This is a genomic window from Streptomyces sp. Ag109_G2-15 (assembly GCF_900215565.1).
Taxonomy (GTDB): Bacteria; Actinomycetota; Actinomycetes; order Streptomycetales; family Streptomycetaceae; genus Streptomyces; species Streptomyces diastatochromogenes.
On sequence record NZ_OCNI01000002.1, the window covers coordinates 165254 to 222924 of the forward strand.

Sequence of the window (57671 nt, forward strand, 5' to 3'; positions counted from 1 at the left end):
CCATGAGAATCATCCTCCGGAGCACGGCATGTCCACACCCGAGCAGAACAAAGAACTCGTTCTGACCGCCTTCGACACACTCTTCGGCAAGCGCGACTACGAGGCCGCGCAGGAGTTCTGGTCCGAGGACTACCTTCAGCACAGTCGGCACATCCCGCCGGGACGGGAGGGTCTTTTCAACCTGATCCGCGCCCTGCCGGCCGCCCTGCGCTACGACAACCAACTGGCCATCGCCGAGGGCGACTACGTGATGCTCTACGGCCGGTACTCCGGCACCGGCGCGACCGCCTCCGTCGTGGCCGACGTCGTACGCGTCGAGAACGGCAGACTGACCGAACACTGGGACGTCTGGGAGGACGAGGCGACCCGCGACGAGTCCGCAAGCGGTCTGCCGATGTTCGGCAACCACTTCCCGCCCGACCCGGCGAGGTGAGCCGAGATGACGGGACACGTCACTCCGGTGGAGGTCGGAGCGGTCATCTGGGCGATCACGGTCGGACAGGTCGGTACGGCGTCCTGCCCCTGGTGTTCGTGCTGCTCCAGCGGGGGCTGACGGTACGGCGGGCCACATAGACACACCCGAACGGGGGGCGCGGTCCGGATCTCCGGGCCGCGCCCCCCGTTCGTCACCCGAGTGCCCGGGCCACCGACCACAGCAGGCGCACGTTCTCCGGGGCCGCGCCGCCCGGGAAGGCGTACCGGCGGCGGGTGTAGGCGTAGGAGTAGCCCTGCCGGGGGTCGGCGAGGGCGAGGGAGCCCGCGGCGCCGCTGTGACCGAAGGCGCCGGCGCCTATGGAGCGGAAGTGGGGGCCGTAGGTGTGGAAGCCCAGGCCGAACGCCTGCGGCTGGCCGCTCACCAGGTCCTTCCCCTCGGAGTGGATCCGGGCGAACTCGGCGGCCGTGTCCGGCTTCAGGAGCGGACTCCGGCCGTCCAGGCCGAACGCGGCCGCCGCGTACATGCCGGCCAGGCCGCGCGCGGAGCCGATGCCACCCGCCGACGCCTGGCCGCCGGCGCGCACGGCGCGGGAGTTCGGGAAGTCGTACAGCTCGCCGTTGTCCGGCGCATGCGCATTGAAGGCGATGCCACCCAGGCTGTACGGGCTGGCCGCGGCGGCCTCGATCTCGGCCGCCTGCTCCGGCGTCGGCAGCATCGGCAGGGTGGTGAGGAAGCGCGGCTCCTCGGACTCCGGGAGACCCAGCCACAGGTCGAGGCCGTAGGGGGCGCGGATCCGCTCCTCGTACCACTCCTGCAGGGTGCGCCCGGTGGCCCGGAACACCACCTCGCCGACCAGCGCGCCGATCACGAACGCGTGGTAGCCGAAGAATCGCCCCGGCTGCCAGAACGGGCGCTGCCCGGACAGGCGGGCCGCGATCGCCCGGTCGTCGGCCACCTCCTCCGGGGGGAAGCCGGCGTCCAGGCCGATCACCCCGGCCCGGTGCGCGAGCAGCTCGCGCAGGGTGATCCCGCCCTTGCCCTCGGCGGCGAAGTCCGGCCAGTACGAGGCCACGGTGCGGTCCAAGTCCAGTACGCCGTCCTGGACCAGAAGCGCGGTCACCAGGTACGCCGCGCCCTTGGTGGACGAGAAGACACCGAGCAGCGACTCCCCGGTCACCCCGTCCGACCACAGGTCCACCACCCGCTCGCCGCCCTGGTGCACCACCAGCTGCGCGCCCGGTGCGTGCTCCTCGCCCGCGAGGAAGGCGGCGAACTCCTCCCGTACTCCCTCGAAACCGGCGGCCACCGTGCCGTGGACTGCCATGAACCCTCCCGAACTCCCGTACCGATCTTGTGCTTCCGGCAACCCGTCAGCCCGGGCCGACCATTCCCCGGCAACCCTTCTGCGGGCGGCGACGACAAGGAGGCGACCCCCCAAGGAGAACCCCCCTCAGAGGGCTTCTAGGGCGCGTATCGGGTCGTGATCAATGAGCATCGCAGCCTCCGGGGCGGGTGCCCCGTCCGGGGTGCGGGGCCCGGCGATCTGCGGCTGCGCCGTGTGGACGCGAGTGACCGGAAGCGTTGCCGCAGGCAGGCAGCGGCGGGGCCCGAGGGCCCCGGCTGCGTGCCCGCCGGGACGGTGTGTCAGACCATGGCGAGCCGGTCCACCAGCAGCTCCACCCTCGGCTCGGCGTCCTCGGGCAGCAGGCGGCCCGCGCGGGTCAGGGTCGCAAGGCCGTGCAGGGCCGCCCAGAACACCTCGGTGAACAGCCCCGGGTGGACGCCGTCGCCGGCGACCTCGCCGAGAGTCTCCAGCAGGGCGGCGAAGGCGTCCTTCAGAGGCTCGGGGGTGTCCTCCTGCGCGTACGCCAGGCCGCCGTCGAGCTGGAACAAGGCGTCGTAGACCGCCGGGTTGCGTGCGGCGAAGTCGAGGTAGGCGCGGGCCAGGGCCGCGACCCGGGCGCGCGGGCCGTCCGCGGCGGAGGTCGCGGCCCGCACCGCCGTGGCCAGTTCGGCGGCCCCCTGAAGGGCGACGGCGCCGATGATCTCGCGCTTGCCGCGGAAGTGGCTGTAGAGGACGGGCTGACTGTATTCGATGTGCTCGGCGAGCCGGCGGGTGGTGACTGCGTCCCAGCCCTGCTGCTCGGCGAGTTCGCGGGCTGTCGCCACGATGAGGCGCTCGCGCTCCGCCCGTTCGCGCTGCTTGCGTTCCTGTACCGACATGAATCGATCCTAGCATCGCTAGACAATCGAGCGGCAGCAGTACTAGCGTTGCCTCATCGGCTAGCAACGCTAGTTCACGGAGGGATCGTCATGCTCAACGCACTTGAGGTCGTCACCACCGTCGTCGTGGGGCTGATGGTGGGGGTGGAGTTCTCCGTCGCCTTCATCATGAACCGGATCCTGGACGCGCTTCCCGAGGACAGCGGCCAGCTCGGCCACGCCCACGGCGGCCGGATGCTCGGCGCCCTGATGCCGTTCTGGTACATAGGCTCGCTCGTCCTCAGCGCGATCTGGGCCATCGCCGGATGGCACCACCACGGCGCCGGACTCGTCGTCACCGCCGTCGGCCTGCTGATCGTCAGCGTGGTCATGTCGATGCTGCTGCTCGTCCCGATCAACAACCGAAACAAGACCTGGACCCCCGACAGCCGGCCCGCCGACTGGAAGCAGCAGCTGCACCGCTGGGACCGCTACCACTACGTCCGCGTCGCCGTCATCATCGCCGCCTTCACCCTGCTGGTCGCCGCCCTCACCTGATACCACCGCTGCCCCGACATGCACTGGTTCGCCCCTGTATATCGAAGGCTTTCGCCCCGTCGGGGTGAGCCCGACAGGGCTTCGGATTCCTGACCCCGCGGGCCGACGCCGCGCCGGTGGCGCACAATCCCCACTCCTCGGGGGGCGGCTGACCACCGAAATCCCGACATTCGGGAACGCAGCTGCCGCTCAAATCCCACCACTGCGATCCCGGCAGGCTGCGCCCCTCGATCAGCCGCGTCCACGCGACTGATCGGGCCCCACACGACTCACCGGGCTCCACGAAGCTCACCAAGCTGACGAAGACTCGCAAGGAGAAGAACAATGTCGCTGAAGAAGATCAACACCGTCCTGGCCGCCGCCTTCATCCTCTTCATCCTCTGGTTCGGGACGGAATTCATCCTGAGCCCGGAGACGACGGCGCCGGGCTTCGGCCTGCCGAGCTGGCCGTCCGGCGACGGCGGCGGCTTCCTGATCATCAAGGGAATCCGCGACGTCGTCTTGGCCCTGGTCCTGGGCATCCTGCTGGTGACAGGCCACCGCCGGGCGCTGGGCTGGGTGCTGCTGGTGGAGGCCCTCGCCGCATACGGCGACATGGCCACCGTGCTGGCCCACCACGGCTCCGTGGCCACCGCGCTCGGTGTCCACTGCCTGACCGCGACACTGATGGTGGTCAACGGCCTGCTGATAATGCGCGAGACCCGCAAGGTCGCGGCCGCTCCGGCAACACCCGCCCCGCAGCCCGCCTAGGCCGCGGATCGGGTCGTCATCAATCCGCGGGTCTCGCCCCGTTCCAGGCCCTGGCCCGGTAGACCGTCGTGCGTGACGCGCGCGCAACTGACGGACGAAGAGTGGGAGTTCATCGAGCCGCACCTGCCGATCGGCGAGTACGGCCCGTACTCCAAGACCCTGCGGCAGCAGTTCGAGGGCGTGATCTGGCGGGCCCGGACCGGCGAGTAGCGGCGGGAGATGCCGAGCGAGTTCGGTGCCTGGTCAACCGTCTCCAACCGCTTCCGCCAGTGGCGTGACGCCGGCGTGTTCGATGCCCTGCTGGAGGACCTGATCGCGGAGGCGGCGAAGCGGGGCGAGGTGGACCTGTCCCTGGTCAGCATCGACTCCACCACCGCACGCGCCCACCACGACGCCGCCGGGACGCACCTGGGCCAGGAGGTCCTCACCGCCCTGGAGAAGGCCGCCGCCGAAGAGAAGAAGGCCCGGTCAAAGGGGGCACCCCCGAAGAACAAAGCGGACGCGACGCCGAAGCGGCCCCCGAGCGGGAGGAACGACGACGGGTTCGCCGCCGGCGAAAGCTCCGCCTGAAGACCGCCGTCTTTGGGACGCTCGCGGGGCGGGCAGACCAGCACGGTCTACCTCGCCGCCGACCGCAAGTGCCGCCCGCTGGCGTTCGTGCTGACCGCCGGACAGGCGGCCGACAGCCCGCAGTTCATCCCCGTCCTGCGGAAGATCCGGGTCCGCGGGCCCGTCGGCCGCCCCCGCACCCGGCCGGACGCCGTCGCCGTCGCCGTCGCCGGGGACAAGACCTACTCCTCCAGCGGCAATCGCTCCCACCCGCGCAAACGCCACATCAAGGCGGTCATCCCGGAGAAGGCCGAGCAGGCCGCCAACCGGAAGAGGGTTCCGGGGGTGGCCGGCCCGTCGGCCACGACGCCGGCCTCTACAAGGAGAGGAACACCGTCGAACGGCTGATCAACAAGCTCAAGGCATGGCGGGGCGTCGCCACTCGGTACGACAAGACCCCGGACAGCTACCTCGCCGGTCTCACCTGCGCGCCTCGATGATCTGGATCAAAGACCTCGCCAGAGCGACTCATTGATCACGACCCGATACTGCAGCGGATCGTGCGACGGGGCAGCACCAGCACGGTGCGCTTCCGCAGGGCGATGATGCTGCTGGCCTCGACGGGCGGGAACACCGTGCCGGTGATCGCGCGGCTGGCATCGGCCCGACCTGGGCCGCGCTCAAGAGCATCCGTGCGGCCCGCCCGGACGGCGCCCCGGTCTATGTGATCCTGGACAATCTCTCCGCCCACAAGAACGGGCGTATGCGCCGCTGGGCGACGAGGAACAAGGTCGAGCTGTGCTACACCCCGACGAACGCGCCCTGGGCCAACCCGATCGGGGCCCACTTCGGGCCGCTGCGGCAGTTCACTCTCGCCAACTCCCACCACCCCAACCGCACCGTCCAGACCCCCTCGCCGCCCCCCTTGACCAAGTGAGGGATCCCGCCCTGCCCAGATGTGGAGATCAGACAGCGGCCAGCCTCTTCGCCATGACCCGCTCCCTGCCAACGCCATCTGCCAGAAGATCGCCGGGCTCACCCGTGTCCGTGAAACCGTGCCGCTCATAGAGCGCGGTCGCCTTGCGGTTGTCAGGCATGACGGACAACCGCAGCGTCGTGGCACCGCGCACCGCCGCCCACCGCTCGACCGCCTGGATCAGGTAGTCACCCACACCCTTGCCCCGAGCCGTGGGGTTGACCCACATCGAGATCAACTCCACGCTCTCTGCTCCCTCGCCCGGCACTCCGCTGGCCATGCCCACCGGAAGACCGTCGAGGAGCGCGACGAGATCGTGCGCGCCAGGAATCGACAGACGGGCACGCCAGCGTTCCTCTCGGTCGCCGGAGCCCTGCCACTGGGCCAGCGTCGATCCGAACGCGTAGGGCGCCTCAGCAAGCGCGGCCAGTCGCAACTCCCGCCAAAGGGGCCAGTCGTCTGATTCCAGAGTGCGTAGTTCAAGCATGATCCAGACCCTGCCCGCCCGCCGGGGTCGGCAGCAAGTTGATTACAACCATGCAAACGAGGTCGTTCAGCCCTGCGACCAGCCGAAGCCAGGGAGCATCGGTGACTCACGCACCCGCAGACCACGAGACCTCGGTGAACCTGTCCGGTCACGGCACTAGCGGGTGACTCGCTTGCCGGGTCGGCGACTGCGGTACCTGCACAGCGACCAGGAGCCTTGAGCGTGGATGGCTGCGGCCGCAAGGTCACCAAGGTAGTCAAACAGGGCGTGCAGAAGCAGCGTCACGATCGGCTCCCCTCGATCGCAGCCTGCCCGGTCTACTGCGCACAACGTCGCCGATCCTGTTCGGCCAGTTGGCGCCGGACCCTGCGGCGAACGCGTTCGCCGACGGCGGCTGGGGCAGCCGTGCCCGCACTCAGCGCGGCATCGGCCCATGTGCTCACGCCGGGGTCGGTCCAGGCGAGCACGACGGCACGCTCGGTGGGGCGCAGGGACCGCAGGGTCCGTATCTCCGCGCGCAGGGCTGCGAGGTGCGAGGGCTACGTCAGGCCAGGAGAAACCCGCCTTCCGCCTGGCATCGCGTGAACCAGTCTCCTTCCACGGCGGTGTGAGCTGCTTCTTGCCGGCGCGCCCTGATCGGCAGGACCAGGTCACGGGTGAGGAACTGGTCGTCGATACACGGCTGTCGGCCGGCATCATCGTTCTCCAGCCGCTCCCGCTCACCAGCCGACAGGCTCGGGCGCGGCACCACTTGCCGCGCCTCCCGGAGAGGTGGGGATCGCCGTCCGTGTCACCGAACTGCGGTGTGGCGGCCCAGGTGCTCCGGCCGCCGAACACGGACCCAACGGTGGTCGACACAGTTCAAGGTGACGGACGTGAAGGCCGAGCGCGGTGGCCTGTGCGCCGTAAGGCTGACCGAACTGGAAGAACGGACCCTCGTGTCCTGAACGGACGCCGGCCCGACATGTGTGGCGCTGTAGCTGAAGCCGGCGACGGCGCCACACCCAGAACTCCGCCGTCCGGCCCATCAAGACCACCGATCATGACGCCGAAAGAGATCGAGCGGAGTCGTCCTTCCGGGCGTTCCGGCATGACTCTGCGCTCACGCAGCCCCGATGCCTGCGGTGCCGTCACTCGGCGGCCGAGGCCCAGAGGAGACCCTGCATGCCCGTACGCCTGCCCATCACCACCACCGCTGCCGCTGCCGCCGCGCTCCTGCTCACCGCGGTCACCGGCGCGACTCCTGCCGCGGCCGACCACGCTCGCGGCGGTGGACCGCTGGACAGGGTGACCTTCGGTGACCCGTACGCCAACTGCACCATCGGCGCGAGGTCCGCCGACAGCGTCGTCTACCCCGGCACCGAGGTCGAGCCGTACCTCTCCGTCGATCCGCGTCATCCGAAGCGCGTGGTCACCGTGTTCCAGCAGGACCGCTGGTCCGACGGCGCCGCGCGCGGACTGGCGGCCGGCTGGACCGAGGACGGCCGCACCTTCCACGAGAGCACGCTGCCCTTCAGCGCGTGCGCCCCGGGCGGCGCGGACTACGAGCGGGCCTCCGACCCCTGGGCAAGCACCGGGCCGGACGGCACCGTCTATGCCAGCGGGGAGGGCGTCGACTTCACGAAGAGCACGCGCAGCGCCCTCCTCACCGTCACGTCCCATAACGGCGGCCGCACCTGGGAGAACCTCACCACCACGCACGTCGACGAGGAGCCGTTCTTCAACGACAAGCCCTCGATCACCGCCGACCCGATCCGCAGGGGCACGGCCTACCAGGTCTGGGACCGCCTCGACAACGACCCTCCGGGCCCGAGCTCGATCGACGGTCCGGGCTACATCTCTCTCACCCGGGACGGGGGCCGTACCTGGAGCGAGGCACGCCGGTTCGTCGACACCAGCACCGTGCCCAACTCGCAGACGATCGGGCATGTGATCGTCGTCGACCCGCGCACCGGCACCCTGTACGACTTCTTCGACTGGATCACCTCCTCCGACGACCTGAGCACCGTCACCGAGGCCCACTACGCCGTGGTGACCTCGACCGACGCCGGCGAGACCTGGAGCGCTCCAACCACCGTGGCCCGGGACACCTCTGTGCCGGAGGTCGATCCGAACGACCCCGCCAAGACGCTGCGCGCGGCGGCCACCCTGCCCAGCCCAGCCATCGACCCGAGGACCGGCGAGCTGTACATGGCGTACGAGGGCTCGGACTTCTCCGGCGGCGCGTACAATTCCGTCCAACTGGTGCGCTCCACCGACGGCGGGCGCACCTGGAGCCGGACTCCGGCGCTCATCAGTCCCAAGGGTGTGCCGGCCTTCTCACCGTCGATCGCCGTCGACAAGCGGGGCACGGTAGCGCTCACCTACTACGACCTGCGCTTCCTCAAGCCCGGCAACACAACCACATTGCCCACCGCCTACCAGCTGGCCACTCTTCCGCACGGTGACCCGCGCTTCCGCTCCGAGCGACGCATCTCCCGGATCTTCGACTGGTTGCAGGCGCCCAACGCCGGGGGCTATTTCCTCGGCGACTACCAGGGCCTGGCCGCCGCCGGCGACGGGGTACGGGCAGTGCTGACGGAGACCAACTCCGGGGCTCCGCAGAACCGCACGGACGTGTACAGCGGTAGCCTGCGTACGCGCTGAAGGTGCTGGAGCCGGTGAAGCGGGCGTGGAGCCGGTGTCATCCGGGGCATCGCGCAGATCGCGCAGCCGGATCCGGCCGGCTCCACGGTGACACCGGCCCCGGAGCCGGGCGGCGATCCTGCCGTATCACCTGCGTGATCGGACGTTCAGAAGATGGTCGCCACCGTCGAGAGAAACCATCTACGCTGACCGTCGCCGTGCCGATGGCAACAGCCCTGCCGCCCGCCCTCGCTGCTCGGAGGATGCGGCAGGACGTTGCCTCAGACCTGGCCGCCCAATGCTGGCGGCATGACGGTCCGAGGTTGGCAGTCGGTCCGGGCTGGAGCTGAACTTCGATGACCGTATCCCGTGACGAGTGGTCAGGGGCCTGACGTGCCGTACGACTTCCAAGCCGCCCCTGCCACCTCGACCGTGTTCTCCCGCCCCATTGTGTTGCGCCTTGTGCCCCTCTACTGTTCGACTTTGCCGGAGTCTGTTTGATGCTGATTGCTCAGACGGTATGGAGGCCGCAGTGCGGGGTAATCGGATCGGTTCAGAGGTTGCGAGACCCGGTCGCCGTCGGTGGTGGAGGGCGGTCCTCGTGACGGCCGCGACCATCGCGCTGGCCGCGGGCATGACCGGGCCCGCCGCGGCGCGGGACGTCGGCGGGCAGATACCCGCCGCCGCGCCTGCCGCCAGTCGGCAGGCGCACACCGTGAGTCTCGACGGCTACTCGTTCCTCGTCGACGGCAAGCGCACCTACCTGTGGTCCGGCGAGTTCCACTACTTCCGGCTCCCGAGTCCGGACCTGTGGCGCGACATCTTCCAGAAGATGAAGGCCGCCGGGTTCAACTCCACGTCGCTGTACTTCGACTGGGGATACCACTCGCCGAAGCCGGGTGTGTACGACTTCAGTGGGGTGCGGGACGTCGACAAGCTGCTCGACATGGCCCAGGAGGCCGGGCTCTACGTCATCGCGCGCCCGGCGCCGTACATCAACGCGGAGGTCGACAGCGGTGGCCTGCCCGGCTGGATGACCACCAAGGCCGGGCACAACCGCAGTGACGACCCGCAGTTCCTGAAGTACGCGGACGAGTGGCTGACGCAGATCGACCGGATCATCGCCCGCCACCAGCTGACCAACGGCACCGGGTCGGTCATCGCCTACCAGGTCGAGAACGAGTACTACAACGGCTCGGCCGCCGGCCGCTCCTACATGCAACACCTGGAGGACAAGGCCCGCGCCGACGGCATCACGGTACCGCTGACCGGCAACAACAACGGCACCTTCAACTCCGGTACCGGCGCCCTGGACGTCGACGGCCCGGACTCCTACCCGCAGGGCTTCAACTGCTCGAACCCCTCGAAGTGGAACGGCGTCCCCGACATCAGCTACGACCACCCGGCCGGCAAGCCGCTGTACTCGCCGGAGTTCCAGGGCGGCGCCTTCGACCCCTGGGGCGGGCCGGGCTACGACAAGTGCGCCCAGTTGATCAACGACCAGTTCGCCAACGTGTTCTACAAGCAGAACATAGCCGTCGGCGCCACCGCGCAGAGCTTCTACATGACCTACGGCGGCACCAACTGGGGCTGGCTGGGCATGCCGGAGAACTACACGTCCTACGACTACGGGGCCGCGATCCGCGAGAACCGCCAGCTCGATCCGAAGTACTACGAGGACAAGCTGATCGGGTACTTCACGCAGTCGGTCGACCCGCTGACCAAGACCGAGGCGATCAGGGCCACGCCACCGGACGACTCCGCGGTCGTCGACACCGCCCGGATGAACCCCGACACCAAAACGCAGTTCCACGTCCTGCGGCACGGGAACTCCACGTCCACGGCGGTCGACAAGACCCACATCTCGTTGGACTTCAACGCCCAGCCGTCCGCGGACACCACCTACACCTGGGACGACCCCGACTCCGCGCTGCAGTACACCGGTTCGTGGTCGCACGTGGCCAACACGAGCTACACCGGCGGCGACTACAAGCACACCGAGTCGTTCTCCAACAAGGCCGGTGACTCGGTCACCGTCCCCTTCGACGGCACCGCGATCCGCTGGATCGGCTCGAAGACCAACAACCACGGCTACGCCGACGTCTACCTCGACGGCACCAAGGTGGCGACGGTCGACGACTCCGGAGGCGAGAACCAGGCGGTGATCTTCCAGAAGACCGGCCTGACGCCCGGACAGCACACCCTGAAGATCGTCGTCGACGGGAACCACAGCTCGGGGTCCACGGACAACTACGTGGCCATCGACGCCATCGACGTGCCGACGGCCGCCGCCTCGGAGCCGACCTACCCGGTCGTGCCGCAGCAGCCGGGCACCGCGATCACGCTCGACGGACGCGACTCGCACGTGATCGTGGTGAACTACCGGCTCGGGGACGCGCAGTTGCAGTACTCGACCTCGGAGATCATGACCAGCGCGGCAATCGGGAACCGGGATGTCGCCGTGCTCTACGGCGACCCGGGCAGCGACGGCGAAACCGTCCTTCGCTACTCCTCCAAGCCCACCGTGGTCACCAGCGACGGCACAGCCACGACCACCTGGGACGCGGACACCGGTGACCTGCGGCTGAACTACACGCACAAGGGCCTGGTCCGCATCAGCATCAGCGGCGGCGGAAAGCGCCCGCTGCTGCTGCTCGTCGGCGACAAGGCCACGGCGGAGACCTTCTGGCGCCAGGACACGGCGACCGGCCCGGTGCTCGTGCGCGGCACCCACCTGCTGCGCACGGCGTCCAGCCTGGACGGCGGCCACACCTTGGCGCTCACCGGTGACAACGCCGACGACAAGAACATCGAGGTGTTCACCTCCGCCGACCACCTCACCTGGAACGGCAGGGCATTGACCACCCAGGCCACCGACACGGGAAGCCTCACCGGGAAGATCGCGGTGGCCGCCCCGATACACCTGCCGACACTGACCAACTGGAAGCATGCCGAGGAGTCCCCCGAAGCGGCCCTCGACTTCGACGACTCCAGCTGGCAGGTGGCCGACAGGACAACCACCAACAGCGTCTCCGGCATCAACGCGCTGCCGGTCCTCTACGCGGACGACTACGGTTTCCACACCGGCAACACGTGGTACCGCGGCCGCTTCCGCGCCACCGGCAAGGAGACCGGCGTCCACCTGGTCTCGGACTCCGGCGGAGATGCCCAGGCGTTCTCCGCCTGGCTCAACGGCACCTTCCTGGGCAGCTCCACCACCGGCAGCGCCGACTTCACCTTCCCGGCCGGTGCGGTGAAGTCCAAGGGCGACAACGTCATCTCCGTGCTCACCGTGAACATGGGGCACGAGGAGGACTACAACTCGACCAACGGCAACAAGACCGCGCGCGGCCTGACCAGCGCCTCCCTCGTCGGGGCGCCGCTGACCTCCGTCACCTGGCGGCTGCAGGGCGTACGAGGCGGCGAGGACCTGCAGGACACAGTGCGCGGCCCGCTCTCGACGGGCGGCCTGTACGGCGAGCGGGCCGGCTGGTCCCTGCCGGGCTACCCGGACGGCAAGTGGAACCGGGTGTCCCTGCCGACGACCGACACCCGCCCGGGGGTCTCCTGGTACCGCACCGACGTCAACCTGGACCTGCCGCACGGCCAGGACACCTCGCTCGGGCTGACGTTCACCGACGACCCGGCACGCAAGTACCGTGCCACGGTCTTCGTGAACGGCTGGCAGGTCGGCAACTACGTCAACTACCTCGGCCCGCAGCACACCTTCCCGGTCCCCAACGGAATCCTCGATCCGAACGGCCACAACAGCATCGCCATCGCCGTGTGGAACCTGGACGGCAGCACCGGCGGGCTCGGCAAGGTCTCACTCACCGACTACGGCAGCTATGCCTCGTCCCTGCGCGTCACGCAGAACGACAGCCCCCGCTACGACCCCCGGACGTACGCGATGCCGAGGCGTCCGGGAGCGGACGTCACCCTGGACGTGCCGGACACCGCTCAGTCAGCACAGGCCTTCACGGCCGAGACGACGGTGCGGTTGGCGAAGGACGGACCGTCCGCCTCCCGGCTGACGGCCTCGCTCTCCGCACCCGATGGCTGGAGCGTGAGTGCCACGAGCCCCATGTCGGTCAAGCGCCTGCCACCCGGCGGATCGGCCACCTTCACCTGGAAGGTCCAGCCGCCGGCCGGGGAGCTGCCATCCGCCTCGGCACTCACCGCCACGGTCCACTACCTGCAGAACGGACGGCAGGCTGTCGGCGGTGACGAGCGCATCGTCGGCGGGATCCCGCCGGCTCCCCCGGCCGGGAAGAGCGCTGTGAGCGACCTCCCGTTCTTGTCCTCCACCAACGGGTGGGGTCCGGTGGAGCGCGACAGCAGCGTCGGCGAGCAGGCGGCCGGGGACGGCCGTCCGATCAGCATCGCCGGTGTCAGTTACGCCAAGGGCCTGGGCACCAACTCGGTCAGCGACGTCCAGCTCTATCTCGCCGGAAAGTGCTCGCGGTTGACGGCGGACGTCGGTGTCGACGACGAGACAGGTGGTGCGGGAACCGTGACGTTCTCCGTGATCGCCGACGGCAAGACCTTGGTGACCACGCCGACGATCCGGGGCAAACAGGCCGCAGTGCCGATCGACGTCGACGTCAGCGGCGCCCAGGTGGTCGACCTCAAGGTCGGTGACGCCGGCGACGACAACGGCAACGACCACGGTGATTGGGCGATGCCGACGCTGACGTGCGGCTAGGTCTGGGACTGCAACGGCGGGGCGAACCAGCGGTGGACTCTGCCTAGATCCTGGGGCGGGCGTGCCCATGGGGGTCGAAGATGCCGGCGCGGCCGGTCCACCTACCGACCAGGAGGAACCAGGGGCCCGGCGTCCAGATGAGCGGCGATGCACGTGATGGTCCGGGTGTTGTCCTCGAACAGGTGCCCCTGCATTCCCGCCGCCTGGGCGGCCTCGACATTGACCGCGACATCGTCGATGAAGAGACAGCTCTCCGGCCGCACGTCCAAACTGGCGCATGCGGCCTCGAAGGCACGCAGGTCAGGCTTGCCGACACCGATCTCGTGCGAGTAGACGATCTGCTCCACCAGTTCGTCGAAGTGGTACAGCGCCGTCTCCCGCTCCCGGGCACCGACGAAGCTGTTGCTCAGGATGCCCAGCCTGCAGCTTCCCCGCAGCCCTCGCACATAGTCGATCAGTTCCTCGTTCGGCGTCCCCAGGTATTCCGTCCAGAGATCGGCCATGAAGTCTTCGACCTGGTGCGCGTCGAGACCCAAGCGTGCAGCCACTTCCCAGTGCACGTCTCGTTCGCTGATCCTCCCGACGCTTCCAGCCCGCCACACGTCGCACATCCGCTCACTCACAGTGCCCAGCGGCAACTCCAGCCGCTCTTCCCACCGTTGCACCCATCCCGTTTTCGGCGTGATCTCCAGCACGCCACCGATATCGAGAATGATGCAGGTCGCGGTCACGCGAACTCCGAGCACACACCGCCCGCTCATGTGATCCATGAAGACACTCTCGTCCTTCCCTCTGGGGCAAGGTCAAGCGATCTTGGCACCTTGTGACAGCCGCCGGTGGTGCGGGTGCGTGGCCGGGGTGATCTGCTACCGCGCCGGGCACCGTTACCGCTTCTTCTTCAAGCTGCACATCTGGCACGGGCACCGGGGCGAACCGAAGGCGTTCACGTGTCAGAGCAGGGCTGTCGCCAGCAGTGCGATCGCGGGCGGCAGGCCCTGGCCCAGGGCGCCACGCCACAAGCGCAGAAAGGAGACGAGGAAGACGATCGCGCAGGCGCTCAGGAACACGCACAGATAGACGATCAGGGTGCGGCCGATGGTGGAATCCCCGGTCTGCCGAAACCGGCATGCCAGCGGCCGTGGTCGCCGTAGAAGTTCAGCCCAGTCCTGGCATTGGGGGGTTTTCCCCATCGTGGGCGGGACTGTGACTGCGTAGGGTCGCAGTGACTGATCACCGCTTCAACTCGCTCCACACGGGGGAACTTCATGCGACACCCACAGACCCGCGCCCTTGCAGCAGTGGCTTTGGCTGCTCTCACAGTCGGCGGGCTCTCCGCGTGCTCGGCCCTCGACAAGCAGAAGACCTTTGAGGACGACGCCAAGGTGTCCCAGAAAGTCACCTCGATCCGTCTCGACAGCGGAAACGGCAGGGTGAAGGTGGACGCTTCGGCGGACGCCTCCACGATCTCCGTGCACCGCAAGGTCAACTACCGCGGTGACAAGCCGAGTGGCACTTCGTTCAGCGTCAATAACGGCGTCCTGATGCTCTCCGGCTGTGGCAAGAACTGCGGCGTCGAGTACGACGTCAAGGTGCCCGCCGGTCTTCCGGTGACGGGAGGCACGTCCAACGGCAGCCTCGAACTGACCGATGTCGGCGCGGTCGACGTGCATACAAGCAACGGCGAGATCGCGGTGAACAGCGCGACAGGCCCGGTGAAGCTGCGCACGTCCAACGGTGGCGTCAACGTCAAGGACGTCAAGGGCGGCGACATCGACACACAGACATCGAACGGCGAGGTGACGATCCAGACGGCCACCCCGCAGAACATCAAGGCCCGCACGACCAACGGCAGCCTCACGGTCACGGCTCCGCCTGCCAAGTACCAGATCTCGGCACACGACTCCCACGGCGACAAGAAGGTGGCATTCAAGAACGACCCGTCAGGCAAGTACCGCTTGGATCTGTCGACGACGAACGGTGACTTGACTGTGAAGTCGGCAGGCTAAGGGCTTACGGAGAATCAAGCTGTTGCAGCCGCGGCTGCTGATGGGGGCCGAGGCCCGGATCCTGGAGCACGGCGGGATCCGGGCGGTCGCGTGGGCGGCCCAGGTCGGCGATCCTTCATCCGGGTCTGCGGCCCGCGCTGCTCGCACTAGTAAAACCTGACGAGCGGGCCGACCCGATGTCGCCGCTGCGCCGGACGGTGAAGTCGACCAGGAACCTCGCGTGTGAGGAGGGCTTCAGCCTGCAGACTGACCCAATCCTGATTCGCGCCGCCCCCGCCGCCACACAGCGGTGGGCAACGTCTTCTCATGCGAGCCGGACGGCTGTACGGGGGCGAGAAGGATCAGGCGTGCGGGACGCTGACAGGTCGTCGTCTGGTCACCTGCGTGAGAAAAGCTGCGGCTGAGCGCGGCGACTCAGTCTCCCGGTGCGATGCCAAGGTCTCGACGCATCGCTTCACGGAGGTCTCGGGCGGCAGCCTCATACGACGCGCGCTTGGTCCGGTACGTCTCGTCCTGGGAAGTGGCTCCGTTCAGCACTTGGTCCCGAAAGTCACGCAGTGCTGCGTGCACCCGATCAACGAGCGCGAGTACCTCCGTCGGCGCGCAGAGCTGCAGTTGGTGGCGGAGCTCGTAGGCACCGTTCTCGCGCACTCTGTCGCGCACCTGTCGGGCCCGATCCTCCGGCGAGTCCTGCATGTTGTGGGCAATGTCGCGTAGCTCGCTCCGGGTCCGGGAGAGGGCGATGAGGTACTCGCCGTACACCTGGCGTCGAAGCTGCTCGTCGCGGACTTCCTTGTCACGGCGTGATCGTGCACGGTCGACGGCGAGTGTCGATCCGACACCGAGCAGCGCGCCGAGACCGGTGCCCACGAGAGTTCCCCAGTCCACTGTGCCCCCGGCCGTCGGCGCAACTGAGCGGTCAGCCTTCAGCGAGGCTAACCGGCAAGTGGTCGTACTTCAGCGAGATCGGTCAATCTCCAGTGAGACAGGACGGCTGCCTTCGCGAGATCGCCCTTGGCGGCGGACCGGCGGGCCGACCACGTCATCGTCACGATGCCCAGCAGCGGCCCGTCCTCATCGGCGTCGGCGTCTTGCTCCAGGCGCTCGCGCAGCACGCGGTCGGCCTGGTCCAGGACGTCGGACCGGACACCGTCGTACGTCTCCGGGCGCACTCCGGTCAGGGGCGTCAGCCACAGGTCCGCCTGCGGCTGGAGCAGCTGCTCGGTCGGCCGGAAGTCCAGGACGGTTCCGCACGGCATCGAGTCCTGACCGGCATGAGTCTGCGTGGCCGGCCACTCGGGCAGGCCGTCGGAGTGCGTGGGGCACAGGAACGCGAGCCAGGCCACGCCGGGCCCGTCGACCGCGGCCGGAGCTTCCCGCAGAGTCGATGCCTTCGCCTCGCACTGCACGACGGTGCGAACGCGCTGAGCTGACGGTGGGCCGACAGCTACTGAACGAGGGACGGCACGCGGACTCCTCCGCCGGCTAGACCTCGATGTACGCGACGACCACGACGGTGCGCAGCGCCGTGACGTAGTACAGGACCCGGACGGCTTCGACTTCGTCGGTGTACTGGCGCAGCTGGGGGCCGGCGGTGTCGCCTGGGAGCGGCTCGCCGACGTCCGGGGCGACGGAGATGACGACCAGGGCGCGGTCCAGGGCGTGGATCTCCGCCTCGCTGGTGATGTTCTCCAGCTGCTTGGCGGCGGAGTCGGAGAAGGCGATCCGGGCGCGGCGCGGGCCGTGCTGCGGGGCCATCAGGCGACGGCCGGGCGCTGCGCGGTGAGCCGGGCGAGGTGGGCCTCGCGCAGCTCCTCCCACGGCGTGCAGTCCTCCACCGAGGGCAGCCCGTTCTCCGCAATGTCCTCCAGGACGGCGGCGAACTGGTCGGCGTTGGCGCGGGTCTTGGCCGCGTACGCACGCAGTCCGTCGGCGGCCGCGGGCTCCAGCTGATGCCGGGCGTGGTCGGCGGGGGCGACCGGCTGTTCGCTCATCGAGGGCTCCGTAGGGCGCGGACTGGTGTCTCCCCCAACGGTATCGGCCGTCCCCGGACCTGGGGACCACTCCGGACGAAACCGGCTCGTGCGAGGGGGCGGGACCCAGGGACCCAGGTTCTGGGGACGGTTGCCGGGTCTTTGGGTCTCGGTGAAGGTTGACCGATCTCACTGAAGCCTGACCTCGCTCGTGGCAGCCCTTTTCGGCTGAGCAGCCTAACCCGAGTGGATCACTTACAGTCACCTTGCGTATCTAATTGACTACAGAAGGTGGGGTAGGCGTGTCCCGTGATGCAGGAGGCAGTGATGAGCACATCGGAGGCAGGTCTCTCCCCGGCCACGGCCGTCAGCGTCGGCAAGGACTGGTCTGGCACCCGCCTCAAGAGTGGCAAGCGGTAACCATCCCGGCCCACGGCCCGGCCCGCCCCCGTGCCGGAGCGGCGCACGCCCACAGCAGGGTGTAGGTGCAAGGCTTGTGGCATGGCCATTCGACCGTGGATGGAGTTCCGGCCTTCCTGGCGGCCGGGTCATGCGCCCGCGCTGATGGTGATCCCGCTGGGGCTGATCGTCGCGGTCTGTGTGGTCGATGTGTTGTCTCCGTCGCACATCCACCTGGGCCCGCTGCTGGTGGCGGCTCCCGCGATCACGGTGGCGTTCGCGGGTGCTCGCATCACGGCGCTGATGGGGGTTCTCGCGGTCGCGGCCCAGGTGCTGATCGGGGTGCTCCGAGGGGTCCTGTCCACGGCCAACGTTCAGGCCCAGATCGCTGCTCTGGTCGTCGTCTCCACCCTCTGTGTCGCCTTCTGCGTGGTGCGGAGTCGGCGCGAGCGGCAGTTGCACCGGGTACGGTCGGTGGCCGAAGCCGCGCAGAGCGTCCTGCTCCAGCCGCTGCCCGGACGCAGTGGCCCCCTGCGGATCGCCGGGCTGTACCTCCCGGCCGAGGAGGAGGCCGACCTGGGCGGAGACCTGTACGCGGCCGCACGGACCGCCCACCACAGCACCCGGCTCCTCATCGGCGACGTACGCGGCAATGGCCTGGCCGCGATCAACAACGCCGCCCTGCTGCTGGGCGCCTTTCGCGCGGCCGCCCATCGGCAGGCCACGCTGCCGCGCCTCGCCGTCCACCTGGACGCGGCGTTCCGCTGGGACACGAACCAGTGGCGAGAGGAGGTGGAGCAGGACGTGAACGAGGACTTCGCCACCGCCATGCTGCTCGACATCCCCGACCACGATGCGGTGGTCCACCTCATCGCCTGCGGCCACCCACCACCACTCGTGCTGCACGCGAATCGCATCACCACGCTCGTGGCCGAGGCGAGCCACCTTCCGATCGGACTCGGCGGGCTCCTCGGCACGGCCGAGTACGACGTCCAGACCTTCCCGTTCGAGGTCGGCGACCTGTTGCTCCTCTACACGGACGGCGTCATCGAAGCACGCAATGCCGAGGGAGTCTTCTACCCCTTCGCCGAACGGGTGCCCGAGTGGACCAAGGAAGACCCCGAGGAGCTACTGCGTCTTCTGCGGGACGACCTACTGGCCCATGTCCACGGCCATCTGAATGACGACGCGGCCGTGGTCGCGATCCGCCGCCTGGCAGTCTGACCCGGGCTCAGAAACAGGCCGGACCTACGGCGCCTCCTCACTGTTGCTTTGGCTGCGTCCGGGCGCATGGCTGTCGTGCTGGGCCTGGCGCTGGAGATCGGCCACGCGCTGCAGAGCCGTCTTGAAGGCGGCGTACTCCCGTGTGCCCAGTGCCTTGGCGTGACGTTCCTCGATCGCGCGCATGATCGAGGCGGCGGCCTCCATCTGGAGCAGTCCGTGTTCGGTGGGGCAGATCAGTTTGGCACGGCGGTCTGCGGGGTCGGGTTTGCGTTCGACATAGCCCAGGCGTTCGAGGTCGTCGATGAGGGAGCCGATGACCTGCTTGTGCTGTCCGGAGGCGCGGGCCAGTTCGCTGGCACGGATGCCGTCGGCACGCAGGTAGGCGAGTACGGCGCCGGCGCGGGGCGGGATGTCGTCGAAGCCCTGCTCTGCGAGCGCGGTGAACAGCTCGCGCTGAACGGAGAAGAGGACCCGGGCAGCGAGCACGCCGAGGTCCGGTTCCGCGGTCTGGTGCCTGGTCAACGCCTCTCCCGTCTCGGCGGTCGTCCACCACAGTGCTGTGTCACCAGCGATTTTATTGGCTTGCCTCACGGGCTCGGACACCCTCATCCGGATCCCGGGCGCGACCCGTCAGGATCGGCGCTTGCCCTCCCGAAGGCCTGGGTATAGCGTCGAAATGTCACCACTATTGACTATCAATTTTAGTGACCAAAAAGGCTCTGGCTCAATCCAAGGAGCGGAACATGAGCGAGCGCAGCAAGTTCCTGGAGCCGATCACCCGAGAGAACGTCGCCGTGGTGCTGGTCGACCACCAGGTGGGCCTTCTGTCCGGCGTGCGGGACATCCCGCTCGGCGAACTGAAGCACAACGTGGTGGCGCTGGCACGGGCGGCGACCGTGCTGGGGCTCCCCCTGGTCGTCACCACCACCGCCGCCGACAGCATGTGGGGGCCGACCACCCCCGAACTGGTCGAGGCGCTGCCGACCGGACTGAAGATCATCGACCGTAGCACGGTGAACGCCTGGCACGACGACCGGGTCCGCGAGGCCATCGAGGCCACCGGCCGGCAGAAGCTGATTCTCGCCGGAGTGTCGCTCGAGGTGTGCGCAGCACTGCCCGCGATCTCCGCGACGGCCGACGGGTACGACGCATATGTCGCCGTGGACGCCTCCGGCACCTTCAGCCACGCCAAGCGCGAGGCGGGACTGCTGCGCATGCAGCAGGCGGGCGTCATCGTGAGCGACTACGCCACCCTCATGGTCGAGGCCCTGGCCGACAACGCAGCCCCCGAGGCCGGCGCCCTCTACGCCGCCCTCGACATGCCGTTCGCCGTCCTCGTCGGCCAGATCTCCGCGGCCCACCGGGCCTAGAGGGCCCACCGACCGCCGCGCCCCGGCGCCGTCCCACGTCGCGGGCGCACCGGAGGCGCCGGTGGTCACCTGTGTCCGGCGGAGTCCGACCTCACCATCTGGGAAATGGACGCCACCAACGCCGTCGGTATCACCGACCCCTGCCCGCCGACCCGCGAGCGCGGGAGGCACCGTGCCCGGGCGGTTCACTCGAGGTTGGCGTGTCGGGCGCGCATCCGCTTGTACGCGCCCTCCGTGTCCGCCGCGAGGGCCATGACGATGGCATCGAAGAGTCCGTGCCTGCTGTGACCTTCAGCGATAGTTGGCCAGTGCGGGGCGGGCGAGCACAGGAGGGGATGGTGAGCAACGGAGTGCTGCGTCACCTCCCCCGGCTGCGGCGGGCAGGGCTCAGGCCACCATGTTCTCGATGAGGTCGGTGGCGCGCGGGGTCCGGCCCTTGCCCCGTGCATCGGCGCGTAGTCGTGCTGAGCGGCGGGCGACCTCCGCGTCGGTCACCAGGCCGTTCAGGGCCGCCCGTAGGTTTCGGCGGTGGCTTGCGGGGTGTTGATCCGGTGTCCCCGAGGCGAACTCACAGATCGTCATGGAGTGCATCAAGGAGCCGCGCGGCCTGCCGGTGCACGGGTGAGGATGCCTGATGCCTGGCGGCTGGCGGCTGGCGGCTGGCGGCTGGCGGCGACGCGAGGGGCTCGCGGTGGCAGGAAGCCGCACCGCGAGCCCCGTATGCCGTTCAGGAGCAGTGGACGGTCACCTGGGCGCTGCCGCCGTTGCTGGAGAAGCTGATCGTGAACTGGCCGTTCCCGGGCTGCTGCTCGGTCCGGCCGCCCAGCGCAATCTCCTGCGAGGCGTTCGCGGCGAGGGACCCTCCACTCTGGCTGAGGGTGACCCCGGCGGGCAGCCCGCCGGCCGTCCAGTCCAGATCGCCGCTGCCGGTGTTGAGGACGACCAGCTTGTTCGGCCACTCGCCGTTGGCGCAGTACTCCTCGACGTCGGTCGAACGCAGCGCCAGCACCCCTGCGGCTGCCGGGGAAGGCGGGTTCGACTGCCTCGGCAGCCGCGCCTGGCTCGGTGACTCGGTGGTCCCCTGATCGGGGCTGTCGCTTTCGGCGGGCGGGGTGGAGACGTCGCCCGTGGGCGAGTCCGCCGTACTCGTCGAGTCGCTCGCGCTGGGCGTGGACACCGAGCTCGCGACCGGGGCGGCGGGGACGCCGGACGGGCTGGTTGAGACGCCACTGGAGGGTGTGGCCACACCCAGGGGCGTGGTGGCGGCCGGGTCGTTGCCGACCCGCTGCCCGACGACCACGCCGCCTACAGCAACCACCATCACGCCGCCGATGATCAGCGCGAGAGGCTTCGCCTTCGCCGCCCTCTTCGGTCGCGGTTTCTTCGAGTGGCCGGTACGCCCGCCCTGCACGATGATCCCGTGACCCACCGCTCGGGGGTCGTCCTGCTTGGGCCCGATGGCCCGAGGATCGTCCCCACCGCCGCCTCCGGCGACACGGCCGCCCTGAACGATGATGCCGCCCTGCACGATGATGCCGTCGTCGGCTGGGTCACCGATGGCCCGGGGGTCGTCCTGCTTGGGGCCGATCGCCCGGGGGTCATCCTGCTTCGGACCAATCGCGCGAGGATCATCCTGCTTGGGGCCGATCGCCCGGGGGTCATCCTGCTTCGGACCAATCGCGCGAGGATCATCCTGCTTCGGACCGATCGCCCGCGACGAATCCTGACCGGTCGGGCGGCTGCTCTGAACCGTGATGGCGGTCGGGTCCGGGGCCGGGTCGGTGAAACCGCCGTCCGGGCCGGCGGGCACGTCGTGGGATCCGCCCGTCGTGTGCTCGCCGCCGGCGCGGGCGGCTGCGGACGGATCCGTGGCCTCCGCATGCGTGCCTGCCGTCGCGTCGCTCTCCGGACGCGGCACGCCCGGCTCCCGTCTGCCGTCGCTCATCACGCGCAATCCCCCACTGGTCCTCGATGGCCGTCACTGAACATCGCCCCCTGTCATCACCGTCGTGAGCCATGACGCCGAGGGGCTGCTCATATATGAGCCATCGTTTGACCGAGAGGTCCATCCCAGGGATATGACAGCAACGTCCCGGTCTCGTACCGGAACCCCCATCCGGCCACGCCACCCTCGCAGACACCCGCCGCGCCCGTGAGAGCCAGCGACGCGCCCTGGAGCTGTCCGCGCCGACCAGCACCATGACACGCACCCTGTGGACGGAGGCTCCCGGTGGCAGACACTCCCGGCGGTCTGGGGCGAGTACGAGGCGCCCCCAAATCACGGCCTGACCTGTCTGAACCGGATGCGTGTTGTCACCGCCTCGACGGACCCAACCCGCAAGGCGGCTGTCACCACCGCACTGCAGCGCGCAATATTCGCGGCCCGGGACGGCGGGCCGTGACTGGTCATGGGGCCTCCGCAGGACATGCGCGGGAAGAGCCCCGAAAGGAAGCAGCGGGCGATGCCTGGAGTATCAGGCCACGTTCGCGAGCTTCTGCCGCACGACGATCGCGTTGAGCCGGACCGCGAACGGTGCGGTGTCGGTGAGGCCCAGGGTCCCCACACGGGACTTGCCAAAGCCGACGGTGACGTCGGTGCAGAAGGCAACGGCGTACACGTACGCGCCGGCTTCTTCGTCCTGGAGGGCGAAGAACAAATCGCGGTAGTAGCTCGTGTGGTCCGGCCCCTCTTCGTAGTACACCAGTCCCGGTTCGCCTTCCTGCGCCCCGAGACCTGTGAAGGCATCCATGAGGTCGCGCTCGACGGTGTCCCAGAACGGAGCCTGAGCCGCCTCGGGCGGGAGCGCCTGGCGGACCGCCTCCTTGAGGGAGAGCGCCATCACCAGGATCGGCGCCTCCTCCTGGAGTCCCCAACCACGGACCATCTTGACGATGTCACTGTCGGGAAGCACGGCGGCGGCATCGCGAATGTGCCCGAAGTCGTAGTTGACGGTGGCGGGCGCGATCGCCTCCTGGAAGGCACGCCCCAAGGCCTCCGCTTGGACAAGATGGGCTTCTCCCACCGCGGTGAATGTCCTGAAACAGGCTGCCAACTTCCCCTCCTTAAACATTTTGTTGCACTGGTGAGGCGTCAGTATGCCGTAGCGGTGCGCGACCGCGACCCGCAGGGCGCCGGTACGGCACGCGGCCGCGCATATCCAGCCGCCCGAGAAGACCACCGCGAAGAAGACGTCAAGCCGGGGGCCACGCAGCGCCTAGCGGTGCGCTGTCGAGGCAGCCTTCGAGTCCCTTGCAGGCGCCTCGTTCTCGTTGACCCGCCGTACCAGGGGGTGTCGACGGTCACGTAATTCCCCACTCCGAACGTCACATGATGAGCCACCGGCCAGCGCGGAGCGCCGCCGAAGGTGTCCCTGACTGACCGGACCAGCCGCATACTCGGCCGTCGGGTGGCCCGTCACGGCCTCAGCCCCGGTGTGAAGCCGCTGATCGCCCGCCGCGACATCGAGCACGGCTCCGGGCTGGGAGGTACGCGACGACATCCACGAAGCATTCCTCGCCCTCGGATGCGCGCTCATCTGCTGGTGGCGACTGCACGCTCTGCCGAGCGAGGGCCGGCTAGCCCTCCCGCGCCCACGGCCGCAGCTTCTCCGGGTTGCGGACCGCCCAGATCCGGGTGACACGCCCGTCGGAGATGTCGAACGAGGCTACGGTCACGACGACGCCGGCACGCTGGGCCACCAGGCCCGGAACACCGTTGACCGACCGCTCCAGTAGTTCGAGCCCCGGAGCCTTGTCGGCAATGGCGACCATGTACTGGGCGATGCGCGCGCCGCCCTCGACCGGGCGCAGGACGGTGCCGACCATGCCGCCGCCGTCGGCGGTCATCACGGCGGACGGGTTGAGGAGACCGACGAGGGCTGCGATGTCCTTGGTCTCCCATGCCTCTTTGACGTGCCTCACCACGTCGGCCTGGCCGGTCGCCGCCTCCGGAGCACGCGCCACGCTCACCCGCTGCCGGGCGGAGGCCGCCAGCTGCTTGCAGGCCGCAGGGGTCCGGCCGAGAACGTCGGCGATCTCGGCGAACGGGTACCGGAAGACGTCGTGCAGGACGAACGCCACCCGTTCAGCGGGCGTCATCGACTCCAGGACGACGAGGAAGGCCATGGCCACCGACTCGTCCAGGACGATCTGGTCGGCGGGGTCTGCAGGGCCGGTGGGGTCGGCGCCGCCCGCGTGGTCCCACTCGGTGCGGTCGGGCAGCGGCTCGGGCAGCCACGCGCCGACATAGCGTTCACGGCGGGCCCGCGCCGAGCCAAGCAGGTCCAGGCAGATGCGGCTGGTCACCGTCGTCAGCCAGGCGCCGGGGGACAGGATCTCGTCCTGTCGGCTTCGTGGCAGCGCGTACCAGCGTGCGTAGGCATCCTGTACGGCGTCCTCGGCCTCGGTCACCGAACCGAGCAAGCGGTAAGCGACATTGATCAGTTGGCGTCGCTCGCCGGCTATCTCTTCTGCGCTGGTCCCGACAGTCCCCATGCTTCCGGCCGCCCCCTCGCCTTACCTTTCGCAGGCCCGCGTCGTCGGGCTGGTGAGACCTTATCGATCTACTGCCCGAGGGCGGAAAAGGGGACCGTGACATGGCCACTCAGGTGACGGCGAACGCACAGCGCAGCTCCTCGTTCCTGCAGATCGCGATCGCCCTGCAGACCCTGACCATCTTCCTTCAGGCGGTCTCCGCCGGACTGCTGCTGACCTCGTCCTACGGAGAGACGCTGCACAGTGTCGGAGCCCGTGTGATGTACGGGGCGTCGATGCTGTACGTGCTCGCAGCGGTGCTGGCGTGGAAGCCGGGCGGCGGCTCGCCCCGGCCTGTCTGGCACGCGTCCGGTTTCCTCGTGCTGGCCTCGGTCCAGGTCGTGCTCGGCATCGCGCACGTCCCGTCGGTCCATCTCCCCCTGGGTGTCTTGATGTTCGGTCTGAGTGTGCTGGCGCTGGCCCGACGCTGAGGTCCGATACGGGGCCCACCGGGATCAACCAGACCGTTTCTTGTGAGTCATCTGATCGCCGGTCTGGGTGTGTCTTACTGATCGTTTCAGAATGAGGCTGCCCTCCGGCGCCCAGGTCCTCCTGGTGCGGTCCGACGCCATCAGCTGCCTGTATCACGTCTCTTCGCTGTCGGGGGTTGGCCACCCGGCGCACTCAAAGCGGCCAGAGCCTCAGCGCAATACACCCGGGTGGTTTACCCGGCGTGCCCGCCGGTCGGTCGCATGCCCTCCCCTACCTTCAATGCGTAGTCGCACAACTACGTTGAGTGAAAGGGGAATTGGGATGCGTCCGACGCCTATGGGCCGATTGGCGGCCCTCGCCTCGACGGCCCTTCAGTTGGCCTGTCCTGGAAGATCCATGCGACACTCCGCCAACCGCCTGCGAACGCGAGCACTGGCCGTGGGGCTCACGCTGGCGGTGTCCGCACTGGTGCCTTCGGGCTCCGCCGGTGCGGCCGACCAGTACGAGTGGGCCGCGCTGGGTGACTCGTACACCGCTGGCGGGTTCGTCGGGGACCCGCAGCCTCCGCTCGGCGATGCGGCGCGGGACGGATGTGACCGCACCAGCGACGCCTACCCCGGCGTGGTCGACCGGGAGTTCGACGAGTTCCCGCCGGGCAAGCCCGTCCACCTGACCAACGTCAGCTGCGGCAACGCCACCATCGCCGACATCGCCACGTCCAGGCAGACGCCGATCAGCCCGGTCCAGCCCCCCGCCGGAGGCTGGCCCGCAGTGGACACGCAGATCCAGCGAGCGAAGCTCAACGACAACACCGACATCGTGACCATCGGCGTCGGCGGCAACAGCCTGCCCTTCGGAGGCATGCTCCTCAAGTGCCTCGAACTGGGCGCCACACCCGGCAAGTCCTGCCACGAGTACTACACCAGTCCTCCCGAGGGGGAGGAGAGCATCCAGGACAAGCTCGCCAGGGTCCAGGACGAGTACATCGAAATGCTGGCCAAGGTGCACGAGGCCGCACCCAACGCGAAGGTGATCACCGTCGGCTATCCGGCCGTCCTGCCGGAGGAGGGCAGTGCCTGCAACCGCCTCTCCCTCACCGAGCTGGGCTCGATCAAGCACGCCGACGTCGACTGGCTCCGTGACCACGTCCTCAAGCCGCTGAACAGCACGATCCAGCGTGTTACGTCGTTCTTCGGCGACCGCTACGTCGACGTCTACTCCTCCAGCGTGGGCCACGACGCCTGCCAGCCCGCGGGCACCAAGTGGGTTGAGGGGATCTGCGGCGATGCCGCGGACTACTGGCCCGCCAAGCTCCCCGGCACCCTGCTGAACTGCGCTCCCATCAACAAGCGTGTCACCCTGGTCCACCCCAACGCCCACGGCTACGCCAACACCGCCGCGCACGTCGAACGAGGCATCCGCATCGCCCTCCTCGACCGCTGACCAGCAGGCCAAACCCGACGCCAGAGCCACGGCACCTGTTGTAAGGAGACGCGGCCGGAACACCTGGCCGACCAGCACAGGCGCCGTGGCTACTGCGGCAGAGCCCGGGCCCGGGCCTGTTGTGACAGACGTCGCCAGCAGATGAGCGCACATCCCAGGGTGAGGAAGGCTACGTGGATGTCGTCACGGATCTCCCAGCGGATCCGTAGGCGGCGGAACCAGTGCAGGTGAGCGAAGGCGCGCTCGACCACCCAGCGGACCTTGCCCAGTCCGGAGCCGTGAGCGGCGCCGCGGCGAGCGATCACAGGTTTGATGCCGCGTTTCCACAGCAGGCGGCGGTACTTGTCGAAGTCGTAGCCCCGGTCGGCGTACAGCCGCCGGGGTCTGCGGCGGGGACGGCCCCGTAGGCCCCGGATCGGCGGGACCGCATCCAGCAAGGGCAGGAGCTGGGTGACGTCGTGCCGGTTGCCGCCGGTGAGCATGACGGCGAGCGGTGTCCCATGACGGTCGACGATCAAATGGTGCTTGGAGCCGGGACGGGCCCGGTCGACGGGCGAGGGGCCGACATGATTCCCCCCTTTGAGAGCACGTACGTGCGAGCCGTCTACGGCGCTGTCATCCAGGTCCAACAGGTCGGCGCGACGCAACTCGTTGAGCAGAGCACCGTGTAGGCGGGGCCAGACGCCGGCCTCGGTCCAGTCCCGTAACCGGCGCCAGGCCGTCACGCCGGAGCAGCCCACAGTCTCCCCGGGGACGTCACGCCAAGCGACACCAGTCCGCAGCACGTACAGGACGCCCGCGAGCGCCGTTCGGTCCGGAACACGCAACCGGCCCGGATAGCGGCGCTGCCGCTTGGGAGCCGGCGGCAGCAGCGGAGCTATCCGCTCCCACAGGTCGTCAGGAACAAGATCAGAACGCACCCGGGAAAGCCTGTTGACCAGCATGGTCAAGCACAAGACCCGCAGCTCAAATCATTCTGAAACGATCAGTTAGTGGGTGGCCGCTGGCGGCCAGTCTCGACGGCCATCGTGTAGGCGGTGGTCTCCTGAGCGGCCCGGCCCGCGCCGCTGGATAGGGTCGGGGCGTGGAGCGCAGCAGCAGAGAGCCGGACGACGTGTTCGCCGGGGAAGCGCGGGGCGAGCTGTCGCCGCGGGCGGCCCGGGCTCTGTGGTGGGGGTCGGCCGGTCTGGTGCTCTCCGTCCTGGGCACCTCGGTGCTTGTCGCCGGCGCGGGGCACGGCCGACGACTGCCCGTGGCCGTGGTCCTGGTCCTCGCTCAGGGCTGCGCCCTGAGGTGGCAGGCGCGCGTCCCGGTCGCCGTACTGGCCGTGAACGCGGTGACGGGGCTCGCGGTGTGGGCGCTGCTGCCCGCGGTGACCTTGACGGGGGCGCTGCTCGCGGCGCAGGTTGCGTTGTGCGTGCTGTCGGCCACCAGGCCGCGGTGGGTGTCGGTGCGGGCGCTCGCGGCGATGTGGCTGCCGGCTCCACTGGCGTTCGGGGCGGGCGGCGCTGCGGGGCTGGCGGTCTATCTGCTGACGGTGGTCCTGGCGTGGACCGCGGGGCAGTGGCGCAGGGCGCAGCAGGCACGGACGAGGGCGGAGATGCGCAGGGCTGTGGTGGAGGAGCGCGCGCGGATCGCCCGCGAGGTGCACGACGTCGTGGCGCACACCCTTTCGGTGATGGTCATTCAGGCGGGCGCCGCCGATGATGTGTTCACCCAGCGGCCCGAACAGGCCCGTCAGGCGTTGCGGGCCATTGAGACGGGCGCTCGTTCGGCGCTGGGTGAACTGCGCCTGCTGCTGCGGGCGTTCGGGCCCCCTGCGGAGGAGGACGGGACCGGGGAGCAGCGGGAGCCGGGGCCTTCGCTCGCGCGCCTGGACGAGCTGGCCGACACCGTGCGCGCGACCGGGATGACCGTGCACGTGCACCGCGAGGGTGCCACCGAGGGGCTGCCGGCCGCGGTGGACCTGGCGGCGTACCGGATCGTCCAGGAGGCCCTCACCAACACGCTGCGCCACGCGGCCGGCGCCGACGAGGTGAGCGTGCGCGTGACGGCCGAAAGAGAGTGTGTGCAGGTCACGGTGGTCGACAATGGGCGTACGCCGCAGGGCGGTTCGGCCGCGGTGGGAGCGGGACGCGGTCTTGTGGGGATGAAGGAGCGCGCACGGCTCGTGGGCGGCAGCCTCCGCGCGGGTCCACTGCCCGAAGGAGGGTTCGAGGTGGCGGCGCGGCTGCCGGTGGAGCGCGTGTCATGACGTTGCGCGTGGTGGTGGCCGACGACCAGGCCCTGGTCCGTACCGGATTCCGTATGATCATCGACGCCCGGGACGACCTCGAGGTGGTCGGTGAGGCGTCCGACGGCCGGGAGGCGGTGCGGCTGACGCGGGAACTGGCGCCCGACGTGGTGCTGATGGACGTACGCATGCCCGTCGTGGACGGCATCGAGGCGACCCGGCAGATCGCGGAGTCGGGTAGTCGGGCCCGGGTGCTCGTGCTGACCACCTGGGACGTGGATGCGCACGTGGTTGCCGCCCTGCGGGCCGGGGCGAGCGGCTTCCTGCTGAAGGACATGCGCCCCGCCGAACTCGTCGACGCGATCCGCCTCACCGCGCGCGGCGACGCGCTGCTGGCGCCTACCGTGCTGAGCCGCGTCCTCGACCGGTTCCTGCGCACCGTGCCCGACCCGGCGCCGCCGCCCTCCCTGCGGAACCTGTCCGGCCGCGAGCGGGAGGTGCTCACCCTGATCGGGCAGGCGCTGTCGAACGCGGAGATCGCCGAGCGGCTGCGCCTGTCGGAGGCCACCGTCAAGAACCACGTCACCGCGGTGCTGCGCAAACTGGGCCTGCGCGACCGCGTCCAGGCCGTCGTCGCCGCCTACGACCACGGCCTCGTGCGGCCGCGCCGCCCCTGACGGCAGGCCACGTCGCCCCTGACGGCAGACCGCGCCACCCCCTACGGCAGGCCGCGCCACCCCTGACGGCACCGCCTCCTCCTCAAGGAGGAGGCCGGGCCGCAATCCTCCTGCGTTCCCAGTGCCAGGCCGTTCCCGTGGCCGATCCGCGGCCGGAGTGCCCGGCCATAGCGTCGAGGTGTGATCGACGACTTGGCCTGCCTCATGTATCTGCTCGCCCACGACGACGCGGCCGAAGGCCCGTATGACCGTTCCCGGACGGAGCTGTTGGTCCGCGCCGCCGCCCTGGTCGACCTCGCGCTACGCGGCCGGCTGGGGGAGGTGGGCGGCACAGTCGCCGTGTCCGGAACGGAACCGACCGGCGATCCCGTTCTGGACGGCGTTCTGCGCGACGCCGCGGCCGGGCACGGCTGGAAGCGCCTCGTGCGCCGCCACCGCAAGCGCACCCTGACGGAGGTGGAGAACCGGCTCGCCGCGGCGGGACTCCTCACCGTGAAGGCGCCCCGCGCCCACTTCGGCACACGGCGGCTGACCGTGACGGACCGCGCCGTGCCCGCCGCACTGCGCGCCCGCGTGGCCGCGGCGCTGCACGGGGACGGTCCCGTGCAGGAGATCCCCGCCGCCGACGCCGCGCTGCTGGCGCTGGCCGCGGCGGGCGGCATCCGCTCGGTGCTGTCACGGCAGGACCAGAAGACCTTCCGGGCACGTATCGACGCCTGCACGGGATCTCTCGCCGCCCTCGCGCCCGGCCTGGAGAAAGCTGCACGCGCTCTGCCGATGACCATGATCGCCGCGCAGGGCGGCATGGGCGGCAGCTGACCCTGATGGGGAGACGATGACCATGCACCGTGTCCTGACCACCCTGGGCTGCGCCCTGACCGCCGTGCTCGCGACGGCCTGGTCCGCAGCGCCACCAACCCAGCCCAACCGGCCCGCCACCGCCGCTACGACAGTACGCACGACGGTGCCCGCACGGCCCGCCGCCGCTACGACGGTACGCACGACGGTGCCGGTCCGGGTCGCCACCGCCACCGCCACCGCCACCGCCGCTACGACGGTACGCACCCACGACGGCCCGGTGCGGGGCGCCGCCCACGACGGCTATCGCACCTTCGAAGGCATCCCCTACGCGGCGCCCCCGGTCGGCACGCTGCGCTGGGCGCCGCCCCGCCGCGCGGCCCCCTGGTCCGGGGTACGGGATGCGGCCCGGCCCGCGAGCGCCTGCCCGCAGCCGGCCGGCGAGGTGCCCGGCGGCAGCACCGACGAGGACTGTCTCCACCTGAACGTCACGACGCCCGACGGCGCGCGACCGGCGCACCCCCGGCCGGTGATCGTGTGGCTGCACGGCGGCGGCTTCACCACCGGAACGGGCAGTTCCTACGACGCCCACCGCATGGCGACCCGCGGCGACGTCGTGGTCGTCACCGTCAACTACCGCCTCGGGGCCCTCGGTTTCCTCGCGCACAGCGGGCTGCCCGGCTCCGGCACCTTCGGCCTGGCCGACCAGCAGGCGGCGCTGCGCTGGGTCCGTGCCGAGATCGGCTCCTTCGGCGGCGACGCGCACAACGTGACGCTGGCCGGCGAGTCGGCGGGCGGCTACAGCGTCTGCGCCCAGCTCGCCTCACCTGCCGCCGCGGGGCTCTTCGAGCGGGCGATCATCGAGAGTGGCCCGTGCACAGGCCGCCCCGACCGGCCGTTCGCCCCGTCCTCCATCCCCCTGTCCGCGGCGCGCGCCGCGGGCGCGGACTTCGCGGCGAAGGTCGGCTGCGGCTCGGCCCGGGACGTCCTGGCCTGCCTGCGGCGCGTGGCCGTCCCCCGTCTGCTCGCGGCCCAGGACACCGATCAACAGCCCGCTCACACCACCTCGTTGCTGCCCGGCGACCCCGCGGCGGCGATTGCCGCCGGCCGCTTCCACCGCGTCCCCGTGCTCATCGGCAACAACCACGACGAGGGCAACGGCTGGGCCGCCGGGATCGTCCAGGCCGGCCATCCCGTGACTCCCGACACCTGGCCCGACGTCGTGGCCTCCTTCTTCCCCTCCCCCAGGCAGGCGAAGGCGATCGTCCGCGAGTACCCGGTGCACCGCACCGACGGAGGCCCGGTGTTCGGCGCGGTCATCGGCGACGCCGACTTCGCCTGCCCGACGGCGCGCACCGACGGCCTGCTGGCCGCCCATGTGCCCGTCTGGCGCTACGAGTTCGCCGACGAGCACGCCCCGCCGCTCACCTCGGGCACGCCGCCGTTCCCGCTCGGCGCACCGCACGCGAGCGAACTGCCCTACCTGTTCGACCTGGGCGGCCGCCCCCGCGACCTGACCGCGGCACAGCACCGGCTGGCCGAGACCATGATCGACTATTGGACCCGCTTCGCCCGCACCGCCGACCCGAACGGCCCGACGTCGCCGCGTTGGCCCCGGCAGACAGTGCTCTCCCTGGCGCCGGACCACATCGTCCCCACCCGCACGGCGCAGGCCCGCCACCACTGCGTGTTCTGGAACGCCCTCGGGTGACCACGGACACGACCGCCGTGAGGGTCCGCCGGCTCGGCCGGCGGACCCTCAGTGCCTGTCCTACGTTCAAGGGGTGGGTCGAAGCCGGTCGTTCGTAGGATCGGTGTCAGCCGACAGCTCGGAGACGTTCGAGGAGTTCGCCAACGCCCGGGGTGTGCGCGTACGGCAACAGGTCCGGCTCAGGGCCGCGGACCATTGCCACGCACCTGGGTGCGTTGATCCGGCTGGCCACGTCCAGAGAACGGGTGGCGGATTGGGCGGCGATTTCCGGTTCGCCATCGCGGAGGTATGTCTCGGCCTGGTAGGTCAGGAACACGGCCCGAGTCTTGGAACGAGTGCCGGGCAGCAGGGCGATGCCCTCGTGCATGAGCTGGTGGGCCCGCCGCCGCTGGCCAGGATCGGCTGGGCAACGGCCGCCATCTGCGGAGACCACCCGCCCGCGCTGGGGGATATCCCCCATTCCGATCCTGGGGTGCACCGGATCGCACCCCGTTGGGGGCGAATCTAGCGTTCAGCCATGACTTCGACTCTGCGAAGGCGCCTCGTCGTGGCACTTGGTGTCGCTGCGCTGCTCGCCGCCGAGGTGACCACCGCCGTCGCCAAGCCCGCCGGTCCCCCCCCCGTGGAGCAGTTGCGCCAGGACACCGAGGCGCTCCACGCCCTCGGTATCAGTGGTGTGCAGGCCCGCGTGATCGCGCCTGACGGGCAGCAGACGGTCGCCACCAGCGGCACCGCCGACCTGAACACCGGCCGCCCGGTCTCTTCCAACGGCTACTTCCGCATGGCCAGCACGTCCAAGACGCTGGTCGCCACCGTGGTCCTCCAACTGGAGGCCGAGGGCCGGTTGTCCCTGGACGACACGGTCGACCACTGGCTGCCAGGGGTGGTGCAGGGTAACGGCAACGACGGCAGCCGGATCACCATCCGCCAACTGCTCCAGCACACCAGCGGCATCCACAACAACCTGCCCGGATACACCACATCGGAGGAGTACTACCAGCAGCGCCACAACGTCTACGGCCCCGAGCAGCTGGTTGCCCGCGCCATGGCCCACGCGCCGGACTTCCCGCCCGGCGAGGGCTGGGCGTACTCCAACCCCGGCTACGTCCTGCTCGGCATGATCGTCCAGAAGGCCACCGGCCAACCCGTCCACCAGGAGATCGACGACCGCATCCTGCGCCCGCTCGGCCTCGACCAGACCCGGTGGACCGGCACCTCCCCCACCCTGCCCCGGCCGCACGCCAAGGCCTACCAGCTCTTCGGCCCCGGGTCCCTGGTGGACGTCACCGATCAGGTCCTGGTGGACCACGAGACCTCGTACGCCACGACCACGCGGGATGAGAACCGCCTCCTCCGCGCGCTGCTCGCGGGCCGCCTGCTACCGCCGCGGCAGCTCGCCGAGATGAAGCGGACCGTCCCCGTGAGCGCGGACGTCCAGCAACTGTGGCCCGGCGGCCGATACGGGCTCGGCCTGGTCGAACGCCCCCTGACCTGCGGAGGAACCTACTGGAGCCACGAGGGCGGGGACGGCGGCTACATCACCCTCAACGGCGTCACCGACGACGGCAGGCGAAGCGCCGCAGTCTCTATGTCCGAGGCACGCGGCGACACCCCGGAGCACATACTGAACCAGGAGAACGCGGCAAGCGCCCTGATCGACCACGCACTGTGCGCCGGGGGCCCCAGCACCTCGTGAGCGGGGGCGTCGTCGCGGTGGCTGGTGACGCGCGGTCGCCGCTGTCGCCCCACCCAACCTGACCCTGCTGGCGCTCGGCCGTCTCGACCTCGCCATGTACACGATGGCGGGATCCCTGTGCGCGCTCTAAGGATCGGGCATGGGTTGGCCCTTGAAGACCGGTGATCGGAACGGTCGGTAGCAGCGGCGGTTGCCCGGTGAGCCGGCGTTCGAACACCCCCGATCATTGAGGGAGACGCGGTGGGCGGCAGGACCGCCGACGGCGCCGGAGCTGCCAAACCACGGCCCCGGCGGTCAACAGCGCGGCGCTGGTGACCGCCCACCAGTTACCGATCCAGGCAGCGAGCGCGCCCGAGGCCGCGGCCACGATCAGGGCGGGACCCACGCAGCACACAATGGCTGCGGCTACCACGGTCGCGAGCAGGGCCGCCGTCCCTCTGGTCGGGGCGCGGCGTCGGGGCGGGTTCATGGCGGTCCGGCTTACGGTGCGGGTGCGGCCAGCAGCGGGCCGAAGATGTCCGCGCCCAGGCGCTCGGCCTCAGTCTGGTCCAGGACGGCGCCGCTGATGTCGGCGTGCTGCCCTGTGGCCTGCTCGGCGGTGGCGCGGTCGGTGAAAAAGCTCAGGTAGTCGCAGCACACGGCGGCGGCCGGGCCGGTGTCGGGGCGGGTGCCGTAGTAGACCACCGCGGTGGCCGGCTGCCAGGTGGTTTTTCCACCGGTGAACTCCACACGGACAGGGTCGCCGGTGACCGGATCGGTGGAGGTGATGACGGCGTCGGCGCCCAGCATGACCGGGATGCCGAGCGCGTCGATCGCGCACATCGACCACACCGTCGGCCCGTCGGCAATCTGCACGACGTGCTCGGTGGCGGTGGCGGAGAACGGGTACGCGGCCCGGATGCGGCCGGTGTCGTCCAGGGTGAGGAAGTCCTCGGTGGCCAGTTCTGCGAGCACCCGGGCGGCCGGTACGGCGAAGGGCTCGGCCGCCGCCTCCAGCTCGGCCTGCCCGGGCGGGGCACCGGTGGTGGCGAAGGAGCGCAGGACGGCCTGCTGCACCGCGCGCAGGCCACCCTCGATCGGGGCGAGACGGCCCTGCCCGGACCGGCCGGCAGCCCGGTTGGCGACGCCGGTGGCGGGAGTGCCGAGTACCCGCCGCAGCTCCGCGACGGAGGGCGCCCCGCCGACCCGGCCGTCCGTGCCACGGTAGAGGCGACAGGACACGCTGGCCGCGGTGCCCGGGGCGGCGAACGGGTCGTGACCGTCGACGAGCAGCGTCGGGGAGCCGTGCATGCCGCGCCGTTCGGCCTCCGCCTGGTCGTCGACCACATGCTCGGTGAGCTTCACGTCCGTGCGGCCGGCGAGGGCGAGGATCAGCCGTTCCCGCAGCACCGGGCCGTTCGGGCAATCCGGGACCGTCAGCATCTCCACGTGCATCAGCGGCACCTCCGGGTCACGCAGCCCACGCTAGACCTTCCACCACGCTGGAAGGTCAAGGGCTACGGTGGAGGTATGCGCATCGGAGCCCTCGCCGCCGCCACCGGCACCACCCCCAAGACCCTGCGCTTCTACGAGCAGGCCGGGCTGCTGGCTGACCCGCCCCGCACATCGGGCGGTTACCGCGACTACCCGGCCCACGCCCGGGCCCGGGTCGGCTTCATTCGCTCCGCCCAGGCGGCCGGCCTCAGCCTCGCCGAGATCCGCGACGTCCTGGCGATCCGCGACGGCGGCCACCCGCCCTGCGGTCACGTCACCGAACTCCTCGACCGGCACCTCGCCGACGTCGAGCACCGGATCGCCGAACTGGAAGCGACCCGCGCCATGCTGCGCGAGCTGACCCGCACCGCCTCCGCAACCGACCCCGCTACCTGCACCGAGGGCGACATCTGCCGCATCCTCACCGCTGGCTGAGCGGGCATGAGGGCCCCTGGGGAGAATTGACCAGCCGGCCCCAGAGGTCCACGCCCACGACGTGTCCCGTCGGCAACCGCCTTGCCGCCTCGATCAGCACGGCGCCGTGACCGCAGCCCAGGTCCAGCAGCTGCTCGTCACCCTTCAAGGCGGCCTGGTCCAGCTCCTGCCTCCAGATGCGCAGCTTGCTGTGCACGTAACTGCCGGTGTGAGCAATCAGTACCGTCCCCACAGTCACCATCGCTATCCGTCCCGGCCGCCACCGGCCTCGCGCCTGCCGGGTGCTGATCGTGGGTCAAGACTTGGACAGGTATTCGGGGGCGGCCCACGCGACTCGTCGACCGCAAGCCACGGCGCGAAGGCCATGACATCTCGATGGAGGTGGGACTGGTCGACGTAGCCGATCTCCGCCGCGACCCGTGCGGCGCTGTGACCCGCGGCCAGACGGTGGGCCGCGTGGTCGAAACGGACAAGCTGAGCGGCGCGCTTGGGGTTGAGACCGATCTGGGCCCGGAACCGGGACCACAGACGCTTACGGCTCCAGCCGACCTCGGCTGCCAGCCGCTCGACCCGAACCCCTCCCAGGTTCGTCACCATCTGCCCCCACACGAAGGCGACCTCGGGCTCGACCGCTCGGCCTGCCTCGTGTCGTCGAACGAGCGCGGCCTCCGCTATCGCGAACCGGTCTCGACGACCTTGCCCTCGCGTGGACTTCGGTCCAGGCCGCGGCGAACCCGGAGCGGTGCAGCGTCCCCAGCGCGTGGGCAAGCAGCGCCCGCGCGATGCCGCGGCGCTGCTCGCCGGCCCGGACCGCGACCAGCCCGACGCGCGGCCGGTTGACCGTCACCACCCGGATCAGACCCAGGTAGCGGTCCGGCGCCGCGGCCACCGCGTACTTCGACGGGTCGACGATGGTGTCGCCTTCGGGACGGGGAATCACCTCCGCGGGCATCGACTGCCACCCGACGGCCGCCTCGACTTCGTCACGGATCGCGCGGTCCACCGCCCGCAGCAGACTCTCGTCCGCCTGACCAGCGGGCACGATCGTCACGCCCGAAGGCGGCAGGACCATGATCCGGTCTTCTTGAGGCGTCTCCAGCAGATGAGGCTGCAAGCCAACGAGAGGACGGGGTCGTGGAGTTCGATACGTCGTTTCCAGCGGACCGCGAGGCGTTTGAACGGGTGGAGCAGGGCGAAGGTCTGCTCGACGACGTAGCGAAGCTTGCCCAGGCCCTTGATGTTCGGGGAGTCCTTGCGGGAGATCACCGCCTGGGTGCGGCGGCGTCGCAGCTCACCGCGCACAGCCTTCGAGTCGTACGCCTTGTCGCCCAGGAGGCACTCCGGCCGCCGTCAGGGACGGCCGGATCGTCCGGTGACGGGCGGGATGCCGTCGCCGAGGTCGAGGGTCTGGGTGATGTCGTTGACGTTGGCGGCGGTCGTGATGACGTGCCGCGGGGTGTCCTTGCCGTCGCAGATCAGGTGGTGCTTGCTGCCCGTCTTCCGCCGGTCGACCGGCGACGGACCGGTCGCGACTCCCCCTCTTTCGCGCGCACGTGGGAGTCGTCCACGCACGCGCGGGTCCAGTCGAGCTCGGCGCCCGCGTTGAGCTCGGCGAGCAGGATCCGGTGCAACCGCTCGAAGACTCCGGCCCGCCGCCAGCGGTCCGGGCGCCGCCAGCAGGTCCTCATCCACCCCTGGGTGGGTGAACCCTGGGAAGAAGGTTGAGTGGTGCAGCCACCACAAGGCCCTACATCGGGATTCACCAGACCCCCGTCCGATCGGCGGTCTACCGTATGGACAAGCCGCGCTGCCCGCTGCGGTCGCATGAGGAGGAGTCCTGTGTCATCGCCCTGTGACCCCAAGTACGCTCCCGTCGGCGATGTGGGCGCAGCGCTCATGATGATCGACTCTCGGCTCAAAGCCGTCTACGACAGCAGGACTGAGACCGACCCCGAACAGCAGCAGATGGTCGACCAGTTCGCTGCCTCCTTGGGCCCTACGGGAGTCGATGCGCTGCTGGACGGCGTGTGCACGCTGATTTACATGTTCATGGAGTGGCTGCGGGCGGCCTGCGAGGACCACGACAAGGACGTCATCGAGTACCTGGTGCCCACCCTCGTGGCCACGATGCGCATGATGCCCAAGACCTTCCGTCCCGAGGTCATCCCCACCATGGCCGGCCTGCTCGTCGCCGCGAGCACCGGCCTGAGCCCCAACTTGTGGCGCGCACAGTACGGACGCTGGACCGAGGCCGAGATGAATCCCCTGGAAGCCACGGCCGTCCTGCTCGCGGAGCGCATCAACCGGATTTCCGACGACCGCGACTTCGCCACCCGCTTGATCACCGAGGCCCTGTCCAGGTCGGACCAAGGCTGACGCGCAGCATCTTCGCGCGAAGCGTGGGACAAGGCCCTGCTCTCCCGAAGCTCCGGCGAAGTGACAAGTGGCTCTCCGTAGCTGATGTGACGGCCTGTTGGCATAGGTTCGGCTGTTTTGCCCTCTTCTCTGATGTGCCCCGGTCACCTTGGTGGCGTTGGTAGTGATCGAGAAGGGGTTGGGCGTGCGTCAGGAGTGGGAGCCGGAGGACCTGATCGAGGTCTGGACGCTGCTGGGGGAGGACCAGGAGCGCCTGCGGAACAAGTCAGGGGCGAACCGGCTGGGCTTCGCGCTGCTGCTGAAGTTCTTCGAGGTGGAGGCCAGTTCCCGGAGGGCGCCGGGGAGATCCCACCGGCGGCGGTGGCGTATGTGGCTCAGCAGGTGAAGGTGCCGGCGGAGGAGTTCGCCGCGTACGACTGAGCGGGCCGGCAATCAAGCGGCACCGGGTGGAGGTCCGGGGCGCGTTCGGGTTCCGCGAGTGCACGGAAAAGGATCAGGCCCAGCTGGCTGAGTGGCTAGCGGGCGAGCTGTGCCCGGTGGAGCGGCCTCCGCGGTGAACACCTTCGAGGAGCGGTTCTGTGGCACCACGACGGACCGGTTGTCGGCGATGACCCGCTCGCGGCTGGACGACCTGGTGGCCGAGGACGACGGCGAGGGCAGCGTGGGCGGTGGCCGGACCTTCTTCACCGAGTTGAAGGCCGACCCGGGCGCGCTTGGGCTGGAGAGCCTGCTGGGCGAGGTGAACAGGCTGCAGCGGGTGCGGAAGCTGGAGTTGCCGCCGGAGCTGTTCGGGGACGTGTCGGAGAAGTTGGTGTCCGCCTGGCGGGGGCGGGCGGCCAAGGAGTACCCGTCCGACCTGATCGCGGCGGCCGGGCCGGTGCGGTACACGCTGCTGGCGACGCTGTGCCACGTGCGGCAGACGGAGATCGCCGACTCGCTGGTGGACCTGTTCATCCAGCTCGTGCAGAAGATCAACACGAGGGCGGAGAAGAAGGTCGAGGGCGAGTTCGTCAAGGAGTTGAAGAAGGTCCGTGGCAAGGAGGGCATCCTGCTGCGGCTGGCCGAGGCGGCTGTGGCGGAGCCGAACGGCACGGTGCGCAGGGTGATCCACCCGGTGGCCGGGGAGAGCACGTTGAAGGCGCTGGCGGCGCAGGCTGCGGCGAACGAGGCCCGGTACAAGGCGCGCATCCGCACGGTGCTGCGGTCGTCGTACTCCAACCACTGGCGGCGGCTGCTCTCGCCGCTGCTGTCGGTGCTGGAGCTGAAGTGCAACAACACCGCCTACCGGCCGGTGATGGACGCGATCGAGCTGCTCAAGCGGTACCTGGACCAGCCGATCGCCACGGAGGGCGCGTTCTTCGACGAGGCCGAGCGCATCCCGCTGGAGGGGGTGGTGCCCGAGCAGTGGCGGGCGGCGGGCGATAAGGGCCGGGTGGAGCGCATCCCGTACGAGCTGTGCGTACTGGTCTCGCTGCGGGACGCGCTGCGGCGCCGGGAGATCTGGGTGGCCGGCGCGAGCCGCTGGCGCAACCCGGAGGACGACCTGCCGCAGGACTTCGAGGACAACCGGGACGTGCACTACGGCGCTATCCGCCAGACGCTGGACCCGGGCGAGTTCATCGACGTCCTGCACAAGAGGCTCCGAGCGGCCCTGACCCGGTTCGATACCGCACTGGAGGAGGGCTCGACCGGCGGGGTGGAGATCGTCCGCAAGCACGGCGAGCCGTGGATCAAGGTCTCGCCGCTGGGCAAGCAGGAGGTGCCGGAGAACCTGGTCGCGCTCAAGGCCGAGATCGAGCGCCGCTGGGGGACGATCGACCTGATCGACATGCTCAAGGAGGCCGAGCTCGCGGTCGGCTTCAGCTCTGAGTTCACCTCGGTGGCCAGCCGGGAGGCGGTGCCGCGCGAGGTGCTGCGGCGCCGGCTGCTGCTGGTGCTGTTCGCGCTGGGCACGAACATGGGCATCAAGCGGGTCGCGGTGACCGGCAAGCACGGCGAGTCCGAGGCGGTGCTGCGGCGGGTGCGGCACCTGTTCGTGAACCGGACCAACATGCGCGGCGCGCTGGTGAAGCTGGTGAACGCCTCCTTCGCCGCCCGGGACGCCGACTGGTGGGGCGAGGGCACCTCGTGCGCCTCGGACAGCAAGAAGTTCGGCTCCTGGTCCTCGAACTTCATGACGGAGTGGCACCAGCGGTACCGCGGGCCGGGGGTGATGATCTACTGGCACGTCGAGCGGAAGTCGGTGTGCATCTACTCCCAGCTCAAGAATTGCTCGGCCTCCGAGGTCGCCGCGATGATCGAGGGCGTGCTGCGGCACTGCACCGAGATGGTGGTGGACCGGCTGTACACCGACACCCATGGCGCGTCCATCGTCGGGTTCGCGTTCGCGCACATGCTCGGCTTCAACCTGCTGCCCCGGTTGAAGAACGTGGGCTCGGCCCGGCTGTACCGGCCAGCCGCCAGCGAGGACGAGACCTGGCCGCACCTGGCGCCGGTGCTGTCCAGCAAGACGATCGACTGGGAGCTGATCCGCCAGCAGTACGACCAGATCGTCAAGTACACCACCGCGCTCCGCCTGGGCACGGCGGAGGCCGAGCAGGTGCTGCGACGGTTCACCCGCAGGGGCCCGAAGCATCCGACCTACCGGGCGATCGAGGAGCTGGGCCGGGCGGCGCGGACGGCGTTCGTCTGCGACTACCTGGCCGACCCGGAGCTGCGGCGGGAGATCCACGAGGGCCTGCAGGTGGTGGAGAACTGGAACTCCGCCAACCACGACCTGTTCTACGGCAAGGACGGGGACCTGACGGGCGCCGACCGGGAGAGCCAGGAGATCTCGATGCTGGCCCTGCACCTGCTGCAGGCCGCCCTGGTCCACGTGAACACCCTGCTGCTGCAGGAAGTCCTGGCCGAGTCGAAGTGGGTGGAGCGGCCCGGCGGACTGATCTCGGCGGTCCGCCGGTAGAGCGCCTCCCGGTTCCCTGGATGATCGATTCCAAGGGGGCCTGATGAGTGGAGCCAGGTTCATGCGCGGCCAGCCGGTCATGCGCGCAGCTGCTGATCCGCCGCAACCGCGCGACCGGCGAACTTGCCTACGACCGCTGCTACTCGGCCCAGCCGGTAGCGCTGACCACCCTGCTCAAGGTCCAGGGATCAAGGTGCCATATGGGGGCACAACCTGATGCGACATGACTCAAACCAGCTCTGGTTGCGGTTCCGGTTGCCGCACTGGTGCAGCCTTCGGTTCCCACAGTTTGGTGGTCTGTATGTAGCCGTGGACCACTGAGGCCATCGCCAGAATGAGAAGTGGTCCGAAGACCCAGGGATGTGTGGCCATCTCCATCGGAAGATAGCGATAGGACATCAAGAGCGCGGCGAAGACCGTTGCGCCGTGCGCGACCAGCAGGATTCCTGACCTGTCCCAGCCGCGTTCGAGCGAGCGCAGAGCTGCCTCGATCGTGAGCGCGAAGACCACGCCGGCAACGAGATCCGTGCCGTAGTGGTAGCCGAAGCCCAGGGTCGCGGCGAGCGTGGCGATCAGCCAGAACGCGCCTGCGAATCGCAGAATCCGTGGGCCCTGGCGGGAATGAATGAAGATCGCGGTAGCCCACGCCGTGTGCAGGCTGGGCATGCAGTTGCGTGGGGTGATCTCGTCGTATGGCATCGGGTGCGGGGTGCTGATCGGCGGTGGCGTGTCCGGCCACAGGTTGGCCACCGCCCAGTGCAGGCCGCCGGTGCCGGAGGCGCCCGGGCCGTAGGCGAAGACCGGTCCGACCACCGGGAAGAGCATGTAGATGCCCGGTCCGAGGAGACCGATCACCAGAAAGGTGCGCAGCAAATGATGGCGCGGGAAACGGCGCTCCACCCCCACGTTACGCAGCTGGTACAGGGCGACGACGACCGCGGCCACCGCAAGCTGAGCGTAGACCCAGCCGAGAAGATGGGTGCCGATCGGGTCGGTGGCCCTGACGATCCGGCCTGCCAGCCACGACGGGTCGCCCAGTGCGTGATCGGCGGTTGCCACGTACTGGTCGAGCACCGCCGGGCGCGTCTTCGACGTGATGAGTAGCCAGGTATCGCCGGTCTTGCGCCCGGCCACCAGCAGCAGGCCCAGCCCGACACCCTTCAACAACAGGACACGTTCTCGGCCGGTGCGGCGCGTGACAGCGATGACCGCATAGCCCAACATCACCCACAACGCGCCGTTGCCGAAGAAATGGCCGTCGGTCATGTTGGCGCCGACCGCCCACCGCACCAGTACGAAGACGACGTCGATACCGATCGCGACACCAGCCGCGATGAACCTTTGCCTCCAGGTGAGCACCACCATCATCAACGCCATACCGGCGTACAGCGGACCTGGCTTGGGAGCGAATATCACCTCTTTCGCCTGATTGGTCATCGGCCCCGATCCGGCGCCGCAGCGACGCGCGGCGATCTCCAGCGTGATGAGGAGGCCGAGTGCCGCCAGACCCGCCGTGGCCCACAGTATCGACCGCGGTTGACGCCATGCGGTGAACGTAATTCTGCCTTTTATTCGCGAAAACACCTGCGATGCTATAAATGTCAACTGTCCGGCCGATTTATTATTTAGTTAACCAGGTCACTTTTCGTGCTGCATGGCATGGTCTTCCGTTGGAGGACGGAGGGTGATCGTCGTTAGTTCGAACATGCTATCGGAGCGGTGGGCGGATCGCTGGTCAGGGTGGCGGGAAGGTCAGTTGATCCCGCGCACGATGGTCCAATGTCACGTGTTACCTGCCGGACAGCGGCGAGGTTCGTGAAGTGAGCGGTCGGTTGAGCGATGGCGCCGGGCTTGGACGGAGCAGGGCGAGACGGGGCTGCTGGCCGCGGGCTCGCCTGGACGGCCCACGCTGAGCGTGGCCCGGTTCGACCGACTGAAACGTGAGTTGAATCGGGGACCGCTGGTCCACGGCTGGGCAGATCAGCAATGGACGCCGGCGCGAGAGAAGCCCCTGATCGGCCGGTTCTTCCGTGTCTCATACACCGTGGAAACTGCAGGCCAAGCACGGCACAGTCCTCGTGGTCGTCGACCAGCCGGCCACGATCGGGGCTCTGCAAATGGCCGTCACCTGCGACGCGTTCATCATCGGGCACGCCGCCCGCGCCATGCCGCGCACCCTGCGTTCCCTCGACTTGTACGACACCACCGTCGCCGAACTGGAGATGATCGTCGGGTTCGACGACGACCTCGCCGCCGAGGCAACCCGCCTGTCCCAGCGGCACCGCGGCCTGTTCACCCAGGTCCCCCGCACCTCGAACGTGTCCTGGCCCGCCATGCAGCACCCGGCCGTGCTGAAACTGCTCAGCCAGTTCGGCTCCCCGGCTCAGACCCGCAAGGGCGGACGCCGACGGCTCATCGCCCTGATCCGCCCGAAGGCGCCCCGCACGGCCGAACGGCTGATCGACGACGTCTTCACCGCGCTCGACGAACAGACCGTCATCGTCCCGGGCACGACGCTGCCGCGCTGATCGTGCGCAGCCTCGCCGACTCGCTCCAAGCCGTCCTCGACCAGCGCACACTCTTCGCCCACCGGATCGAAGAGCTCCTGGCGGCCCACCCTCTTCCCCCGGTCCTGATGTCCATGCCCGGCATGGGCACCAGGACCGGAGCCCGCATCCTCATCGACGTCGACGACGGCACCAGTTTCCCGTCCGCCGCCCACCTCGCCGCCTACGCCGGCCTCGCCCCAGCAACGAGGAGCGGGCTCCTCGGCCCAGAGCGACCAGCCCTCCCAGCGGGGCAACAAGGGCTCAAGCGAGCCTTCTTCCTGTCCGGGTTCGCTGCCCTGGCCGACTCGGTCTCCCGCGCCCAACACCAACACCGATCCCCCTTGACCAAAGTCATGGGGGCCCCGCCCTCACGGCGACGCCGACACGACAGGTGGCACCCCGCACCTCGGCCTCGTCGAGCGAATGACGGTGCGCAGTCCCGTGTCACGGACGTGGGGAGACGTACGCGGACGCCGGGACACAAGGTCGCGGGAGCCCGCGCCCCCTGGGGCCCGGGGGCGCTCGGGACACGGACCGCGCCGACGACACACGCTGTCGGAGTACGGCGGTTTGCACCTGGACAGATCCTGAACGCGGTCCCGCTGCGGCCGCGCCGAGGGACTCCGGCGCGTGTGACCCGGCGAACACGTCCGCCCGCGCGTGCCTCACCCCGTGCCGCCGCCGGTGCTCCGGCTCCTGGGGAGCAGGTGGACCAGGACGGTCGCTGCGACGGCGAGGGCGAGGGTGAACAGGGAGGACATCGCCAGTGCGTGCGCCGCCGCGTCTGTCACGCGGGCCAAGTCGCCTGGGACGCGGTGCGCGGAGGGGTGGAAGGAGTGGAAGAAGACGACGCCGATCCCGGCGACGCCGAGTGCGGCACCGATCTGCTGGGCGGTGGAGAGGACTCCGGAGGCGATGCCCGCGTCGTCGGGGTCGATCCGGGTCAGAACGGCGTTGAGCGAGGGAGTGATGAGCAGCCCACCGCCGAGGCTCTGCAGCATGAGCGTCGGGATCACCACTGCGGGCGTGAACGGGAGGCCGCCGGCCAGGACGAGCGCGGTCGACGCATAGCCGGACGCAAGAGCCACCGCCCCGGCTTCGAGAACGCGGCGGCCGTACTTCGGTACGAGCCTGCTCGCGACCAGGCTGAGGACGAAGAAGGTCACCGCCGCCGGGGTGTACACCAGCCCGGCTCCCAGGGCCGACATGCCGAGTCCGTCCTGGAGGGCGATCGACAGGACCAGGTAGTACGAGGTGATGACGGCGTAGAGGGTGAGGACAAGGACGATGCCGACGGAGAACGACCGTGTGGCGAAGAGGGACATCCTCACGAGGGGGTCACCGCCGCGCTCGGCGGTCCTGCGTTCGGTCCGGACGAAGAGAGCGAAGGCGAGGCCACTCGCGGCGAAGCAGGCCCAGGTCCACCAGGGCCAGCCTGCTTCCCGGCCCTGGATGAGCGGGAAGGCGAGCAGGAACAGCGCGGCACTGAGGACCGCGACCCCGGGGAGGTCGAGCCTCCGGGCGCGCGCCACCCGGGATTCGGGCAGACGCCTGGCCGCGAGCAGGACGGTGACGACGCCGACCGGGACGTTGATCCAGAACACCGGTCGCCAGCCGGAGCCGAACAGGTCGGCGCCGATCAGCAGTCCCCCGATGAGCTGGCCGCCGACGGTGGCGAGCCCGAGCACGACTCCGAGCAGGCCGAAGGCGCGGTGCCGGTCCTTCTCGCCGACCAGCACGGTGATGAGGGCGAAGACCTGAGGGAGCATCAACGCCGCCCCCAGACCCTCCACCAGACGCGCCACGATGAGGCCGCCCGCCGCCTGCGAGAGGGCGCAGCCGACCGATGCCAGCGTGAACAGCGTCGTGCCGACGACGAACATGCGCTTGCGCCCGAACATGTCGCCGAGGCGTCCGCCGACGACGAGGAAGACGGCGTACGTGAGCTGATAGCCCGCCATGATCCACTGCAACTCGCCGCGGCTCGCGCCCAGGTCGGCCTGGACCGCCGGTCCGGCGACGATCACGATGAAGGAGTCGAGGATCGCCATGAACGCCCCGGCCATCGCGATGGCCACCGCCGGCCACGGCGTGCGGGCCGCGGTCGCGCCGGTGGCCGGACCGGCCGGCGGGCCGGCGGGCGAGGACGCGGTGTACGGCGGGGTGCGCGGAGCGGTGGTCCGGTTCCGGGCCGGCTCGCCGATGTCCTTCACGCTCTGTCTCCCCTGCTCGCTTTCCGGTCACCTGGCTGACGCGCGTCCAACACGCCTATGCCGACCCCTACTTGGCGCGAGCCGAGCACGCCCGGGTCGGCACCTCCTTGCCGCGCGTCGAGCACGCCCGCGAGGGCTCTGACGTACTCGGCGGCCATCACGGCCTGGCCAGAGGATGCGAAGTGGATGCGGTCTGCGCTCAGCAGGTCCGGCCGGGAATTGACCGGGTGGTCCCACATTTCGACGAGCACCGCGTCGTGGTCCGCGGCCAGTTGGCGGGTGATGGCGTTGACCCGGCGCACCCTGTCCGGCCAGTCCGGGTACTTCCGCACCACGAAGGCCCTGCCCAGCGTGAAGACGGTCACCCGGGCCCCCGTGCCTGCCGCGAGTTCGAACAGGTGCCTTAACTCCCGCTCGATGCCCGTGAAATCGGGTGCCGTGCAGATCAAGTCGTTGGCACCGCTGGGGACATGGACCAGATCAGGGCGGAACGCGATCATCCGGTCCGCCTGCCTCGCCAGGGTGTCCGCGGTGGTCGCCCCGATCTCGGCCGTGTTCAGGTACGCGGTCGCGGGCCGCACGCGCCGCAGGACACCCTCGACGCGCTCGGCCCACCCCGAGGCGCCGTACCCCGGGCTCGGGTCTCCGGTCCCCGCCGAGAGGCTGTCGCCGATCACCGCGAACCGTTCCCAGGGCGCACCGGCGAGCAGGCCCGCGGCGCTCGCGGGCGAGAGACAGAAGGGGTCGGATTCCTCGGTGAGCGGGGCCCCCGGGGCATGGGTGGCCCCCGAGGACCCGGAGAGGCGGGAGAGCCGGGAGGGATCAGGTCCCCGGTCGCCTCGGGAGGAGTTCTCTGTGATGGTCATGCAGTAAACGTACGACCGGTCGTACGTTTACTGCAAGTGTGGCAGGATGGGGATCGTGAGCGAACTGGCAGATGAGCGGCCGGGCACCGGCGCGGCCATGGAGTCGGTCCCGGGCACGGCACGGGCAACGGACGCGGCGGGTACGGCCGGTACATCCGACCGGCGCCTCCTGCGCGGTGCGCAGACCCGGCAGACGATCGCCCGCCACGCTGCCGACGTGGCCTCCCTGGAAGGGCTGAGCGGGCTCAGTATCGGCCGGCTGGCCACCGACCTCGGGCTGAGCAAGAGCGGCGTCCAGACCCTGTTCGGGACGAAGGAGCGGCTGCAGGTCGCCGCCGCGGAATCCGCACGCGAGGCATTCCTCGACGCGGTGGTGCGCACCGCCTGGTCCGCCCCCCGCGGCGCGGCACGGTTGCGCGCCCTGACCGAGCACTGGATCGCCTACGCCGAGGCACCGCTGTTCCCCGGCGGCTGCTTCTGGGCCGCGAACCTAGCCGACTTCGACAGCCGCCCGGGAAAGGTCCGCGACACCCTGTCCGGCCACCACCGGGACTGGCTCGACACCCTCTCCGGCGAACTGCGGGAGGCCGTAGGCGCCGAGGAGATCGCCGGCGTGGACGCCGAGCTCACCGCGTTCCAGATCGACGCGGTGCTCACCGCCGCCAACATCGCCCTGCGTCTCGGCGCCGACGACGCAACGGCCAAGGCCCGGCGCGTGATCGACGGGTTCCTCGCGGCTCCGCGCTGAACCGCCGCGCTTCCCGCACCCCGCACGCACTGGGTCCGGGCCGAGCATCAACCCCCTCACCGGGCCTCGTCGCCGTCCGCCGTGTTCAGGTGTCCTGCGCCGCTTCCCGGCGGGTGACGGTGTCAGCCCGCACCTTGCTCCTCCGCCGCCTTCACCTGAGGCTCTGCGGTCGGCTGCAATCCGGCCTCCTCCTCCGCGACCGTCGCCGGCAGCTCCCGCAGCCGTGCCGCCTGCGACACGACATCGAGCAGAGCCTCATCGAACGTGCCCCGGGCGAAGGTTCATGCCTCGGGGAGCCGGTCGAGGAAGCCGAGGACGGAGGTGATCCGGCCATCCTCGGCCAGGGTGACCACGTCCGAACCGGCGACCGGCGCCAAGCCGTCGGCGGTGGACACCAGCTCCCAGCCGAAGCGGGCGATGTGATGGTTGCCGTCCACCTCACCGGCCAGCCTGAACTCAAAGCCGGGGAACTGCTCCTGCGCGGCCCGGATCACCGCGGCGATCCCCTCGTGGCCGCGCACGTCGGCCAGCGGGTCGGTGTAGGTGCCGTCCTCGGTCCAGGCCGCGGCAACGGCCTTGGCGAGCGCCTCGGCGTCGGTGGCGTTCCACGCCTCGAAGTAGCGGACGACGGCGGCAGCGTAGATCGACATGGCGGGACTCCCTTTTGGTGAAGCGGCTCAGTAATGAAGTCAGTTGGCCCGGGCCCCGGGCCGGAGTGCGCCGGCCCGGAACCCGATGACTCCACCTTGCCGCGCCCCGCCCGGCCACGCGATTACCCCCCAGGTAATGGCCCCCGTCCCACCGAACAACCCACCCACCCCGGCTTGGATTGGGCAGGGCAGGGCAGGAGAGTCCGCCCGGTGGCGCAACTGCAGACGGGCCGGTGGGCCTACGAGATCAAGTTAGGGACAGGGTTTTCAGGGCGAGATGGCTCGGTTGAGGAACCCGGGGTCAGTCATCAAGGCAGTGAAGGACCTGCGCGAACTCGTCGTTCTCGACCAGGCCGACCAGGATCTCAGTCATGCTGCTGATGCCGGCGTCGCGGACTATGAGTCCGTCCGAGCACCAGAAGTAGCGGCCTGCGAGGGCTTCGCCGCTCTCGGCCCATCGCGCCATGATGGCTTCGACCTGGGCCAGGGTGATGACGGTGGCGCTCCAGCGGGAGCCGTCCTTGAGGTCCACGAAGACATCGACGTTGTCCACGGCCTCCAGGTCCTCGTCGGCGTTGGGCAGAAATGCGGCTTCGAAGTGCTCCGTGCTGACGCGGTACCAGGGTCCGTCCCAGCTGCTGTGCGCTGTGGCTCATCGGGCGAGTGTGCCGGGCTGATCGCCGCACCTCAACCGCGTTCCTCCGACACGCTTCCGGCCGTGCGACGCACCGGCATCGACCCGACCGTCCGTTCCACGGATGCCCTGCCCCAGCCGGCCGACCTGATCGCCGACGGCAAGCTCGACCTCCCCGCTCCCAGGCTCGCGATACACGGGTGAGGTCACCACCACCGCGCACAGCCACCAAGCGGCACTCGCCACCGCTCCGACCCACACGCATGTCTACGCAGGCAGAGCAAGGCCGTCAAGGTGTGAGGCACACACACCGGCACCCAACCCGGAAGGGCCCGAGATTGCCGCCGCCTGCGTGGGTCGGATCGGCGGAGCAAGTTACGAATGCGCGTCCAGACCCTTGACGGCCACCTTATGACTGCGTAGACATGTCAGCGCAGTCAGACGGACATAGGCTGGCACCGGCACTGATCACGATCGGCGGGAGACACCATGACGCGAGGGGCAGGACGGGGCGGGAGTTCCGGCGCACCGCGCAGTGTGGACGTGGCCCGGCTGGCGGGCGTCTCGCAGAAGACGGTGTCCCGGGTCTTCAACGACGAGCCGTACGTCTCGGCCGAGGTGCGCCGACGCGTTCTGGAGGCGGCCGAGGAACTGGGCTACCGGCTGAACAACGCGGCCCGGGCACTGGCCTCCGGACGTACACGGTCCATCGGCGTGGTGACACTGGGAACCGCCCTGTACGGGCCTGCCTCACTGATCATGGGGGTGGAGCGCGCCGTACGGGACAGGGGGTACGCCCTCCGTGTGGTCAACACCGTGGAAGGCGACCCGGCCGGAGTCGCCGGTGCCGTGGACTCGCTTCTCGACCAGGGCGTGGACGGCATCGTCATCTCCGAGCCGATCGACGACGGGCACGACGGAGACCTCTCAGGCCTTGTCGACGTACCCATACTCGTCCTCGGCGCGCCGCCCTTGCCCGCGCCCAGGGCGTTGGCCGCGGGCGTAGGCGCCGCTCTGATGGCACGTGCGGCCACCGAGCACCTGCTGGACCTGGGGCACGCCACTGTCCACCACCTCGCCGGTCCGCAGCGGTGGTACGCCGCCCGGGACCGGCTGGAGGGCTGGCGGGCTGCGCTCGCCGCGCACGGCAGGACGGTGCCGCCCGTCGTCGAGGGCGACTGGTCGGCCGCGTCCGGCTACGCGGCGGGCCACGAACTGGCCTCCGACGGCGACATGACGGCGGTGTTCGCAGCCAACGACGACATGGCGATCGGCCTCATTCGCGCGCTGGCGGAAGCCGGCCGGCGCGTGCCGGACGACGTCAGCGTCGTCGGCTTCGACGACATCCCCGTCGCCGCCTATGTGAATCCCCCTCTCACCACGATGCGTCAGCCCTTCGACGCCGTGGCCCAGGAGGGACTCAAACGCCTCGTGCACTCCATCGAGAACCCACAGGCGGACCCCTTGCCGGCCAGTGATCCACCGGTCGACCTCGTGGTCCGGGCCTCGACCGCGCCCCCACCGCCCCGGATGACCCCAGGTCGTGGTCGGCGCACCGTCTCCCGTCCCAGTGGGGGCCGGCACAGCCCGCCCCTGAACGGAGGCACCTCCACCCAAAACTGACCACGACGGACCAGCCCGGGCAGCGGCCTTCACCACCGGGCACGGGAGCGCGAGGCGAGCCACCGTACCGACCTCTGCTCCCCTCATCTCTTCCTCGACCGCACCCTTCACGCGGTAGCCGCTGAGCGGTCTGCCGCGCCGGCTCTCTGCTCCACCCCGTTACTTCCCCGGTCACGCGCTGCCACCACTACGGCAGGTGGAGGCCCGACGGGCGAAGTCCGCGAGGACGTGCACCCGCGCCATGGCGACCTCCATGTCCTGGCCGTCACGTTCGAGCCTCCTTCCTTCTCGTCACCCTCGTTTCGCACGCCCTCGCCCGGCGTGCCATCCCCTCATCCACCGGCGGGAGTTCACCATGCGCAGATCCAGCTCCACCCCCAGCCCCTCCCAGATGAGCCGCCGGCTCTTCCTCACCGCAGCGGGAGCGGTGTCCCTGGGTGCCGCACTGTCCGCCTGCGGCGGCGGCAGCGACGGCGGAGGCTCCGGCTCCTCCACGAAGCCGGTCGGCCAGGCCGACATCGACAAGGCGATGAAGACTCCGACCGAGCTGACGTTCTGGACGTGGGTCCCGGGCATCGAGCAGGAGGTCGCGCTGTTCGAGAAGAAGTACCCGGCCATCAAGGTCAAGGTCGTCAACGCGGGCCAGGGCGTGCAGCATTACACGAAGCTGCGCACGGCGATCAAGGCCGGCAAGGGTGCCCCGGACGTGGCGCAGATGGAGTACCAGGCCATTCCGACGTTCACGATCACGGACAGTCTTCTGGACCTGCGCCCCTACGGCGCGTCCAGTCTGAAGGACACGTTCGTCGACTGGACATGGGGACAGGTCAGCGGTCCCGAGGGGGAGATTTGGGCGATCCCGCAGGACACCGGTCCGATGGGCATGCTGTACCGGGCGGACATCTTCGACAAGCACGGCATCGAGCCGCCGAAGACCTGGGACGACTTCGCCGCCGCGGCGCGCAGGCTGCACAAGGCCGACCCGGACGTCTATATCACCAACCTGGCCGCCAACGAGGCGGCCGCGTGGCACGGTCTGCTCTGGCAGGCGGGGGCCAAGCCCTACGCGACCTCCGGCAAGGGCAACGTCTCCATCGACGTCGACGACGCGATCTCCAAAAAGCTCGCGGCCTACTGGGGCGGGCTGGCTCAGGCGGGTGTCATCGGCGTCGAGCCGGACTTCACCGACGCCTGGTTCTCCGCCCTGAACAGGGGCAAGTACGCGACCTGGATCACCGCCGCGTGGGGGCCGGTCTTCCTCGCCGGCTCGGCCAAGTCCACCGCGGGCAAATGGCGGGCGGCCCCCCTGCCGCAGTGGGACGCTGCGAAGCCGAGTTCGGGCAACTGGGGCGGTTCGACCAGCGCCGTCATCAAGGCGACCAAGAACCCGATCGCTGCGGCGGTGTTCGCGCAGTTCCTCAACAGCGACCCCGAAAGCGCGCAGCTGCTCAACACCAAGCAGTCGTTCTTCCCGGCGACGAAGCGACTGCTCGCGGACCCGGCCTTCGCCGGTGACGCACCCGCCTTCTACGGCGGACAGAAGGTCAACCAGGTGTTCGCCCGGATCGGCGAGACGGTCAGCCGCGACTTCCAGTGGCCACCGTTCCTCGACCAGGCCGTCACCGACTGGACCGAGACCGTCGGCACGTCCCTCGCCAAGAAGAAGGACTCCGTCGCCGCGCTCGACGCGTGGCAGACGCGGCTGACCACCTACGCCAAGGCCCAGGGCTTCACCGTCCAGGCTCCGTGAGGTCCGGCGGGTCCCATGCTCCGACGCTCTCCGCCAGGAGAACGGGCCCCGCGTCCGGCCAGTCCCTCTCCCGTCAGAAAGGCCCGATGATGACTGCCACGACCGCGGCCTCCACCGAGGCCCCGCGCCGAGCGGGGCCGAAGCGTCACCGGCTCGGTGGCCTGCGTCATGGTGCGGCAGGTCCGCTGTTCGTCGCACCGTTCATGGTGCTGTTCCTGCTCATGTTCCTCACCCCGCTCGGCTACGCCGCCTACCTCAGCCTGTTCCAGGAGAGGCTCATCGGCGGGAACACGTTCGTCGGGCTGGACAACTACGTGACCGCCCTGGAGGACCCGCTCCTGAGGGAAGGGGTTCTGCGGGTCGCGGCGTTCTTCGTGATCCAGGTCCCGCTGATGCTTCTGCTGGCCCTCGGCTTCGCGCTCGCGCTCGACAGCGGCCTGTTGCGGCTCGCACGGGTGATCCGCCTGGGCATCTTCGTCCCCTACGCCGTCCCGAGCGTGGTCGCCACCCTCATGTGGGGCTACCTCTACGGGCCGGACTTCGGGCCGTTCGCCCAGCTGAGCAGGAAACTCGGCCTGCCGGTCCCGCACTTCCTCAGCGACGGATGGCTGCTCGGCAGCCTGGCGAACGTCGTGACCTGGGAGTTCGTCGGCTACAACATGATCATTCTGTACGCGGCCCTGCGCACGATCCCCCAGGAGCTGTACGAGGCCGCCGCGATGGACGGCGCCGGCGCCTGGCGGATCGCCTGGTCGATCAAGCTCCCGGCCCTGCGCCCGGCGCTCCTGCTCACCCTTCTGTTCTCCGTGATCGGCAGCTTCCAGCTGTTCAACGAGCCGAAGCTGCTGCAGCCCATCGCGCCCGACGTCATCGACTCTTCGTACACCGCGAACCTCTACGCCTACTCCCTCGCCTTCACCGGCCAGCAGGTCAACTACTCGGCCGCGGTGTCCTTCCTCCTGGGCCTGGTCATCGTGATCTTCTCCTACGCCGTCCTGTTCACCGCGAACCGCAGGAGGACGTCATGACGACCACGACTCCCCCGGCCACGTCCCGAGCGGCCGTGACCGCCACCGCAACCGGCGCGCCCCGGGCGGCTCACCGGTGGCGCCGGCGGTCGGCCCGGCGTCGCAGCACACCGCTGACCATCGTCATGCTGGCCGTCCTGGCCTACTTCCTGCTGCCGTTGTTCTGGCTCGCCGTCGCCTCGACCAAGAGCACCCAGGACCTGTTCAACAGCTTCGGGCTGTGGTTCTCGCACGCTCCGCAACTGCTCGAGAACATCCGGGAGACGCTGACGCACGACGACGGGGTCTTCCTCCACTGGCTGCTCAACACCATCCTGTACTCCGTCGGCAGTGCGGTCGGTGCCGCGCTCCTGGCGGCCGCCGCCGGCTACGGGTTCGCCAAGTACCGGTTCCGGGGCAACAACGCCGCCTTCTCCCTGGTGCTCGGCGCCGTCATGATCCCCACCACCGCCCTGGCCATTCCGACCTATCTGCTCTTCGCGAAGGCGGACCTGGTCAACACCCCCTGGGCCATCGTCCTGCCCTCGCTCGTCAGCCCGTTCGGCCTCTACCTCATGCGCGTCTACGCCCAGGACGCGGTCCCGGACAGCATCTTGGAGGCCGCGCGCATCGACGGTGCCGGTGAGCTGCGGATCTTCTTCCAGATCGCCCTGCGACTGCTGGCCCCGGGCCTGGTGACCGTCGTGCTCTTCACGCTCGTCGCGACCTGGAACAACTACTTCCTACCGCTGATCATGCTCAACGACCCGCGCCTGTACCCCGTCACGGTCGGGCTCTCCTCCTGGGCGTCCCAGGCCGTCGGCGGCGGGGCCGGCGCGAACAGCAACATGCTCGCGCTCGTCGTGACCGGCTCCCTCATCTCCATCGTCCCGCTCGTCGTCGCCTTCCTGCTCCTGCAGCGGTACTGGCAGAGCGGTCTGGCCACCGGCGGCGTCAAGCAGTGACGCATTGCCGGCATCACCGCCGGCCCTCTGGCCCCATCGATTCTTCGGAGGTTCCCCTTATGGCGGTCCTGCCCGCCCGCGTCCTCTTCGGCGCCGCGTACTACCACGAGTACACGCCCGCCTACGATCCCGGGCTGCGGCCCGACGAACGGCTGAAGACCGACCTCGACCTGATGGTCGAAGCGAACTTCACCGTGATCCGGGTCGGCGAGTCGGTCTGGTCGACCTGGGAGCCGGAGAACGGCAAGTTCGACCTCGACTGGCTCCAGCCGGTCCTCGACGGCGCCCACGAACGCGGCATCTCCGTCATCCTCGGCACGCCGACCTACGCCGCGCCACCGTGGTTGGCCCGGCAGTACCCGGAGATCACCGGCGAGCGGCGCACCGGTGAGCGGATCGGCTGGGGCGCTCGCCAGGAGGTCGACTTCACCCACCCCGGCTACCGCTTCCACGCCGAGCGGGTCATCCGCAGGATGGCCGCCCGCTACGCCGACCACCCGGCGCTCATCGGATGGCAGGTCGACAACGAACCGGGTCTGCACCTCTTCCACAACCACGGTGTCTTCCAGCGCTTCGTGGACCACCTGCGCGAGAAGTACGCAGACGTCGAGACCCTCAACCGTGAATGGGGCCTGGTCTACTGGTCGCACCGGCTGTCGACATGGGCCGACCTGTGGACGCCGGACGGCAACGAGCAGCCCCAGTACGACGTCGCCTGGCGGGAGTTCCAGGCCCGCCAGGTCACCGAGTTCATCGGCTGGCAGGCCGACATCGTCCGCGAGTACGCGCGCCCCGAGCAGTTCGTCACCACCTGTATCTCCTACACCCGCCAGGGGGTGGAGGACGACGAGATGACGGACCGTCTCGACATCGCCTCCGGCAACCCGTACTACGACATGCAGGACGGCCTGCTGCTCCCCGATCCCACGCCCGAGAACCACGAGCAGATCTGGAAGACCACCGGGGTGTGGTCGATGTACCAGACCGCCGACTGGATGTTCTCCTCCCGCCAGGCACCGTTCCTGGTCACCGAGACCAACGCGAACTCCATCGGTTTTGCCTGGGACAACCGCCCCGGTTACGACGGCCAGTGGCGGCAGGCCGCGTGGGCGCACGTCGCTCGCGGAGCCCGGATGATCGAGTACTGGCAGTGGCAGACGCTGCGCCTCGGCGCGGAGACCTACTGGGGCGGTGTCCTGCCGCACAGCGGGCAGCCAGGCCGTACGTACGCCGAACTGGCCCGCCTGGGAGCCGAGTTCGACAAGGCGGGCCCGCTCGTCGCGGGGATCGAGCCGGACGCCGACATCGCGCTGGTCTACTCGATGCCGAGCAAGTGGCTGATGCAGAAGTACCCACCGCTCGCGACCTCCGGGGGCGAACCGGATCCCGCCGCGTACCACCGGATCTTCGACCCCTTCTACCGTGGCGCCTTCGACGCGGGCCGCCAGGTACGGATCGTGCATGCCCGGCAGTTGCACGACCCCAGCGGGCAGCGGGAGGGGATGACGCCCGAGGAGGCCGCGCGACGCCACCCGGTCCTCGTCGTCCCGGCCCTGTACGTCGTCGCCGACGCCACGCTCGACTGGCTCGTCGCCTACGCCCACGCGGGCGGCCACCTCGTCCTCGGCCCGCGCACCGGGTACGCCGACCACGAGGCCCGCGCCCGGCTCGAACCGGCCCCCGGGCGGCTCGCCGAGGCAGCCGGGGTCCGCTACGACGAATTCAGCAACCTGGTGCGGGACGTCGTGGTCCGTGCCGTGCCCGGCGGCCCGCTCGTCGTGCCCGACGGTGCGACGGCGACGCGCTGGACCGAGGGTCTCACGGTCGTCGACGCCGACGTGCTGGCCTCCTACGACCACCCGCACTTCGGGCGCTGGCCCGCCGTCACCACCCGCCGCCACGGCGCCGGTCGCATCACCTGCGTGGGCACCGTGCCCGGCCGTGACCTCGCCCGGGCGCTCGCCACCTGGATCGCTCCGGCTCAGCGCAGCGGGTGGCGGGATCTCCCCGCCTCCGTGACCGCGACGACCGGCACCTCCCCGACGGACGCCGCGTCCACATCGTGCACAACTGGAGCTGGGAACCCGCGCGCGCTCACACCCCGGTGGACCTGACCGACGTCCTGAACGACAGTCCCGCACCGGCCGGCACGGCACTGGACCTCGGCCCGTGGGACGTACGGGTCCTCGTCGTGGCCGACACCGGCACCGCCCCGACCCCCGAAGCAGACACCTGCTCCTGACCCGGGCACCACCGTGGTCATCCCCGAAGGAGGAACCATGCAGAGAAGAACGCTGGTGAAGACGTTGGGAACCTTCGCCGCAGCGTCCGCGTTGCTGGCCGTACCCGCGTCCGGTGCGCAGGCGTACAACCCGACGGGCGGCACCCTGTACCAGCTCGGGAGCGAACCCTGCCTGAAGGGACGGGGCAACTGCGCGATCTACCCCAAGTCGGCGCAACTGCCGAGCGGACGTCTGGTGGCGTCGTTCGAGAAGTCCACCGTCGTGACGGAGACGGGAAGCGCCGACAAGCAGACCCTGCCGGTCTACAAGAGCGACGACGATGGCACGTCGTGGCAGCCGCTGTCCGAGGTCAAGGCTCCGGCCTACCTGTCCGACGACCCTCAGTACGCGAAGTACACCAGCAACTGGACCAACCCGTATCTCTACGTGCTTCCGCAGGACGTCGGGAACCTGAAGCAGGGCACGCTGCTCCTCGCGAGCGTCGTCTCGGGCGACGACTACTACTACAAGGAGCACAAGGCGGCCGACCCGAACTGGACACCGTCCAACGACGGGGACCGCAAGGACCTCGCGATCGCCCTGTACTCCAGCACCGACGAAGGTGCGAACTGGAAGATCCTCAACGTCGTCGCGACCGGCGGCTGGCAGGGCGGCAGCGCCGGCGCGGTCGGCAGAACATCGCGAACGCCAACACGAACCATCAGGTGGATCCCCTCTGGGAGCCCTACCTGATGGTCTACAAGGGCAAACTCGTCTGCTACTACTCCGACGAGAACGACTACACCGGCTTCGATCCGACCACCGGCGTCCCCACACCGGACCCGGCGAACGACACCGCCCCGGACTCGCACGGCCAGATCCTCGCGCACAGGACCTGGGACGGCCGTAGTGCGCAGTGGAGCGACCCCGTCGTCGACATCGCCGGCTTGACCCAGGACATGGGCGGCGGGAAGACGGAGATCGGAGGCGGGCGACCGGGCATGGCCAACGTCGTCCGCACGACGGACGGCAAGTGGCTCCTCACCTACGAGTACTGGGGCGGCGGAGCCAACACCAGATACCGGATCTCCGACGACCCGCTGACGTTCTACACCGGCTCGCCCACCGGCACGGGCGTCAACTCACTGCCGGTCGACACCGGTTCACACGCCCTCTCGACGGGTGGCAGCCCGGTGATCATCAGGCTCCCCGGGGGACGACTGGTCTACGACGCCGCGGGCAGCGGCAACGTGTGGGTCAACGAGAGCGGACGCAGCGACGGCGTGTGGAAGGAGTACCAGACGACCTCTCAGGCCGGCTACAGCCGCAACCTGCAGTACGTCGAGGGCACCGGCCACATCTCGATACTCAACAACCAGGGCACGTCGACGCTCAAGTTCGCCGAGGTCGATCTC

The 57671-nt window shown here is 69.6% G+C and carries 47 protein-coding genes and 10 pseudogenes (1 of these 57 cut by a window edge); 31 read left to right on the forward strand and 26 right to left on the reverse strand.

From position 1 onward, the window contains the following. Window positions 1-28 precede the first annotated feature (28 nt). Window positions 29-433: a nuclear transport factor 2 family protein gene (locus CRP49_RS37210; RefSeq protein ID WP_097257849.1), complete on the forward strand. Its 405-nt coding sequence runs from the start codon at window positions 29-31 to the stop codon at window positions 431-433. Window positions 434-626: 193 nt separating this feature from the next. Here the strand turns inward: CRP49_RS37210 and CRP49_RS37215 are convergent, their stop codons facing one another. Beyond that, entirely contained in the window at window positions 627-1760 is a 1134-nt protein-coding gene (locus tag CRP49_RS37215; RefSeq protein ID WP_097257850.1) for a serine hydrolase domain-containing protein, read from the reverse strand. 320 nt (window positions 1761-2080) lie between these two features. Next, complete coding sequence (locus CRP49_RS37220) at window positions 2081-2659, reverse strand: TetR/AcrR family transcriptional regulator (RefSeq protein WP_097257851.1); 579 nt, start codon at window positions 2657-2659, stop codon at window positions 2081-2083. Between the two features lie 90 nt (window positions 2660-2749). On the opposite strand from CRP49_RS37220, the gene CRP49_RS37225 reads away from it, so the two are divergent. The 4 genes and pseudogenes from CRP49_RS37225 to CRP49_RS37245 form a co-directional block, all read left to right on the forward strand. Beyond that, window positions 2750-3196, forward strand: a complete 447-nt coding sequence (locus CRP49_RS37225; protein WP_097257852.1) for a DUF1772 domain-containing protein — start codon at window positions 2750-2752, stop codon at window positions 3194-3196. A 324-nt stretch (window positions 3197-3520) separates the two neighbouring features. After that, on the forward strand, window positions 3521-3946 hold the full coding sequence (locus CRP49_RS37230) for a DUF4267 domain-containing protein (protein WP_097257853.1): 426 nt from the start codon (window positions 3521-3523) through the stop codon (window positions 3944-3946). 72 nt (window positions 3947-4018) lie between these two features. After that, window positions 4019-5030 (forward strand): annotated as a pseudogene (locus CRP49_RS37235) (IS5 family transposase). Window positions 5031-5117: 87 nt separating this feature from the next. Next, window positions 5118-5432: pseudogene (locus tag CRP49_RS37245) on the forward strand (transposase); the annotation flags it as partial. Between the two features lie 28 nt (window positions 5433-5460). On the opposite strand, the gene CRP49_RS37250 reads toward CRP49_RS37245, so the two are convergent. Then, the gene (locus CRP49_RS37250) at window positions 5461-5958 is read right to left on the reverse strand and encodes a GNAT family N-acetyltransferase (protein WP_097257854.1); all 498 of its coding nucleotides are present in this window, start codon (window positions 5956-5958) and stop codon (window positions 5461-5463) included. Between the two features lie 1164 nt (window positions 5959-7122). Between CRP49_RS37250 and CRP49_RS37260 the strand changes: the two genes are divergently transcribed. After that, window positions 7123-8604 (forward strand): sialidase family protein, encoded by a 1482-nt coding sequence (locus CRP49_RS37260; protein WP_097257856.1) that lies wholly within the window; start codon window positions 7123-7125, stop codon window positions 8602-8604. Between the two features lie 511 nt (window positions 8605-9115). Further along, the gene (locus tag CRP49_RS37265) at window positions 9116-13288 is read left to right on the forward strand and encodes a beta-galactosidase (protein WP_097259223.1); all 4173 of its coding nucleotides are present in this window, start codon (window positions 9116-9118) and stop codon (window positions 13286-13288) included. Between the two features lie 101 nt (window positions 13289-13389). Here the strand turns inward: CRP49_RS37265 and CRP49_RS37270 are convergent, their stop codons facing one another. After that, complete coding sequence (locus tag CRP49_RS37270) at window positions 13390-14019, reverse strand: HAD family phosphatase (protein WP_097259224.1); 630 nt, start codon at window positions 14017-14019, stop codon at window positions 13390-13392. Window positions 14020-14238: 219 nt separating this feature from the next. Then, window positions 14239-14478, reverse strand: coding sequence for a hypothetical protein (locus CRP49_RS46115; RefSeq protein ID WP_179851963.1), 240 nt, complete (start codon window positions 14476-14478; stop codon window positions 14239-14241). Between the two features lie 108 nt (window positions 14479-14586). On the opposite strand from CRP49_RS46115, the gene CRP49_RS37280 reads away from it, so the two are divergent. After that, on the forward strand, window positions 14587-15294 hold the full coding sequence (locus tag CRP49_RS37280) for a DUF4097 domain-containing protein (protein WP_373560440.1): 708 nt from the start codon (window positions 14587-14589) through the stop codon (window positions 15292-15294). A 40-nt stretch (window positions 15295-15334) separates the two neighbouring features. Further along, window positions 15335-15545: pseudogene (locus CRP49_RS37285) on the forward strand (ISAzo13 family transposase); the annotation flags it as partial. A 163-nt stretch (window positions 15546-15708) separates the two neighbouring features. On the opposite strand, the gene CRP49_RS37290 reads toward CRP49_RS37285, so the two are convergent. From CRP49_RS37290 to CRP49_RS37305, 4 genes are all read right to left on the reverse strand, one after another. Then, on the reverse strand, window positions 15709-16164 hold the full coding sequence (locus tag CRP49_RS37290; protein WP_143670084.1) for a hypothetical protein: 456 nt from the start codon (window positions 16162-16164) through the stop codon (window positions 15709-15711). A gap of 65 nt (window positions 16165-16229) precedes the next feature. Next, window positions 16230-16640 carry a hypothetical protein gene (locus CRP49_RS37295; protein WP_257033751.1) on the reverse strand — a complete coding sequence of 137 codons (411 nt, stop codon included), beginning with the start codon at window positions 16638-16640 and terminating at the stop codon, window positions 16230-16232. A 139-nt stretch (window positions 16641-16779) separates the two neighbouring features. Further along, complete coding sequence (locus tag CRP49_RS37300; RefSeq protein ID WP_097257860.1) at window positions 16780-17052, reverse strand: hypothetical protein; 273 nt, start codon at window positions 17050-17052, stop codon at window positions 16780-16782. Continuing rightward, window positions 17052-17288: a hypothetical protein gene (locus CRP49_RS37305; RefSeq protein ID WP_097257861.1), complete on the reverse strand. Its 237-nt coding sequence runs from the start codon at window positions 17286-17288 to the stop codon at window positions 17052-17054. Before CRP49_RS37305 ends, CRP49_RS37300 begins: the two co-directional genes overlap by 1 nt. Window positions 17289-17768: 480 nt before the next feature. Between CRP49_RS37305 and CRP49_RS37310 the strand changes: the two genes are divergently transcribed. Next, complete coding sequence (locus tag CRP49_RS37310) at window positions 17769-18890, forward strand: PP2C family protein-serine/threonine phosphatase (protein WP_097257862.1); 1122 nt, start codon at window positions 17769-17771, stop codon at window positions 18888-18890. A 24-nt stretch (window positions 18891-18914) separates the two neighbouring features. On the opposite strand, the gene CRP49_RS37315 is transcribed toward CRP49_RS37310, so the two are convergent. Beyond that, on the reverse strand, window positions 18915-19412 hold the full coding sequence (locus tag CRP49_RS37315; protein WP_257033752.1) for a MarR family winged helix-turn-helix transcriptional regulator: 498 nt from the start codon (window positions 19410-19412) through the stop codon (window positions 18915-18917). A 221-nt stretch (window positions 19413-19633) separates the two neighbouring features. Between CRP49_RS37315 and CRP49_RS37320 the strand changes: the two genes are divergently transcribed. Continuing rightward, window positions 19634-20260 (forward strand): isochorismatase family protein, encoded by a 627-nt coding sequence (locus CRP49_RS37320; RefSeq protein ID WP_097257864.1) that lies wholly within the window; start codon window positions 19634-19636, stop codon window positions 20258-20260. Between the two features lie 387 nt (window positions 20261-20647). Here the strand turns inward: CRP49_RS37320 and CRP49_RS37330 are convergent. The 4 genes and pseudogenes from CRP49_RS37330 to sigJ form a co-directional block, all read right to left on the reverse strand. Continuing rightward, window positions 20648-20811 (reverse strand): annotated as a pseudogene (locus CRP49_RS37330) (glycosyl transferase); the annotation flags it as partial. 176 nt (window positions 20812-20987) lie between these two features. After that, a complete protein-coding gene (locus tag CRP49_RS37335; RefSeq protein ID WP_097257866.1) occupies window positions 20988-22205 on the reverse strand; it encodes a hypothetical protein in 1218 nt (405 codons plus the stop codon). A gap of 529 nt (window positions 22206-22734) precedes the next feature. Beyond that, complete coding sequence (locus CRP49_RS37340; RefSeq protein ID WP_257033753.1) at window positions 22735-23439, reverse strand: Type-2Aa cytolytic delta-endotoxin; 705 nt, start codon at window positions 23437-23439, stop codon at window positions 22735-22737. Between the two features lie 397 nt (window positions 23440-23836). Continuing rightward, complete coding sequence (sigJ, locus tag CRP49_RS37345; protein WP_097257867.1) at window positions 23837-24754, reverse strand: RNA polymerase sigma factor SigJ; 918 nt, start codon at window positions 24752-24754, stop codon at window positions 23837-23839. A 101-nt stretch (window positions 24755-24855) separates the two neighbouring features. On the opposite strand from sigJ, the gene CRP49_RS37350 reads away from it, so the two are divergent. Both CRP49_RS37350 and CRP49_RS37355 read left to right on the forward strand, forming a co-directional pair. Next, window positions 24856-25224 carry a hypothetical protein gene (locus CRP49_RS37350; RefSeq protein ID WP_097257868.1) on the forward strand — a complete coding sequence of 123 codons (369 nt, stop codon included), beginning with the start codon at window positions 24856-24858 and terminating at the stop codon, window positions 25222-25224. 397 nt (window positions 25225-25621) lie between these two features. Beyond that, window positions 25622-26668: an SGNH/GDSL hydrolase family protein gene (locus CRP49_RS37355; RefSeq protein WP_097257869.1), complete on the forward strand. Its 1047-nt coding sequence runs from the start codon at window positions 25622-25624 to the stop codon at window positions 26666-26668. A gap of 89 nt (window positions 26669-26757) precedes the next feature. Here the strand turns inward: CRP49_RS37355 and CRP49_RS37360 are convergent, their stop codons facing one another. Continuing rightward, window positions 26758-27588 carry an IS5 family transposase gene (locus tag CRP49_RS37360; protein ID WP_097259226.1) on the reverse strand — a complete coding sequence of 277 codons (831 nt, stop codon included), beginning with the start codon at window positions 27586-27588 and terminating at the stop codon, window positions 26758-26760. Window positions 27589-27752: 164 nt separating this feature from the next. Here CRP49_RS37360 and CRP49_RS37365 point away from each other — a divergent pair, with 164 nt between their 5' ends. The 4 genes from CRP49_RS37365 (at window position 27753) to CRP49_RS37380 (ending at window position 32087) form a co-directional block, all read left to right on the forward strand. Then, entirely contained in the window at window positions 27753-28922 is a 1170-nt protein-coding gene (locus tag CRP49_RS37365; RefSeq protein ID WP_179851965.1) for a sensor histidine kinase, read from the forward strand. Next, window positions 28919-29578 carry a response regulator transcription factor gene (locus CRP49_RS37370; protein WP_097257870.1) on the forward strand — a complete coding sequence of 220 codons (660 nt, stop codon included), beginning with the start codon at window positions 28919-28921 and terminating at the stop codon, window positions 29576-29578. The genes CRP49_RS37365 and CRP49_RS37370 overlap by 4 nt, the downstream gene beginning before the upstream one ends. Before the next feature lie 180 nt (window positions 29579-29758). After that, window positions 29759-30397 carry a GPP34 family phosphoprotein gene (locus CRP49_RS37375; protein WP_097257871.1) on the forward strand — a complete coding sequence of 213 codons (639 nt, stop codon included), beginning with the start codon at window positions 29759-29761 and terminating at the stop codon, window positions 30395-30397. 16 nt (window positions 30398-30413) lie between these two features. Then, window positions 30414-32087 (forward strand): carboxylesterase family protein, encoded by a 1674-nt coding sequence (locus CRP49_RS37380; RefSeq protein ID WP_257033754.1) that lies wholly within the window; start codon window positions 30414-30416, stop codon window positions 32085-32087. 106 nt (window positions 32088-32193) lie between these two features. Here the strand turns inward: CRP49_RS37380 and CRP49_RS46625 are convergent, their stop codons facing one another. Further along, on the reverse strand, window positions 32194-32454 hold the full coding sequence (locus tag CRP49_RS46625) for a hypothetical protein (protein WP_143690617.1): 261 nt from the start codon (window positions 32452-32454) through the stop codon (window positions 32194-32196). Between the two features lie 150 nt (window positions 32455-32604). Here CRP49_RS46625 and CRP49_RS37390 point away from each other — a divergent pair, with 150 nt between their 5' ends. Beyond that, on the forward strand, window positions 32605-33783 hold the full coding sequence (locus tag CRP49_RS37390; RefSeq protein ID WP_097257873.1) for a serine hydrolase: 1179 nt from the start codon (window positions 32605-32607) through the stop codon (window positions 33781-33783). 480 nt (window positions 33784-34263) lie between these two features. Here CRP49_RS37390 and CRP49_RS37395 read toward each other — a convergent pair whose 3' ends face one another. Continuing rightward, window positions 34264-35217 (reverse strand): alkylmercury lyase family protein, encoded by a 954-nt coding sequence (locus tag CRP49_RS37395; RefSeq protein WP_097257874.1) that lies wholly within the window; start codon window positions 35215-35217, stop codon window positions 34264-34266. 75 nt (window positions 35218-35292) lie between these two features. Between CRP49_RS37395 and CRP49_RS37400 the strand changes: the two genes are divergently transcribed. Next, window positions 35293-35691, forward strand: coding sequence for a heavy metal-responsive transcriptional regulator (locus tag CRP49_RS37400; protein ID WP_097257875.1), 399 nt, complete (start codon window positions 35293-35295; stop codon window positions 35689-35691). On the opposite strand, the gene CRP49_RS46315 is transcribed toward CRP49_RS37400, so the two are convergent. The 4 genes and pseudogenes from CRP49_RS46315 to CRP49_RS49395 form a co-directional block, all read right to left on the reverse strand. Then, window positions 35678-35887 carry a class I SAM-dependent methyltransferase gene (locus tag CRP49_RS46315; protein WP_179851966.1) on the reverse strand — a complete coding sequence of 70 codons (210 nt, stop codon included), beginning with the start codon at window positions 35885-35887 and terminating at the stop codon, window positions 35678-35680. The two genes, CRP49_RS37400 and CRP49_RS46315, sit on opposite strands and share 14 nt — an antisense overlap. 47 nt (window positions 35888-35934) lie before the next feature. After that, window positions 35935-36375 (reverse strand): annotated as a pseudogene (locus CRP49_RS37410) (helix-turn-helix domain-containing protein); the annotation flags it as partial. Further along, a pseudogene (locus tag CRP49_RS37415) lies at window positions 36356-36760 on the reverse strand (GNAT family N-acetyltransferase); the annotation flags it as partial. The pseudogenes CRP49_RS37410 and CRP49_RS37415, both read right to left, overlap by 20 nt. After that, window positions 36739-37383, reverse strand: a pseudogene (locus tag CRP49_RS49395) (transposase). The pseudogenes CRP49_RS49395 and CRP49_RS37415, both read right to left, overlap by 22 nt. Before the next feature lie 147 nt (window positions 37384-37530). Between CRP49_RS49395 and CRP49_RS37425 the strand changes: the two are divergent. The 3 genes from CRP49_RS37425 (at window position 37531) to CRP49_RS37435 (ending at window position 41029) form a co-directional block, all read left to right on the forward strand. After that, window positions 37531-38067 (forward strand): hypothetical protein, encoded by a 537-nt coding sequence (locus CRP49_RS37425; RefSeq protein ID WP_097257878.1) that lies wholly within the window; start codon window positions 37531-37533, stop codon window positions 38065-38067. 184 nt (window positions 38068-38251) lie between these two features. Continuing rightward, the gene (locus tag CRP49_RS37430; protein WP_143670086.1) at window positions 38252-38452 is read left to right on the forward strand and encodes a DUF4158 domain-containing protein; all 201 of its coding nucleotides are present in this window, start codon (window positions 38252-38254) and stop codon (window positions 38450-38452) included. 168 nt (window positions 38453-38620) lie between these two features. After that, window positions 38621-41029, forward strand: coding sequence for a Tn3 family transposase (locus tag CRP49_RS37435; RefSeq protein ID WP_179851969.1), 2409 nt, complete (start codon window positions 38621-38623; stop codon window positions 41027-41029). 228 nt (window positions 41030-41257) lie between these two features. Here the strand turns inward: CRP49_RS37435 and CRP49_RS37445 are convergent, their stop codons facing one another. Next, entirely contained in the window at window positions 41258-42613 is a 1356-nt protein-coding gene (locus CRP49_RS37445; RefSeq protein ID WP_097257881.1) for a phosphatase PAP2 family protein, read from the reverse strand. 446 nt (window positions 42614-43059) lie between these two features. Here CRP49_RS37445 and CRP49_RS49400 point away from each other — a divergent pair, with 446 nt between their 5' ends. Then, window positions 43060-43557 carry a transposase gene (locus CRP49_RS49400; protein ID WP_373560420.1) on the forward strand — a complete coding sequence of 166 codons (498 nt, stop codon included), beginning with the start codon at window positions 43060-43062 and terminating at the stop codon, window positions 43555-43557. 122 nt (window positions 43558-43679) lie between these two features. Then, window positions 43680-43817, forward strand: a pseudogene (locus CRP49_RS49405) (transposase); the annotation flags it as partial. A 426-nt stretch (window positions 43818-44243) separates the two neighbouring features. Here the strand turns inward: CRP49_RS49405 and CRP49_RS37460 are convergent. Both CRP49_RS37460 and CRP49_RS37465 read right to left on the reverse strand, forming a co-directional pair. Further along, window positions 44244-45791 carry an MFS transporter gene (locus CRP49_RS37460; protein WP_257033755.1) on the reverse strand — a complete coding sequence of 516 codons (1548 nt, stop codon included), beginning with the start codon at window positions 45789-45791 and terminating at the stop codon, window positions 44244-44246. Further along, a complete protein-coding gene (locus CRP49_RS37465; protein WP_097257882.1) occupies window positions 45788-46657 on the reverse strand; it encodes an SGNH/GDSL hydrolase family protein in 870 nt (289 codons plus the stop codon). The genes CRP49_RS37460 and CRP49_RS37465 overlap by 4 nt, the downstream gene beginning before the upstream one ends. 55 nt (window positions 46658-46712) lie before the next feature. On the opposite strand from CRP49_RS37465, the gene CRP49_RS37470 reads away from it, so the two are divergent. Further along, window positions 46713-47405 carry a TetR/AcrR family transcriptional regulator gene (locus tag CRP49_RS37470; RefSeq protein WP_257033756.1) on the forward strand — a complete coding sequence of 231 codons (693 nt, stop codon included), beginning with the start codon at window positions 46713-46715 and terminating at the stop codon, window positions 47403-47405. Between the two features lie 281 nt (window positions 47406-47686). Here the strand turns inward: CRP49_RS37470 and CRP49_RS37475 are convergent, their stop codons facing one another. Continuing rightward, window positions 47687-48055, reverse strand: a complete 369-nt coding sequence (locus CRP49_RS37475) for a nuclear transport factor 2 family protein (protein ID WP_097257883.1) — start codon at window positions 48053-48055, stop codon at window positions 47687-47689. 301 nt (window positions 48056-48356) lie between these two features. Then, complete coding sequence (locus tag CRP49_RS37480) at window positions 48357-48638, reverse strand: hypothetical protein (RefSeq protein WP_097257884.1); 282 nt, start codon at window positions 48636-48638, stop codon at window positions 48357-48359. Between the two features lie 540 nt (window positions 48639-49178). Between CRP49_RS37480 and CRP49_RS37485 the strand changes: the two genes are divergently transcribed. From CRP49_RS37485 to CRP49_RS37510, 6 genes and pseudogenes are all read left to right on the forward strand, one after another. Then, window positions 49179-50312 (forward strand): LacI family DNA-binding transcriptional regulator, encoded by a 1134-nt coding sequence (locus CRP49_RS37485; RefSeq protein WP_097257885.1) that lies wholly within the window; start codon window positions 49179-49181, stop codon window positions 50310-50312. 355 nt (window positions 50313-50667) lie between these two features. Continuing rightward, complete coding sequence (locus tag CRP49_RS37490; RefSeq protein WP_097257886.1) at window positions 50668-52062, forward strand: ABC transporter substrate-binding protein; 1395 nt, start codon at window positions 50668-50670, stop codon at window positions 52060-52062. A gap of 89 nt (window positions 52063-52151) precedes the next feature. Beyond that, window positions 52152-53090, forward strand: coding sequence for a carbohydrate ABC transporter permease (locus CRP49_RS37495; RefSeq protein ID WP_097259231.1), 939 nt, complete (start codon window positions 52152-52154; stop codon window positions 53088-53090). After that, complete coding sequence (locus CRP49_RS37500; protein WP_097257887.1) at window positions 53087-54034, forward strand: carbohydrate ABC transporter permease; 948 nt, start codon at window positions 53087-53089, stop codon at window positions 54032-54034. Before CRP49_RS37495 ends, CRP49_RS37500 begins: the two co-directional genes overlap by 4 nt. A 59-nt stretch (window positions 54035-54093) precedes the next feature. Next, window positions 54094-56276, forward strand: a pseudogene (locus tag CRP49_RS37505) (beta-galactosidase). 37 nt (window positions 56277-56313) lie between these two features. Then, window positions 56314-57671, forward strand: a pseudogene (locus CRP49_RS37510) (RICIN domain-containing protein); it runs 447 nt beyond the window's last position.

What these genes read in the sequence shown, in the direction of transcription:
- CRP49_RS37465 (WP_097257882.1), bottom strand. Translation starts at nt 46,657, where the DNA reads ATGACCATCACAGAGAACTCCTCCCGAGGCGACCGGGGACCTGATCCC.
- CRP49_RS37210 (WP_097257849.1), top strand. Translation starts at nt 29, where the DNA reads ATGTCCACACCCGAGCAGAACAAAGAACTCGTTCTGACCGCCTTCGAC.
- CRP49_RS37300 (WP_097257860.1), bottom strand. Translation starts at nt 17,052, where the DNA reads ATGGCCCCGCAGCACGGCCCGCGCCGCGCCCGGATCGCCTTCTCCGAC.
- CRP49_RS37320 (WP_097257864.1), top strand. Translation starts at nt 19,634, where the DNA reads ATGAGCGAGCGCAGCAAGTTCCTGGAGCCGATCACCCGAGAGAACGTC.
- CRP49_RS37500 (WP_097257887.1), top strand. Translation starts at nt 53,087, where the DNA reads ATGACGACCACGACTCCCCCGGCCACGTCCCGAGCGGCCGTGACCGCC.
- CRP49_RS37390 (WP_097257873.1), top strand. Translation starts at nt 32,605, where the DNA reads ATGACTTCGACTCTGCGAAGGCGCCTCGTCGTGGCACTTGGTGTCGCT.
- CRP49_RS37355 (WP_097257869.1), top strand. Translation starts at nt 25,622, where the DNA reads ATGCGACACTCCGCCAACCGCCTGCGAACGCGAGCACTGGCCGTGGGG.
- sigJ (WP_097257867.1), bottom strand. Translation starts at nt 24,754, where the DNA reads ATGGGGACTGTCGGGACCAGCGCAGAAGAGATAGCCGGCGAGCGACGC.
- CRP49_RS37335 (WP_097257866.1), bottom strand. Translation starts at nt 22,205, where the DNA reads ATGAGCGACGGCAGACGGGAGCCGGGCGTGCCGCGTCCGGAGAGCGAC.
- CRP49_RS37220 (WP_097257851.1), bottom strand. Translation starts at nt 2,659, where the DNA reads ATGTCGGTACAGGAACGCAAGCAGCGCGAACGGGCGGAGCGCGAGCGC.
- CRP49_RS37350 (WP_097257868.1), top strand. Translation starts at nt 24,856, where the DNA reads ATGGCCACTCAGGTGACGGCGAACGCACAGCGCAGCTCCTCGTTCCTG.
- CRP49_RS46115 (WP_179851963.1), bottom strand. Translation starts at nt 14,478, where the DNA reads ATGGGGAAAACCCCCCAATGCCAGGACTGGGCTGAACTTCTACGGCGA.
- CRP49_RS37370 (WP_097257870.1), top strand. Translation starts at nt 28,919, where the DNA reads ATGACGTTGCGCGTGGTGGTGGCCGACGACCAGGCCCTGGTCCGTACC.
- CRP49_RS37260 (WP_097257856.1), top strand. Translation starts at nt 7,123, where the DNA reads ATGCCCGTACGCCTGCCCATCACCACCACCGCTGCCGCTGCCGCCGCG.
- CRP49_RS37310 (WP_097257862.1), top strand. Translation starts at nt 17,769, where the DNA reads ATGGCCATTCGACCGTGGATGGAGTTCCGGCCTTCCTGGCGGCCGGGT.
- CRP49_RS37485 (WP_097257885.1), top strand. Translation starts at nt 49,179, where the DNA reads ATGACGCGAGGGGCAGGACGGGGCGGGAGTTCCGGCGCACCGCGCAGT.
- CRP49_RS37395 (WP_097257874.1), bottom strand. Translation starts at nt 35,217, where the DNA reads ATGCACGTGGAGATGCTGACGGTCCCGGATTGCCCGAACGGCCCGGTG.
- CRP49_RS37250 (WP_097257854.1), bottom strand. Translation starts at nt 5,958, where the DNA reads ATGCTTGAACTACGCACTCTGGAATCAGACGACTGGCCCCTTTGGCGG.
- CRP49_RS37225 (WP_097257852.1), top strand. Translation starts at nt 2,750, where the DNA reads ATGCTCAACGCACTTGAGGTCGTCACCACCGTCGTCGTGGGGCTGATG.
- CRP49_RS37305 (WP_097257861.1), bottom strand. Translation starts at nt 17,288, where the DNA reads ATGAGCGAACAGCCGGTCGCCCCCGCCGACCACGCCCGGCATCAGCTG.
- CRP49_RS37230 (WP_097257853.1), top strand. Translation starts at nt 3,521, where the DNA reads ATGTCGCTGAAGAAGATCAACACCGTCCTGGCCGCCGCCTTCATCCTC.
- CRP49_RS46625 (WP_143690617.1), bottom strand. Translation starts at nt 32,454, where the DNA reads ATGCACGAGGGCATCGCCCTGCTGCCCGGCACTCGTTCCAAGACTCGG.
- CRP49_RS37400 (WP_097257875.1), top strand. Translation starts at nt 35,293, where the DNA reads ATGCGCATCGGAGCCCTCGCCGCCGCCACCGGCACCACCCCCAAGACC.
- CRP49_RS37495 (WP_097259231.1), top strand. Translation starts at nt 52,152, where the DNA reads ATGACTGCCACGACCGCGGCCTCCACCGAGGCCCCGCGCCGAGCGGGG.
- CRP49_RS37380 (WP_257033754.1), top strand. Translation starts at nt 30,414, where the DNA reads ATGACCATGCACCGTGTCCTGACCACCCTGGGCTGCGCCCTGACCGCC.
- CRP49_RS37475 (WP_097257883.1), bottom strand. Translation starts at nt 48,055, where the DNA reads ATGTCGATCTACGCTGCCGCCGTCGTCCGCTACTTCGAGGCGTGGAAC.
- CRP49_RS37490 (WP_097257886.1), top strand. Translation starts at nt 50,668, where the DNA reads ATGCGCAGATCCAGCTCCACCCCCAGCCCCTCCCAGATGAGCCGCCGG.
- CRP49_RS37215 (WP_097257850.1), bottom strand. Translation starts at nt 1,760, where the DNA reads ATGGCAGTCCACGGCACGGTGGCCGCCGGTTTCGAGGGAGTACGGGAG.